Genomic DNA, 57,671 nt, shown 5'->3' with positions numbered 1-57,671 from the left:
TAAACCATTTTTGCCTTGACTAACAGTCATGATCTATCTCCCCACTCATTTCTTGTTTAATTCTTCAAGATTGACAAACTTAAAATAGGGCATATAAACAACTAGTGAACAACCTGTTAGCGACACACCATTAATAACGTGCTTTCAAATATTCAATCCACTCCTGTCCTTCTAAACTACCAAATACATTTTCGGCAGTAATAATGAATTTCTCAAAGGTGATAGGAAAGAAATAATCTCTTTTTGATTCTCTGAGACATGTAGTATACTTCTCAGAAGCTTCAGCCTGGTAGGTATTGCCTTCAGGATAAATATGGACTGAACGGAAATCGTTTAATTGCTTATTGGCAGCTAGTTTTAATCCTAGCAAATGGTTTCTCCACAACTGCTTCAACTGATCTGTCCGTAACTCGTTTACTTTTTCAGTTACAAAGAAATAACTATCTCTAGTTAATACATGGTAGATAGAATCCTCTTGTTCGAACATCCTGGCTTTTTCTCGTTTATCATAAGGATAAGATTTCTCGGCATATTTAAATCCAATTCCTAAAGCACATTTACTTTCTCCGCTTTCATATTCTATATAAGCATCAAAACTGGTATTATCATCCAATAATTCATGTTTCTTCATATCAGAAGCAAAGTCGATCTTGATGCGATTTACTTTATCCACTTGAATCTTATTAGAAAACAAGGTTTCGAGGAAAGTATTCACTAAATCGGGCTGCTCATTGCGCAGTTTCTCCAATGGAAAAATGAAATTATAAGGGATATGCTTACTATCTACTAAGTTCACCATATCGGAGCTCACAAAGTTAACTCGTTCTCCTTTATTCTCCTTGGCCCACTCTCTTAAAGCTTGCCACTCTTTTGGGTTATTATGACAGTAAAAATTTCCTCCTTTTTGGGCATCAGAATCATGTAAAAAGTTTTCATACTCCTTGTTCTTCTTACCATATGTACCAGATTTAGTAAATCCGAGACTCTTCTTAAAAGCAATTTGCTTATCCTTTGCTATATCTTTCCAATTCGATGCCATCTTCTACTTCTTTTATTTGATTCATTTTATCTTGTCACTAAACAAGCGCGCAAAAGTATACAATATTTATAGAACTTCTTTAAAATCAATAATAAAATCGAACAGTAAAAAAAATCATCGCATAGAATGCTGTGTAATGAAGAAATTCATCACTGATTAGTTAATCTCACTATTGTCTATAAAGTTAAGTTTATAATAACATGATAGCTAAAAAACATACTGAATTTCTGAAAAATATTAAAGACAAGTTAGTTTGTAATTTGTAGTAATCGCAGATAAAATGGCTTAGAGCTGGTGTTATACAATGGGTATTATTCACTAACTTTGCCAAAAAAAATAGCACAATGGAGTTGAAATTAAAAAGACCAATAGCCTTTTTAGATTTAGAAACCACAGGAATAAAAGTGGCAACTGATAGAATAGTAGAAATCAGTATCGTAAAGATTCATCCCGACGGAAAAAAGGAAATTAAAACCCGAAGAGTAAATCCTGAGATGCCCATCCCTGTTGAAACATCAGAGATTCATGGTATTTATGATGAAGATGTAAAAGATGAACCTAACTTTAAAGCTTTAGCCAAAAGCCTAGATGCATTCCTCAAAAACTGTGATTTGGCTGGTTATAACTCCAATAGATTTGACATTCCTCTTCTAGCTGAAGAATTTCTGCGTGCCGGTGTTGACTTCGATGTAGAGAACAGATATTTGGTGGACGTTCAAAATGTCTTCCATAAAATGGAACAAAGAACATTGGTGGCTGCCTATAAATTCTATTGTGAAAAAGAACTTATAAATGCACATAGTGCCGAAGCAGATACCATTGCAACTTTTGAGATTATGGAAGCCATGCTCGACAAGTACGAAGGAGTAGAATTCACCGATAAAAAAGGAAATGTAAGCACTCCTGTAGTAAACAATGTGAAAGCCTTAAGCGAATTCTCCACTGTGAATAGAAATGTGGATTTAATAGGCCATATTGTTCTAAATGATAATGACGAAGAAATCATCAATTTCGGAAAACATAAAGGCAGATTAGTAGCAGAGGTATTCAAAACAGAACCTAGCTATTATGATTGGATGATGCGCGGTCAATTCCCAGAATACACCAAGAAAGTCATTACTAAACTAAAGCTCAAAAGCGCTAGTCAAGGGAATATGAAGTTGTCTTAACAACTCCTACTCCACCGAAAAATAAGACTCTAAATCTTTCAAAGTAGATTCACTGGTTTTAATATCATGAACCAGTTCTCCTTTATCTAAAACTACTATTCTATCACATACTTCGGTCACGTGGTTTAAATCGTGACTAGAAATGAGCATAGTTACTTTCTGGTCTTCTTGCATACTACGTAAAAGCTTTTTCAAACGGATTTGAGTACTAGGGTCCAAATTAGAAAAAGGCTCATCTAGAATCAAAACTTCCGGCTGTGTCATAATAGCTGCGGTGATGCCTATCTTTTTCTGATTTCCTTTGGAGAAATCCCTGATATACTTCTTTTTGCCTAAAACTTCCCCATCGAAAAATGGTTCAAAACCCTTCATGAAATCTTCAATATCTCCTTTGCTCAATCCATTGATAGCACCCACAAACTCAAAATACTCTTCAGCAGTAAGGAAATCGATAAGAAAACCCTCATCTAAATAGGAACCAGTATAAGCTTTCCAATGTTCAGAACCTGCCACACTAGTATCTTTGGAATAAATTTCGCCTGTATGCGCTTTGATTAAATCGAGGATTAATCTAAAAAGGGTAGTTTTACCTGCTCCATTATTACCAACTAAGCCAAAGCTCTCCCCTTTTTTAATTTCTAATTGTGGAATGTTTAAAACAGTTTCACCACTATATTCTTTTGATATTTGTTTAATATTCAACATCACTTGTATTTTTAAATTATTGACGATAACCTTCTGCAATTCCATATCTTTTCTCTTGGAAATGTTTTACAGCTAAGTTGATAAAATATTTATGGAAAATCATTCCTAGAATTCCAAGTAGACTCAAAAACATAACGCCTACTTCGTATCCAAAAAAGGCTTTAATGGGCGCATAAATAAGCATGGGGATAATTAATAAGGGAAGAACAATCAGAAAATTATTGATGCCCACGCCTTGATAGTTCATCATAGCTCCTTTGCTTAAATCCATTCGCTTTTTATTATACGAAGCCGTATATAGCAGCAATAGCGCATTCACGCCAATATTATAAATAAGTGCGGCGATATTTAAATAGAAAATCTCCATTCCGAAATAAATATAGGGGATGGTGAAGAAATATAATACCACAGAAACTATCACCATTAAATAATACTTGGCTTTAAAATAATCATAAAAGCTGGTTTTAGAGCTCAATATGAAATCGAAATGCGCACTTTCCCATGCCATAATATACTGTCCGTAAGCCATTAAAAAACCTCCCGTGATAAATAAACCCACAAACACCAACCAACCCGATTTTGTATTATAAATCTCATTGGGATAAAATATCAAACCATATAATAAAAACATGGGGATAAGGAATAGAACCGTTCTGGAGCGTTTATTTCTAAATAATAAACGAACTTCTTTTAATACCAACTCCCCTACTACTCCAAATTCTTTAAGCTTTACAAAAGAATCGCTTAAGCTATGATCAGATTTTTCTTTTTGTGAAAGATCCTCCACATATATAATGCTTTTAATAAAAAAGATATTATAAAAATACCAGAAAAGAAGAGCCACAACAGGAACAATGATATATAAAGGCTGAACTAAAAGCCCCATAAAAAACCACTCACTTATATTGGAGATAGAAAAAATATCATAGTTATCGAGAAGGAACAAACTGGTAATTATTGCTATTAAAACAAAACCTAACCAAGGCTTCCCCGTACTTTTTCTTTTCAACCAAATCAGCTTAAAATTCAAGGCCCATTCGAAAAATAGTATTCCAAAAAACCAAATCATAGCGGAGGGCATGCCATGAAATTCGGCCACCCATTTTAAAGTAAAGGGCAAGAAAATCAGAACTGGCATCCAGTTGAAAAAGTTAGTCATAGAAGACAGGGTGAGATAAGAAGCTAAGGAGCTGCGTTTCACGGGCAAATGCAAATAGGGTATGGCTTGCATCGCAGGAATGGTTTGCATAAAAAACCGCATCACAAAAACAATCAGGAAGTAATATATTAAACCTCCACTCGCCACTGCTTCGGGGTCTTTGTCTTTTACTACTTCGAGTAAAATCTGATCTAAGAAAATACCTAAGATAACAATATAGGAAAGCAAAATGACTAATAAAAAACCAATAAAGATGTTTAACCCTAGGTTCTTTTGCCAAATACTGCTGCGGCGTGCCGACTTCCATTGATGAAGAATAAACCACTTGAACATAAGCTGATATTTCTTTGTTAATGTTTAAACAAAGCTATAAAAAATTGATTGAAATCAAATTTTATTTTTAGGGTTCTCGATTTACTCTTTTTACCTGAATCACTTGTAATACCAACAGTTTGGATAGATTCTTATTAGCCCTCCTCTATTTGTAGTTCAAAATAGAAGCGATGTATTATTAGCAGATACCATAGCACTAAAACCACAAATAAACTTAGTTTTAAGAATAATAATCAATTCTAATTTTTAAAGACTCCTCTAAAATCAGAACCTGTAGGCTCTTGGAAAACTCTAAGGTCGAATTCTGGGATGGCTGCTAAAATATGATCAAAGATATCTGATTGTATGGCTTCATACTCTACCCAAGATTGTATGCGACTAAACACATAGATTTCCATAGGAATACCTTTTTCCGAAGGATCTAGCTGACGCACGATAAAAGTCATATCATTATGAATCTCAGGTTTATTTCTAAGATAGCGTACTAAATATGCTCTAAATACACCAAGGTTGGTCTGGCGGCGCCCATTTACTTTAACTCCAGAATTAATTTTGGCTTTCGTGTTATACTCCTTCAACTGCTTCTCTGTGCTATCCACATAATCAGCCAAATAGTCATAAGTTTTAAACTTGTCTATCATTTCTTGATCACAAAACTTCACAGTCGTCATGTCAATATTAATGGAACGCTTAATTCTTCTTCCACCAGACTCCTCCATTCCTCGCCAATTTTTCACCGACTCAGAAACCAAAGAATAAGTAGGAACGGTAGAAATGGTTTTATCCCAATTTTGAACTTTAACGGTGGTGAGCGAAATATCAATTACAGTTCCATCGGCATTATGCTTAGGCAGACTAATCCAGTCCCCTTCTTTTACCATATCTAAAGCTGAGAGCTGAATTCCACCCACAAAACCTAGGATGGCATCTTTAAAAATTAATATGATGATGGCAGAAGCCGCTCCCAAACCAGCTAATATAGCTCCTGGTTCTTTACCCAAAAGAAAGGAAATGATAACAATGGTGGTGATGATATAAACTATAATTTTCAAGACCTGAGAAATCCCTTTAATAGGCAATCTTTTATTCTTGGAAAGGAAAGTTACAATATGTGCCAATACTCCAATAATGGAGTTAATGATCATGGCGCTTACTATTGCAAAATAAATATCCAGCATTAAATTAACCACAGAAAGCAAACCTGGAAGATTGGCTAATATATGGTCTACCGAATAATCCATGATAATACCTGGTGCCAAATAACTGGCTTTATGTAATACCTTATGATTCAATAATAAATCATCCCATTGGTTTTTAGTTTTACTGATGGCTTTAATCAATACCACTCTCAATAAAAAGCGAACCAAATAAAAGAAAATCACTGATAGAACAAAGGCTATCAATAGTTCACTATAATTGGCATAAACCTCACTAGTCTCATCGGAGAATCCCAAATAAGAATAGAATTTTGCTAAATACGGATCGAAATAATCATAGAAAGAATACAACATAATGGGTCATTTTTTTGCAAAGCTAATGAAATGTCATAAAAAAAAGCAATCCATATAGAATTGCTTTGATATCATTGCATTTTAAGTCTCAATTACAACCTCTTATAAAACTGTTCTTTAAGACCAAATAATTCTTCTTTGGTAAGACCTTCCTTAAAAATACGAACAGCAAATACCACTTTGCTCGCTCTGTAAAATAAAGAAAGAGCCGCATCATAATTCATCCCAGAATTATTATATTTCATGTCAGTAATGATCTTTTCAAATGGTTCCCAAGTCATATGGTTTGGTATTTCGAAATAAGACATATTCGCATCGAAATTATCTTTATAGCAATCATTTTCTATTGGATCTAAACAAAACTCTTTTTTCACTTGAATAAGAGTAGTGAAAGGACTCACGCTTTTCTTTTTGGCGAACTCAATGCCAGATTCCACATAGGCACTTATCAACTCCGGTATGAAGCTATAGTTTTTTAAATCTTTAATTCTAATGGCAGGGTATTTCTTGTTTTGGTATTCCACATAAGCTATAGCTGAGCTAAATTTAAACTCTACACTTTTTCGAATGTTCTGACTGTGAATAAAAACCTCCTCCGTTAGATATTGTTCCTTAGTGATTAAGAATATTGAATTAGGGTTATAGTTTTGTGGAACAATACCATTATATCCGGGATAGGCATGGGCTGTTTCAAATGCCAAAATATTTTTAGGGTTCTCAAAAAACACCAAATCTTCTTTTTTCATCACTGTGCCCACAGTTTCGATGATTATTTTTTGTTCTTGCATAGTTTTCATTTGTTTTTAGGTGTAAAATTCAGGTAAATGGATGCTTAGTCCAATATTTATTGCGATACTAAATAGGTACTAATCAACATTCTTTCCAAAAATAATGAAATTAGTTCAGAATAAAAAACATTTCGGTTAGCAACTAAAATTCTAAGAAAATTTTAACATTCCCCTGCCCTATCTTGCATTCTTCCTTTTTGAGCAAACGAGTTTGACGGTTAAGACTATATCTTAATTGGGACAGAGTAATTCCAGCTATATGATCTGCTTTTACATATTCCCAACTTAAGACTTCTGTTTTATAATCATAGGGACTCAAGCGGTTGAAAAAGAAGTCTTGGGTGATACCGTAACTTTCTCCTTGCGAGTTAACCATGGTAGCCTTTATCCAAATATTAGCCAAAGCCTGATCACTAATATTCTGCACTTTCATTTCTACATTTACAAAACCCAAACTCTTTTCAACAATTTGAACACTAACTTGAATTTTGGGTGTACTGTCATCTACTTTATTTTTATCCTTTTTAAAGCTGTCTGGAACATAAATGCCGGAAACCAAGCCCTCCGTTTTATCATACATATCGTTGATTTGCTGTAGCTTTAGCTCCATTTTATAGCCATGAATATTATTGGGATAGGTTTTTAAAAAGGTAGTCAACATATCTGAAGCTAAGTCAAGATTCTCTTTATATGGGATGTTCATCAGCATTTCTGCATCCTTCAAAACAGACTCCCCTATGTGATCTGGTGACTCAGTAAGCTCATAAATTCTATGCTCCAACTCTGTCACTCTTGTCATAAGGGCTTTGTTCTCTGCAGCCATTTTCCCACCGCCGCATGAAGCAAAACCAAATAAAATAAATATTGCTAATACCCTTTTTATAAATCGTATCACCATAAGCCCACTTAAATCTCCAATTACGAGTATTCAAAACTAGTTATTTTGAATCAATAAAAAAAACATCAATTTTATTATTTAATTAATGATAAAGCTTATTTTTGAGTCAAATTTGCAATAGACTACTTAAGTAGCAAATAATTAGGAATAAACAATTAAAACATACAGAAATGAAGAAGCATAATTTTTTTGCAGGCCCATCAATCCTGCCTCAATACACTATTGACGAGACCATTAAGGGAATTCAAAATTTTTCAGACACAGGACTTTCTGTTTTAGAAATTTCTCACCGTAGTAAAGAATTTATTGCTGTTGTTGAAGAAGCACAGAATCTTTTTAAAGAATTATTGAAAATTCCTGAAGGCTACTCAGTGTTATTCGTAGGTGGAGGCGCAAGTACTCAGTTTTTAATGGTAGCATATAACTTATTAAATAAGAAAGCTGCTTATTTAAACACTGGAGCTTGGGCATCAAAAGCGCTTAAAGAAGCGAAATTATTTGGGGAGGTTGTTGAAGTAGCTAGTTCTAAAGATAAAAACTTCAACTATATTCCTAGAGGATATGAAATTCCTGCTGATGCTGATTATTTCCATATCACAACCAATAATACCATTTATGGTACAGAAATTAGAGAAGATTTAGATGTAAATGTTCCTTTAATTGCTGATATGTCTTCTGATATTTTTAGCCGTCCGATCGATGTGAGCAAATACGATATGATCTATGGTGGTGCACAGAAAAACTTAGCCCCTTCTGGTGTTACTTTCGTTATCATTAAGAATGATATCTTAGGTAAAGTTGACCGTCCTATCCCAACAATGATGAACTACCAAACTCATATTGATAAAGATTCTATGTTCAATACGCCTCCAGTACTTCCTATCTTTAGCGCATTACAAACTTTACGCTGGTTAAAAGCACAAGGTGGTGTTGAAGGAATGGAAAAAATAAATATCGAAAAAGCAGGTTGGTTATATGATGAAATTGATCGTAACAAATGTTTCAAATCAACAGTTCCAAATAAAGAAGATCGCTCTTTAATGAATATTTGCTTTGTGATGAATGATGGTTACGAAGAGTTTGAAAAAGAATTCCTTGCTTTAGCTACCTCTAAAGGAATGATGGGCCTAAAAGGACACCGTGATGTTGGTGGATTTAGAGCCTCTACTTATAATGCACTTCCAAAAGAAAGCGTAAAAGCTCTTATAGAAGTCATGGCTGAATTCGAAAAAAATCATTAATAAATATTTGCAAACTGTCCTTGAAGTTAGTTTATTAAGAAGACTCAGCGAAATTAATTTTCGTTGTTATTTCTTGCATGAAGCAAGCAAAAAGCATTGACAAATCAATTTACTTACTTTTAGGACAGTTTCAATTTAAATTATACATTATGACAAAAGTATTAGTTGCTACTGAGAAACCTTTTGCACCTGCAGCTGTTTCTCAAATTAAAGATGTTGTTATTAAAGCCGGATACGAATTCGCTTTATTAGAAAAATATGAAGGTCAGGAAGCATTAATTGAAGCAGCTAAAACTGCTGATGCTATGATTATCCGTAGTGATAAAGCTACCAAAGAAGTTTTAGACGCTGCCAAAAACCTAAAAATCATTATTAGAGCTGGTGCTGGATATGACAATATTGACTTGGCAGCTGCAACTGCTAATAACATTGTGGCCATGAACACTCCTGGTCAAAATTCAAATGCAGTAGCTGAATTGGCATTAGGAATGATGGTTTTTCAAGCTAGAGGTCAATATAACGGCAAAGCTGGAACAGAGTTAAAAGGCAAAACTATTGGTATCCATGCTTATGGTAATGTTGGTAGATATGTAGCTAAAATTGCTAAAGGATTTGGAATGACTGTGAAAGCTTTCGATCCATTTGTAAATAAAGTAGATATTGAAAAAGATGGTGTCATTGCTGTTGATACTATGGAGCAATTATATGCGGAGTGTCAATATATCAGTCTTCATATTCCTGCCAATGACAAGACTAAAAAATCAATTAACTTTGAGCTATTAAATAGCATGCCAGAAGGCGCCACTCTTGTGAACACTGCTCGTAAAGAGGTGATTCATGAGGAAGAGTTATTGAAGCTTATGGAAGAAAGAGCTGATTTTACTTATATTTCAGATATCGCTCCTGATTGCAAGGCAGATTTTGAAGCCAAGTATGAAGGAAGATTCTTCTTTACGCCTAAAAAAATGGGTGCTCAAACTGCAGAGGCCAATATTAATGCTGGTGTAGCTGGGGCTAACCAAATTGTAGCGTTTATTGAGAATGGTGATATCACTTTCAAAGTAAATTAATTTAATAATCAGCACTGAGAAGATTTAGGAGAGAAGGGAAATACAAAATCATTTCTAAACCAACTGAAATACACTAATACTAAAATATCTATTATGGAAAATCAGGATTTTACCCCATCATTCTTTCGCTTTGAAGACCTTCGTGTCTATCAAAAGGCTTTAGATTATTATACTTGGGTTCAGATCAATACAGAGATGTTTCCTCATGCCGAATCTAATCCTTTGGTGAAGAGCTTTATCATCGATTCTTTAGAAATACCATCTAAAATTTCGGAAGGCTCCTCAAGAAACAAAACACATTTTGTAAACTGCCTGAAAGATGCAAAAACATCAATCCGACGCTGCGTTGTCTATACTGCTGTTGCATATAAATCGGGATATTTTACAGAAGATGAAGAGCAGAATAGCCGCAATCATTTGATGGAATTAACCAAAATGATTGGTGCACTCATTGGTAGTTTACAAAGAGAAAGAGAACATCATTCTTCCAGTGCTAGAAATTATGAAGCTGGGAACAGCTCCAATGATTATTAAATAAAATAAGTGAGCTGATATGCTCCTGTTTTTAGTCTCTAATAGATTAAGAATAGTAATTTAAAAACTTGAAAAATAAATTATAATGGCTACTATTAAACCATTCAAGGGCTTTCGCCCAACAAAAGATATTGCTCAGCAATTAGCAAGTTTACCATACGATGTGATGAACTCACAAGAAGCTGCTCAAATGGCAGATGGTAATCCATACTCATTATTACACATCACCAGGAGTGAGATTGATTGCCCAGAAGGTATCGATGTTCATGCTGATGAAGTTTATGACAAAGCAGTAGAGAATTATTCTAAATTTAAAGAAAACGGCTGGCTGGTTCAAGATGACAAACCATTATACTATATATATGCGCAAACCATGGAAGGGCGTACACAATATGGTATCGTTGGCGCTGCTTCAGTTGATGATTATTTAAATGGAATCATCAAGAAACACGAATTAACTCGTCCGGACAAGGAAGAAGATAGAATGATTCACGTTCGTATTAATGAAGCCAATATTGAGCCCGTATTCTTTGCTTATCCAGCGGTAGAAGAAATTGATACTATCGTAGCAGATATCGTTAAAAATCAGGAAGCAGATTATGATTTCACTGCTGAAGATGGTTTTGGGCACCATTTCTGGGCTATTACTGACGATGCAATCAATACTAAACTAGAAGAGCTTTTCTCTACTAAAGTTCCTTTTACTTATGTTGCTGATGGTCACCACCGAACAGCTGCTGCTGCTTTAGTGGGTGCTGAGAAAAGAAAAGCATATCCTGATTATACAGGAGAAGAAGAATTCAACTATTTCTTAGCTGTTCATTTCCCAGATAATCAATTAAAAATTATTGATTATAACCGCGTGGTTAAAGATTTAAATGGTCACAGCAAAGATGATTTCTTAAAATTATTAGCTGAGAACTTCGAAGTAAAAGAGGAAGGTGCAGAAATTTATAAGCCTGCAAAATTACATGAATTCAGCATGTATTTAGATGGCAAATGGTATAGCATGACCGCCAAAGAAGGAACTTATGATGATAACGACCCCATTGGCGTCCTTGATGTAACTATCCTTTCCAATTTAGTTTTAGACAAACTATTAGGAATTGAAGACCTTCGTACCAGTAAGAGAATCGATTTCGTTGGTGGAATTAGAGGACTCGGTGAGTTGAGCAAAAGAGTAGACAGTGGTGATCACGAAGTTGCTTTTGCACTTTATGCCGTAAGCATGAAACAATTAATCGATATTGCTGATACTAATAATATCATGCCTCCAAAAACAACTTGGTTTGAGCCAAAACTCAGAAGTGGATTGGTGATTCATGAATTGAAATAAGATCATTCGAAATATTATATCAGAAGCCGTTCTTTTTATAAGGACGGCTTTTTTTGTATTTATCAAGTAGAATGACCAATAAAAACTTCCAATAATATTTCGTATATTTGAGTTAAAAGATTTATCAGCCCGTAACTACTAGGTAAATAAAAACCTATAGGGCAATACTCTGAACTATATAACTATGGAATCTGCCATCATCAAAGTATTACCTATTCCTGCTTTTCTTGTAGAAAGTGACAGTCTACTTATCAAACAAGCTAGTATTGAAGCCTTAACATTCATGCAAATGAACGAAAAGGAACTGAGCACTATGAAGATGTCCAAATTCATAGACCATAAACATATAAAGCCACAAACCCTCGATTAAACAGAACTACATCGTCCTAACAAACCCTCATGCTTTGGAAAACTTATTGTCAAAAATTTAAAAGAAGCCGGCAAAACTTATTTACTCATCACCTTTGAACCAAAATCTTTAGAAAAAAATACTGAATTTAAAAGCCTTTTAAAAGGTACTAAAGATGGTGTTTTAATCGTGAATAAAAATCTCAGAGTAATAGAACTAAACCCTGCATTTTTAGAAATTACAGACTTGACTAGAGAACAAGTCATTGGCAAAAGCGGATTTGTGTTAGCGAAAAAGTTTGGTTCTGTTCAGTCTCTTGGAGCATTACTGAATAATCTAAAAAGGATGTTTCTCGGCCAGAATGTTGCTGAATACGAAATTCCATATAAAAATAAAACTCTTTCCATTTCATCGGGATTAAACTTCAACTCAAACCTATACTACGTAACCATAAGAGATATTAGTGAAACGAGAAAATCACAAACGGCATTAAAAGACAGTGAAAACTTATACCGTACACTTTTCAACTCCTCTAAGGATGCCATCATGACTATTGATGTAGAAACAATGAGGTTTAGCTCAGGGAATATGGCGATTTTGAAAATGTTTGGATTAAATAATCTAAATGATTTTTTAAATAAAAACCCTTGGGAAATCTCACCAAAAAAGCAAAAGGATGGTTCTGATTCCAAAGAGAAAGCTTTAAAAAACATCGATATCGCCTTGAAAGAGGGTTTCACTCAATTTGAATGGGAACATATTAGAGATAATGGTGAGGTATTTCCTGTTGTTGTTACTTTATCAAATATCATAACCGAAGACAAAACCATCATACAAGCCATAGTTAGAGACCTCTCGAAAGAAAAACTTCATGAAAAAGCTATTTATGAGAGTGAGGAAAAATATAAGTTTCTTGCTAAATCAACCTTTGAGGGCATATTAGTTCACAAAGATGGAGTTATAATAGATGCCAATGAATCTTTTTATAAAATGCTCGGATATAATGCTAATGAATCTGTAGGAAAACTGATATCTAATTATATTCCATATGAACAAGACAAGAAGTTAGTCTACTCCAAAATAAAGCAAAAACAAGTAAACCCATATACCATAACAATAAAGAAAAAGGATGGAACTTTTTTTCTTGCCGAAATAGAAGCCAAAGACGTTAGGCATAACGGAGAAAAAGTTAGAATAGCTGCCGTTAGAGATGTAACTGAAAAGCATGAACTTCAAAAGACTTTAGAAGTGAGTGAAGAAATTTACAGAACTGTTTTTGAAAATACGGGAACCGCAACTTGCATTATCAATAACGAAGGTGTCATAACACTTGCCAACACAAAATTCTCAGTACTTTCCGGGCTTCCCTTAATTGAAATTATCAATAAAAAAAAATGGTCTGATTTTGTGCATTCTGAAGATTCAGAAATGATGCAAAACCAACACCATCTAAGAAGAAATGCTAAAAACAAAGCACAATCTCAATATGAATTTCGTTTTGTAGATCACCATAAAAACATAAAGAATATACTCGTTGTGGTGGATATGATACCTGACAGCACTAATAGTGTAACTTCCTTATTGGACATAACAAATTTAAAACAAGCCGAAGAATTATTAAAGGAAAACGAAGAGAAACTAATCACTCAAAATCTTGAACTTAAATTAGCCAAGCAAGAAGCTGACAATAACCAATCGAACCTTGAATTGTTCATTAAAAAATCACCTATTCCAATGGTGATAACCGATTTTAACGAAAAAGTAGAGTATGTCAACGACAAATTCATTCAGATATTTGGATACACTATAAAAGACCTACCTTCAGCACAGAAATGGTGGGAATTAGCCTACCCAAACCTTGAATACAGACTTTATGTTCAAGAATCTATGAACCTAGCTATTCAAAAAGCAATTGATACCAAATCGGACATAGAAATGCAAAAATGGCATATCTACACTAAAAATAGAAAGAAGAAAACTTGTGAGTTTTATATGGTACCCATTGAGAACCGTTTTTTAATTGTAATAAAGGATATTACAAAAGAAATCCAAAACCAAAAAGAGCTTATAAAGGCAAAAGAAAAAGCGGAGGAGTCTGACCGTTTGAAATCTTCATTTTTGGCCAATATGAGCCATGAGATTAGGACCCCAATGAATGGTATCTTAGGTTTTACGGAGTTATTAAAAGAGCCAGATTTAACTGGCGATGAGCAAAAGATGTATATCGATATTATAAAGAGAAGTGGTGACAGAATGTTGGATACCGTTAATGATCTTATTGATATATCGAAAATAGAAACAGGACAAATGCTTACAGTCAAATCTGAAGTAAATATTAATGATGAAATGGATGTCCTTTATAGTTTCTTTAAACCAGAAGTCGAAAACAAAGGACTCAAGTTAGAATGGCTATACCAAGTCCCTGAAGATGTAAACATCATTCAAACCGATAAACATAAACTCCATTCCATATTGACTAATCTGATAAAAAACGCCATAAAATATTCTGACGTAGGAGAGATTGAAATAGGCTGCTATAAAGAACAACAGTTTTTAGAGTTTTATGTAAAAGATGAAGGAATAGGGATTCCTAAAAATAGAATTGAAGCCATATTTCAAAGATTCGAACAAGTTGATGTTCTAGATGCTCGAGCTTTTGAAGGATCGGGATTGGGATTAGCTATTTGTAAAGCTTATGCAGAAATGTTAGGAGGTAGTATTTGGGTTGATTCTACTCTTGGAGTAGGGTCTGTATTTTATTTTAATATACCTATTTTGAAATAAACCCCTAATACTCTATACCGCTTAAAAAGCTTAATAGAGTGAAAATAAACAAGGCAAATAAGTATGAAAGCAAATACAAAAATATGGTTTCTGACCCTTTTACTTCTAGTAAGTAATTTAGGTGCTTTTTCTGCTCCTATTCAAACACTAGACAGCATACAACTTAAATTAAAATGGAAACACCAATTCCAGTTTGCAGGATACTATGCAGCCATTGAAAAAGGTTATTATAAAAATAATGGCTTATTTGTTGAGATCATTGAAGCCGAACATGATGACGAGCCTATTTCTTCTGTATTAAATGGTGAGGCACAATATGGAATAGCCTCTTCAGACATCATTTTAGCAAGAAACTCAGGATTTCCAGTGGTTCTATTAGCTAATATTTTTCAACATTCGCCACATATATTTTTAAGCCTTAAAAAAGATGGAAATGATAATATCCATGATTTGGCAGGGAAAACTATCATGCTCGAAAATCAAACAGCCGAGCTTTTGGCTTATCTAGCTATGGAGCAAATTCCTTTAGATGATTTGTCTTTTATTAATCATACATTTTCACCACAATCACTCATCAACCAAGAGGCTGACGCCATGTCGGCATATTCCACCGATGAACCTTTTCTTTTGATTGAATCCGGAGTGGAATACAATATATTCAATCCCAGAGCAAGTGGAATAGATTTTTATGGGGATAACTTATTTACAACTGATGATGAGATCCAAAACCATCCACAAAGAGTAAAAGCATTTTTAGAAGCATCTTTAAAAGGTTGGGATTATGCCCTAAAAAACCAAGATGCCCTCATCAATATCATTCTCGAACATTATAGTACCCGTCATAGTAAAGCACACCTTGAGTATGAAGCACAACAAACCAATAGATTAATTATGCCCAATGTGATAGAGATTGGTTATATCAATAAAGATCGATGGAGAAGAATTGGGGAAATATATTCTGAATTGGGAATGTTACCTCGAGAATTTTCAATGGAGGGTTTAATTTATGAAAGAAATCCACAACCAAGTAATAAAAAAGCATATATCATATTTGGAATCATTATCTCTTTTACAATAATCATTTCTTTTATTGCCATTAGATTCTATTCTCTTTCAAAAAAATTGAAAGATGAAAGTGAAAATAGAAAGCAAAAAGAAAAGCTCATCTCTGGTTTAGAGGAAAGGTATCGCAATTTAGCTGAGAACGCCCCATTCCCGATTATTATATCCTCCTCAGAAGACAATAAAATTCTATATTTAAATCCTCGAGCTTGTGAAAAATTTGAAATCACATCCCATTTAGCACTGAAAAAGCCGTCATCGATGTTATATGTAGAACCAGAAAAGAGGAATCAACTAATAAGCCAATTGAATAAACATGGCTTTGTAAAGAATACAGAATTTAAATTAAAAACGGCTGGAGGAAAAGAATTCTGGTCTCTAATATCCTCAAACTTCATTTCCTTCGATGGTCACCCAGCACTATTCTCTGCCATAATGGACATTACTGATAGCAAAGAACTTGAGGACAAATTAATCATTGCCAACCAAGATAAAGATCAGCTATTCTCCATTATTGCTCATGACTTAAGAGGTCCTCTTGGAACTCTCGATTCCTTATTAGAATTATTAGTTAATGAGGATGAAAACATTCCTCAAGAGGAACAGCAAGAAATTTTACTTAGACTGAAAGAAACATTAAAAAATACTTTTGAATTATTGGAAAACCTCTTAATGTGGTCTTTATCCCAAAAAAATGACATCTCTTTTCATCCAAAAGAAAATAGTATTTCTGAAATCATTCAATCTAACCTATTATTATTTAAGGAAAGTGCCCGGATTAAGAAAATTAAAATGGTCAACAAATGTGAGAACGATATCACAGCAAAATTTGACAAAGAAATGATTAATTTGGTTATTAGGAACCTGATTAATAATGCCATAAAATACACCCAAGAGGAAGGCGAAATATCAATTTTATCCAAAATAGACAATCACGAACTCATTATTGAAATTAAAGATAGTGGTATTGGTATAGAACAAGATAAGCTAAAACAGCTTTTCCGCGTAAATACACAAAATATTAGCACCAATGGTACAAGAGGCGAAAGAGGAAGTGGCCTGGGACTATATCTATGCTATGATTTCATAAAAAAACATGGTGGGAGTTTAGAGGTAGAGAGCGAAGTAGGAAAAGGAAGTTTATTTATTATTAAAATCCCCTCTCCTAATACAATTCAATAAGAACAAGCTAGACTGTAATAATGAGCTATTCACTACTACAAAAATATTTAGAAGATAATTTTAAGAAAAATGATTTTGGGAAATCACTATCATTATCCCAATTTAATAGCAAATTTATAAAATTAGAAACTTGTGAAAACCATTCTATCATTTCTGTTTCCTTCCCAGGTTATAAATCTAAATTTAAAGGATCAAAAATAATCTACGATTACAGAATTGATTTGGATAGAAAGGGAAAAGAGACCTCTTTATCACATTCGAATATCTTAGTTGATATTTATAATAAAATCCTCCATGGAAAGATAGATGCAGAGAAACTTAGTGATGTTTTAATGGAACTGAGTCAAACAGGAAGGATAGAAATTAAAAAGGTCAAAACTCTTCTGAACTATAGGCCTACTCCTCCCACTCCTCAACTCCTAAAACTCGTAAAACAATATCATGGCTCAAAGTATTATAATGAATTGGGAAACAAAATAGATTTAGATCTCGAAGAGCTCCTCTATTCTATTAAATGGATAGTGATACAAGAAGATATTAATTACCCCATTAGCCAAGGCTTTGAAGGTAGAAGGATGTGTTTCTCCAGATATCTAGAGTGTATCCATCTTACTCAAGAACAAAATTCCCATACTTTTGAGGAGCTTATAAAAAGGACATTAAGCCATAAGAGACCAAAACCATGGAGCGAAATGGATTATAGTTTTAAAGAGAAGATAAAGTAAAACTAGTTCTTTAAAAATCGTATCGTTTGACTTGACTTGCTATTAGTGGCTTTAATGAAATACACTCCATTCATGAGATGGTCAGTAGGTATAACTTGACTATTTCCATTCTGCATGGTCTCATTCACAAGCGACCCTTTTATATCATAAAGCTGAATGCTCAAATCTCTATAATCTTCTTTAAAATACAAAGTCACCGATTCTTGTGCTGGATTAGGAAAAAGACTAAAAAGATCTGTTTGAATGAGATCCTTTTCATCTAGGCCTAAATAGGTCCCTGACATTTTCTCTATCCCAGAATTTAAAGGATCTAACCAAGGCATTAATTGCTCATCATCTGCTGTTCCATTATCTTCCCAATGCACACTTATTTTTCCATAAAAATCAGGACCCGTTAAATTAGAACAAGCAGCTTGCCCTCCTGTTAAAGTTCCAATTAAATATCCATTTTGATCAAAAATGGGGGAACCAGAAGAACCTCCTTCTGTAACACCATGACCACTTTCTGTTTCAGCCCAAACCACTTGCCAATAAGCATTTGTAATTCCTGACGAACTATAACTTGCACTAACTAAAGGTTCTTCATAAATAGAAATCTTTTTAATGTCACCATCAGGATGATGAATGGTATAGCCTGAATTACTTCCCAAACCATCTCTATTCCATCCTATAAAAAAAGGATTATAATCTAATGGGATATCTTGAGTAATCTTCACCAAAAAGAAATCGGAACCAAGGATGTCTGCATTAGAACTCGCTGCAATTTTTTCACAACCTTCAACACTTTGATGCTCCGGCTCTTCATCAGGAAATTCACAAGTTAAACTCTGGTAATGGAAATAAAAGATCCATTGTTCCATATCTTCATCGGAAGAGGCTTTACCACAATGATCAGCAGTAATGATATAAGGCGTTCTGTCTTCGCTGGTATTATTAATTAATGAACCGGTACACCATAATCCAGCAGATCCTTTTTTAATGAGGATACGAACCACGGCATCTCGTTGATCTTTTTTACCATTGCCTTCTGGACAATTTACATTCACTTCACAATCACCAGAACCTCCATAACCTTTCTCTTCATCAACTTCTCTAACTCCTCTATAAGCATGTAATATTTCGTTTACAGTAAAATGTGACTGCCCTACTTTATTCTTTGGTTCAAAATATTCGATAATAACCTCTTCGCCATAAAGAAATTCAGTGGCTAAAATTTTATTTTCTTTATTATTCAAATGATTGAAAGAACCAATATATTGCTGATGGTCTGGAGAATAAATAAAAAGCTCCCCTCCTTCTGGAATGAATAGATTATTGAAATATACACCAATACCTAAAGCCCCTTTTGATTTAATGCTTAATTGGTATATTCTGTCTCCATTTGGAAGATTGTTTATCTGCCAATCATCACTAGTTAAAGAAATATTTAGAGGAAGGAAACGAGCAAATTCAAGCCCTGAACAATCTTTTCCTTCGTCAAAGTTTAATCTTATTAAAGCACTAGCATCCGGCATCACCGCAATTGGCGTTTCGAGTTGATGGGTAAAGGAGTAAGGTTGGCCTCCATGGCTAACTTGCGCAAAGCCACCATTAAAAACTGACAAACTCAAAATGGCTAAAAAGCCTAGATAGGACTTTATATATTTCATAATTCCTTATTTTACTATTAATGTAAATTCGTAGATTCCACTCTTGCCATCATCATTATCGCTCACACAGAGTAAATCATATAGCTGATGTTCTTGGTTTTTAACACAAACAGATTCTAGTTTTGTTTTTATAAACAATTCATTTTCTTTAACGGGCCATGATTTTATCTGATTAAGTGCATTCACCCCTTGCAGTGGAATCATTCCAATAAAACTCCCTAACACTTCCCCGTCGTGGTATACATCTAAAGTAGACTCAACTGAGGAAGTAAATATTAAAAACTTCTCATCAGGTGAAATACATGCACCTGAAAATCCACTCATATATTCCTCAATCATTGGTAATTGAAAATGATATATTTCCACCAGAGGCAAATCCCCTCCATATAAATAACTTAGAAAATCTGGTTTCGAAATACGAAATATATCATTATGGTCACCGATATTTCCACGTTGCAATAAATAGAAATAATTTGAACAAGAGGTTAAACCTTCGATATTTATACTTGACAGGCTATCATAATTCCCAAGTTGAATAAATACATCAAATAAGGGGCGAATAGATTTTTTAGACATGAGCATTCTTGTTTTCTTATTAAAAACAAATGCGGTATCTCTGCTTATCTCTTTACTTCCACTACCTAGAACAATAATCTCATCTCCAGAAATATCCATACTCTCAAAATCGGCTTTTAAGGATTTCAAGATTCTTCCATCAACCTTATTATTGATTTTAGAAAGGGTATATTGATTTACTACTTCTAATTTATTATTAACTTCAAATAATGGTGCTACATCATCTCCTACCAACCATATGTGGCTCTCATCGCATATGACACCCGATGCGGAAGGAATAGTTTCTATGATTACAGAAGATCTCATAAACAAACCCTCCTCAATAGGATTGGAGCATGAACTAATGAGAAGTAAAAGGACGACAAAGCGGTAAAAATAAGTCATTTAATCGTTATTTAGGATTTTTATGTATGCATTAATTTTACTATTGGGAACTAAGACAGTAAGACTATAGAATTTAATTTTCCAGCCATCAGATTGTTTTTCCATCACACCACTTCCTCTGCACAAACCCATCCAAGTATCCAACTTTTCATCGAACCAAGCATAATGCCCATAATCACCCAAGTGAACATTTCTACTTTTATTTTTAAAACTCCAAGCAGCACCACGTCTAAAATGTGGCATTGCAAAATCTTTAAAACCTTGTAAGCTCCAGACTTCCTTAGGATCCGTACCTAAATAAAAACTGCCACTACTAAAATAATCAAAATAAGTAGAATCACCAACAGCTGCCAACCCATGCCATTCATCTAAAGTATTATTAATTAAACTAATCTCTGTTTTTCTGGGTTCGATGGATTTACAGGTATTATAAATAGTCTCTGTATAGGCAATAATTCTCCATCTCCCCTTTTGTTGAAAAAGCTGGTAATAATCGGTCCCACATTTCTTCACTCCATTGGTATCAAAGGCTGTATAATAACCATAAACACTAGCAAAAGAAGAGCGCACATCTACCTGAGGAACAAACTCATATCGCTTTGAAACCCAGTTTTTATTGGCCAATTCATTTGGTGTAATCTGTGTTAATTGCAGATCAGCTTTCAAATGTTGTATTCTACTGAGTTGGGCATTATCCATTAAATATAAATCTATTTCAATGAGATTTTTATTATTGACATGTGCATTGAAGTCTTCGATAATCCTCAGCACATTTTGCTCAATGGTTGGTTCTTGAAAACTCTGCGCCCAAGAAAATTGGCAAGCAAATAAGAAAATCAAAATGGTAAATTTATTCATCATGGTTCTTTTTTGTCGATTCACAAATATATTAATTAATCATTTTGCAGTCCAATAATAAACAAGAACTACTCAATAATCAGTTTTCGACTACTAACTTGTTCATTCATTGTTAGCTCAAATAGGTAAACGCCACTACTTAGACCAATATTATTAGTATTAAATATTTTTTTTGAGGATTCTAAGACACTAGAATATACTAGCTGTCCACTCATATTATAGATTTTGAAATAATTATCTGTATTAAAATCCGCTATAGAAATTTGAAAATCTTGATGAATAGGGTTAGGAAAAACCTGCCATTCGAAATCAGAGGAGCCTAATTCAATTTCATCAAGCCCAACTGATAATTCTATTCTATACATGGAGCGCCCATAAGTTGCTGCCGCTATAGTTCCGGAAGCAAAATCTAGAGCCAAATCTGTTACAGCAACCAAGGGTAAACCCTCAGCGAAAACATGCCACTCCTCCGAATCTTCATTTTGATAAAAGACACCAACATCGGTAGCTACAATCAATCTGTCAATACTGCCCTTCCAAATCACCATATCATTTACTGGTGCATTAGGTAATCCTTCTGAAATAGCTTCCCAGCTTGCTCCAAAATCTTCAGTCTTATAAACATGTGCCAAGTATTCATTCTCTCTGAATCCTGAGAGACAGACATAAGCAATATTAGAAAATTCCGGATCTGCCACAACTCTACTAATCCATCGCTGTGGCAAATCATCACTTATTTTAGTCCAAAGGTTACCATTATCCAGGGTTACCCAAACATTAGCATCATCAGTACCCGCATATACAATATTGGTATCAACTGGTGAAACGGCCAAAGTAGTAATGGTTCCGTATTTTTGATTTCCACTTCCTTCCCCATTGGAAAGTTCCCCAGAAAACAATTGCCAATTTTGAGCTCTATTGGTTGATTTGTATACTCTATTAGCACCATAATATAATGAGGATGGATTTTGAGGATTCATCACCACTGGTGTATTCCAGTTTTTTCTATCTGAACTGCTTATCCCTTCGATAGCCGAGTAAAAGGAGTTGCCAAAATTTGTAGAACGAGCTAAATTTCCATATTGATATTCAGCATAAACATATTTATTATCCTCTGGATCGATCAGGCAATAAAAGCCATCCCCTCCATAGACTCTATTCCAATTATCAATGGCTCCATTATAAGTTCTATTGGTTCCATTATCTTGGGCTCCTCCATATAATCGTTGCGGTTCAAGAGCATCAATGGCTGTGGTGTAAAATTGTGTGATAGGTAAATTCTCATGATGAATCATATTATTTCCACCATCATCTGATTTATATAAGCCACCATCATTCCCCAAGTATACCAAGTTAGAATTTGTTGGAGATATCGCAATTTCATGCTGATCTACGTGAACATCATTGGTAATATCAAACCAAGTACTTCCCCCATTTTCTGTTTTGTATAAATAGAATCCAATGGCATACACAATATCTGCATCTTGAGGATCTACTTTTAACCTTCCGAACCACCAACCATAACTAGCGTATAGATCAGTCATATTTCCATCATTGGTTTGAGACCAAGAATCGCCACCATTTTCAGTTTTATACATTCCCTCAAAATATCCAGGACTATCCGCATAAATCGCATATAAGATATCCGGTTCACTTTGTGAAATTCCGATTCCGATTCTACCCACATTAATTCCTGAAGGCAATCCACTGTCTAATTCTTCCCAGTTCTCTCCGCCATCTTCACTTTTGTAAATCCCACAGCCTTCACCTCCATAAGTATAAAACTCCAATCTTCTAACGCGCTCCCAAGTAGCAGCATATATAATATCAGGATTAGTCGGGTGTATAGCTAAATCGATAGCTCCAGTGGAATCATTAATAAACAAAACCTTCTCCCAATTAGCCCCTCCATCAGTGGTTTTAAAAACGCCTCGCTCTGCATTGTTCTCGAACAAATAACCCATAGCAGCCACATAAGCCGTATTTGGATCATTTGGGGAAACCACTACTCGTCCAACCGATCCTATCTCATCTAAACCAATATGCGACCAAGAATCTCCTCCGTCAGCACTTTTATACATGCCATTACCATCGTAAGCTAAAGAACCTCCTCCAGGATTGGCCTCGCCAGTTCCTACATAAATCACATCTGGATTTGAAGGTGCTAAAGCAATATCACCAATGGACAAGCTCAAACTCTCATCGAAAATAGGATTAAAGGACAAGCCTGCATTATTAGATTTAAAGACTCCTCCGCTGGCTGCACCAATATAAATAACATCCTCATCTAATGGATTTATTTCTACATCCGTTAATCGACCACCCACATTTACCGGGCCTGCCAATTCCCATGTCCCCAAACTCTTGGTGGGATTCTTATGCATCGATGAACTTTGCTTCAAAGCGGCCTGATAAGCATCTCTATTGATGTCGCCACTAGGGAAAGCCCTTTGCTGATAAAACCAATCTATAGGTTTATATTCCATTTGCTTTTGAGAACTCTTTTCAAATTCTTCAAAAGATTTCCATAAGAAAACAGAAGCTGAAACTAAAATTAAGGAAATTAAAATCTTGTATCGCATGATAGTCTATGTTTAGAGCTCAAATTTAGTCAAAAAAACCGCCACAAAAAAAAGGGTAATCTTCAAATAGAAGACCACCCTATATTATTTATCAATAGCGTCCTAATAATTACAAAAGACTCCTCGCTACGCATCGGAGTGACAACTGTTTTGCTAAGGAAACTGGAAGAATGGGTTTGATTTTGCCATTGAAAAAATAAAGCCCATTCTTCCAAGGTGTCATATTCTAATACATTGTCCTTCTTAACGAAATGCAATGAAGTGAAGAATCTTTTTATAATATGAAACTTATTTTGAACAGTATTGATTATCTATACCTAAAACTAGATATTTTACTTTAAAAACTCTAAAGCTCCACGAGATGCTTTTAACAAAGGCTTAGTAGATAATTCTTTTCCCACTGCATTTTCCATCCAGTATTTTGGCGTTAAACGACCGACCGAATAAATCCTATTGATTTCGTCTGCGAATACCTTTCCTTCTATTTGCTGCTCAATTTGGAAATCGATTAACTGACCAATTGGATAAGCCGAAAGATAAAGAGGATTGTCTATCATGTGGGAATAGATAGCCAGGATTGGCTCATCTTTTACTCCAAATTTTTCAGCAAAGTATTTATTCCACACCTCTTTTGCAATATCAATAACTGCAACTTTTAGTTCTGCTGCTGTTGCATTTGGATTGGCATACATCCATTCCCAAACAGCCATATCTACTAAAGAAACACCCATAATTTCATAGCAGCTCCATAAATTAGCCAATGCCATATAATGCACTTTTGCAGCATTCTTTTCTTCCAATCCAAGCAATTCTAAATCGCGCTTTTGAAAGATAAAAGCTAAAGCCTCAGTAAAAGCTGTATTTGGTACGCCACGCAACATATAATAATCCACATCGTGTAGTGTGATGGTTTGCTCTACATTATGACCAAACTCATGAACCGCAATATTATAACCTTTATAGTTCATTCCTTCGGCACCAATTCTGGTTCTTAATCTGGCTTTCTCTGCTTTCATTTCTGCTCCCCATGCATGTCCTGCTCCTCTAGAACCATCCACTTGAATCTTTGAGGCTAAGAAATTGGCTTGCTCCTCAGAGAATTTCAAATCTTGCAACATACGAGGCATATCAGCTTCAAAAGCCTTAGGGTTTGTATATTTTTCTTGGGTAATCTCATTTAATTCAGCTTCGCTTAATGAGCTTTGCGCCTTAAATCCATTATACCAAATATCGTAAGGACGCAAATCACGGCCCAATTGCTTCTTAATCAATTTGGCTAAATCTTTCACTTCTTCGGAGGATACTAAATCAATAAAGATGCGCTCCACTTCTTCCTGAGGAATTTCCATGTTTCCAGAAAAACGACGCTCCACATAAGTTGGATAAGCCGGGTAATATTCATCTAAAGCTTTTGTCGTTAAAAAGTTGTTTAGCAATTGCTGATAACGAGTATCTGGTTCTGACTCAGAAGTCACATTTTTACCTTTCTTCGATATTGTATTATTAATGATGTCCCAATCATATTCAGGAGAGTTAATTACAGCTTGAGGAATACTTTGGTCAATGATTCTTTTCATCACCAAATAGATCATTTCTTGTTTATACTGACCATTTTCAGTACTATAATTAGATTTTAACTCATCGCGAAGATTCCAATGGGTGATTAATTTCATATCCTCAGGAAAGTGTTTTTTTCCATCCTTACCTATAACATGACCCATGAAAATATTATACTCAGAAATATAAGCATCTGATGTAGTAGCCGCATTAGAACGTGCTTGTAATAAAGAAGCTGGAATACGCGAAGTGAATACATCACCCATTCTAGCATAAGCCCAATCTAAACTATCCCAATCTTTTCCCAAATCGTTTTTCTCGTCTAAACTCAATTCTGGGAAATTTAAAGCAGTAACAAATGCTATTTTATTGGCAAATAAATCTTCAGCCAAATGTGCTTGGGGATTATAAGCGGCAAACATCATATCCACATCGGTCAACTCCCCAATATCCATGTGATTGGGCTCGTTTAACTCTAATTGCAACTTGAGTAGATTTCCCCACAATACTTCATAATGTCTATCGAAACGTAAAAATAATTGTTTACGCTCCTCAGGATTGGCTACATAATTTTCCTCACAGAAGGATTGAAACTCTTCAGCACTCCCATCACTTTCTCTCCAAAGCCTGGCCACTTGTACTACGCCTTTTTTGAGTAGAAAGGCATCTGCATTTGACTGTTTTTCCTGAATTGATTTAATCACAGATTCTATCTTTCCGTTAGAAATTGTTGATTTTTTATTTCCTGCATGGCTAAAGTTAACGAGGAATAAACCCGTCAATACTAGCAAAATAAGAGCTGTTTTTTGTTGCATTTTATTTGATTTTGAACAACAAAATTAGTTTTTTTTTCATGCTAAAAAGAGAATTTTGAGCAATTCGATAATACGTAATCATTCCAAATTACTAAAATCACTATTTACTGACTTACGGCACACTACAACACCAAACATGTAACCTTAAGCTTTTATAATTTTCATTTCTGCTTAATGGATTATTGGATATCAACAAAAAATCAATTAATAGGTTATAGCAAAAACCATGTTCAAAGATTACTTAAGGCCAAAGCATTCATCATTTTAAAAGTTCAACATCTCAAAATAACTGTAAAATATTTTTACACTCTAGTCTAGCCTATTTCTCAAATGTGTATTTTTGTATGGATACATTAACAACCCATTCATTATGCCACAGAAAATTCTAATCATTGATGACAACAGAGGCGTGAGAGAGTCCCTAGAAATGCTATTACTCACTGAGTTTGACGATGTATATACGCTCAGCAATCCCAACACATTAATCTCTACTATTAAACAAAATCAGATTGACGTGGTGCTCTTGGATATGAATTTTAAAACGGGAATCAATTCTGGAAATGAAGGATTATTTTGGTTGAAGGAAATTCAAAAATTGGATCCTAGTATTTCTGTGATATTAATTACTGCTTATGGCGATGTGGAACTAGCAGTAAAAGCAGTAAAGGTTGGCGCATTCGACTTTATCCTAAAACCTTGGGACAATAACAAACTATTGAGCACCATTGATGCCAGTCTCAAACTCAGAAAAACAAAATTGGAGAATGTCAATCTTCAAAAAACCACTCACCTTTTAAAAAATGAATTGAATGCCAATTCTTATTCCATCATTGGTCAATCGGATAGCATAAAATCAGTGATGAGCATGATAGAAAAGGTAGCCAAAACCGATGCCAATATTTTTATCACTGGAGAAAATGGAACAGGTAAAGAACTGGTGGCTCGAGAAATCCATCGCCTATCCAAACGCAAAGATGAGATTTTAGTGACTGTGGATATGGGAGCCGTAAGTGAATCTTTATTTGAGAGCGAACTTTTTGGATATAAAAAAGGCGCTTTTACAGATGCCAAAGAAGACCGAAGTGGAAAGTTTGAAGCCGCACAAAGAGGAAGTCTATTTTTAGATGAAATAGGGAATCTATCATTGGCTATGCAAGCAAAAATACTTACTGCACTTCAAAATAGAACCATCACTAAAATCGGAAGTCATCAAGCCATTCCAATTGACATTAGATTGATTTCTGCCACCAATAAAGACATTAATAAGATGGTGGAGGATGGTGAATTTAGAGAAGATCTTCTATACAGAATTAACACGATAAATATTGAGCTTCCTCCTTTGAGGGAAAGAGGCAATGACGCCATCCTACTCGCTCATTTCTACCTCAATAAATATGCTCAAAAATATGGCAAGCCTGCTTTTAGCCTAAGTGATAAAGCAGAGAAAAAACTACTGAGCTATAATTGGCCCGGAAATGTGAGAGAGCTACAACATTGTATGGAGAAAGTAGTTATCCTAGCCGAAAAGTCGAAGCTGGACGAGTTTAGCTTCAGTCTTAATGAGGAGCAAGAAACTAATTCTGGAGGATTCCAGATGGGAACTCTTGAGGAGATGGAAAAGAAAATGATAAAGGCAAGTCTAAAGAAAGCCAAAGGAAATATGAGCATGGTAGCCAAGAACTTGGGAATTACTAGACCTACTTTGTATAGTAAATTGAAGAAATACGGCTTATAGAAGATTCCACGCAAAGCGCGCAAAAGAAAATTCCACGCAAAGTATGCAAAGGAAAAACCATGCGAAAAACGCAAAGAAAAAACAAAAAACAAGAATTAGGAAATTAAGAATTTAAAAACCAACATGATGGACGAAAATGATATTTCATACAAGTGTATTGGTGCAGCCATAGAAACTCACAAAGCAGTTGGACCAGGTTTATTAGAATCGGCCTATGAAAATGCACTGGTCCATGATTTAAGAGAAATTGGATTTGATGTACAACAACAACTCGCCTTACCATTTATTTATAAAGATGTGAGACAAGCAGTTGGATACAGAATAGACTTGTTAGTTGAAAACAAAGTAATCGTCGAAATCAAAGCAGTTGAGAATTTACTACCTGTTCATCACACTCAAGTTCTGACCTATTTAAAGCTATCTGGTCACAAATTAGGATTGTTGATTAACTTCAATTCAAAAACATTAAAACATAATATCCACAGAATTGTAAATGACCTATAATCCTTTGCGATTTTAGCGAGACCTTTTGCGCTCTTTGCATGGAAATAAAAAAAAGAGAAATGTCAAATAAAAACTTCTACATACACATCACCCTCCGCTTGTTCTTTATTATTAGCCTGAGCATAGCTGGGACCTATTATGTCCTCATAGAACAGAATTATTGGATAGCCTCTGCCCTACTCGTGCTTCTTGTGATAACTGTTGTTTTGCTCATTAAATACTTTAATAATATCAATCGTTGGATGGCCTTTTTCCTTCTAGGTATTGAAAACGAGGATACCACTTTAAAACCTCCTCCAAAATCGGGTAATAAATCTATCGATGATGTTTATAAAGGGATGAACCGTCTGAACGATATTTTTAAAAGTGCTAAAATAGAAATCAATACACAAGAACAGTATTTTAAAAAGGTGATAAAACAATCGGCCACCGGACTTTTCTCTATCAATGGAAATAATAGAATCATCAATATCAACTCTGCCGCCACCAAACTCACTCAACTTTATGAGTTTCATCATGTAAATACCTTTAGACATATCGATGCAGCCTTACCCAAGTTCCTCACCCATCATCCATTAGATCAAAATTCAGCTATTTTTGAAAATCAGTTTGGACAAAAGCTTTTATTCAAACTCTCTGAAATTAAAACCCAAAACGAGAGGATCAGGTTAGTTGCGGTTAGCGATATCACCAAAGAATTAGACAATGGCGAAGTAGAAGCCTGGATAAAACTAGCTCGTACTTTATCTCACGAAATCATGAATAATATTGCACCCATCACTACCTTATCTCAGGTGATTTCTAGCTATTATAAAAAAGAAAATCAAGCTATTGAAGTGGAGGAACTCAATCCTAAAATCATAGCCAACACCATAAAAGGGCTCAATGTCATTCAAGACAGAAGCAGTGGATTGATGAAATTTGTAGAGAATTATCGAAAATTCACCAAATTACCAAAACCGGAAATTCATTCTACCGATATTTCGGAGGTATTAACAGGTGCATTATTGGCAGTGGGAACCTATCCACATTTCGATCAAATAAAAGTTCAATTCAAAATCCCCAAGAAAGTATTTATAGAAACCGATGCGCAATTGATTTCTCAGGTGATACATAATATTCTCAAAAATGCCTATGAAAGTTTGATTCAGTCAGAAATTAAAAATCCTATTCTAAAAATAAGTCTTCAACAAACAGGAACACAAACCAGCATTGAGATTTCTAATAATGGACCAAGTATTCCTCCAGAAATAAAAGAACAGATTTTTGTTCCATTCTTCACTACCAAAGAAGATGGAACCGGTGTTGGTCTGAGTTTAAGTAAACAAATCATGCTGAAAATGGATGGTGATATTTATGTGACAGAAAAAGAAGAAGGGTTTACTTGCTTCGTTATTAATCATAATGCAAAGACTTAGGTTCACCAATTACTAGATTTAGAAGCTATTACACAGAGGGATTCAAAGAATACACGGGAATCCACAAAGAATAAAAATAACAAAACAAGCCAACATTAAAAAAGCATTAATTCCTTCGTGAAACTTTGAGAAACTCTTCGGGCACTTTGTGGTAGGACTTTTGTTAATCATTCAAAAACCAAGGACCTATCCTTTCTTAGCTCAAGGCTATCATCCTTTACTCATCTCTAAAGGGATCAAAAGCCCCAAAGGGGATTGAAGCCCTGACAACTTTAGCCACTTTGAGTTATAGCTTTCACTATTCATTAAAAATCATAATATTATTAAGTCGATATCTTTAAAAAATCTTAAAAGCGCAAAAATGAAAGTTTCAGACAAATTACAGCCTATATAATTCCCTATTTTTGCATAAAAATTAAATATTATGTACTCATTTGAATATAGAAATCCTGTTAAAATTATTTTTGGAGCAGGTAGCATTAGTAAAATAGCCAACGAAATTCCTAAAACTGCAAAAGTCCTCATTACTTATGGAGGAGGGAGCATTATGAAGAATGGTGTTTATGAACAAGTAAAACAAGCCCTTAAAGGATACGAGACTTACGAGTTTGGTGGCATCGAAGCCAACCCAGAGTTCGAAACATTAATGAAGGCCGCAAATGTGGTTAAGGAAAAAAATATAGATTTCCTTTTGGCTGTGGGTGGTGGAAGTGTATTGGACGGAACAAAATTCATTGCAGCAGCAGCAAAATATGAAGGGGAAGATGCTTGGGACATTCTTGCCAAAGGAGCTCCTATCACATGTTCTGTTCCATTAGCAGGCGTATTAACGCTTCCTGCAACGGGTAGTGAAATGAATATGGGCGCCGTAGTAAGCAGAAGAGAATTAAAAATGAAACTGGCATTCCTTCATCCTCTTTCCTATCCTCAGTTTTCTATTCTAGACCCTAATGTGATGGAAAGCCTTCCGAAACGCCAAAAGGCAAATGGTGTTGTTGATGCCTATATCCATGTTTTAGAACAATATTTAACTTTTCCAAATGAAGCCAGCATTCAAGACCATTGGGCCGAAGGAGTATTAAAAACCCTCCTCTGTTATGGTGAAAGATATGTTTTAGAAGATTTTGATTATGATGTTGCAGCTAATGTCATGTGGGCAGCTACATCTGCATTAAATGGAATTATTGGTTTAGGTGTGCCTCACGATTGGGCCACTCATATGATTGGGCATGAGATTACTGCTTTACATGGTTTAGATCATGCACAAACTTTAGCTGTTGTGATGCCAGGAATGATGCGCATTATGTTTGAAGCTAAAGAAGAAAAAATCCGTCGATTTGCTCGTAATGTTTATAATATCAGCAATGAGGAATTTAGTGTAGAATTGGTAATTGAAAAAACTGAAAAATTCTTCCAGAGCTTAGGTGTGAAAACTAAGTTATCAGAATATGATATTAAAGAAGAAGATATTCCTGCCATCATTGAAAACCTAGCCAAAGGAAACGAAATTAAACTTGGAGAAAAAGGATTGGTAACCGCTGAGAAAGTGGAAATGATTTTAAAATCACAACTATAATCCTATAATCTTACAAAAGATTAAAAGGCTAAAAACTAAAAGGTTTTTAGCCTTTTTTTAAACCTACAATTATTAACCTCAATACGACATTAAATGAGGCCACAGTTTCAGATAATTAGCTCATATCTGACACAAATACTCAAAGAAACCTCAAAAAATACAAAATAAAATAGCACCAATTCCTTCGCGGAATTTTAGGCTTCTTTGAATTACTCCCCACGATAATCTTATCAAAAAAATCAATTTCCCATACCTAAAAGTAGGTATTTTGAAAGCTTTCTTTATAATCTGTCTTAATAAGATCTATTTTCGCGTATATTTTCGAAGCTGATGAAAACCCTTTACGATTTAAAACAAGGCGAAAGCGCCATTATTGTTAAAGTTCGCGGCCGTGGTGCCTTTCGAACCAGGATCATAGAAATGGGTTTTGTAGTCGGAAAAAAAGTTACCTCTCTCAAATCAGCTCCCCTCCTTGACCCTGTAGACTATAGCATCATGGATTATGATGTGAGTCTAAGAAAACAAGAAGCCCAGCTTATTGATGTGATGATGGAAGATGAACCAGGTAGAGTAAAATCGCCTGACTTTCATGGAATGGTAGAGGATGGCTCTAGAGGTAAAAAAGGTCATATCAGAAAAGATAAGATCATCAATGTAGCTTTAGTTGGAAATCCAAATTCTGGTAAAACGAGCTTGTTCAACTTTGCGAGTAATTCGAGGGAACGAGTTGGTAATTATAGCGGAGTCACCATTGATGCTAAAACTGCTCGATTTTATCAAAACGACTACCAGTTCAATATTGCCGATCTTCCTGGCACCTACTCTATTACTCATTATACTCCTGAGGAGCTTTATGTAAGAAACTATATCTTCGAAGAAACTCCAGATGTGGTGATTAATGTAGTAGATTCCTCAAATCTGGAGCGCAACCTTTTCCTAACCACCCAGCTCATCGATATGGATATTAAAGTGGTCATTGCTCTTAATATGTTTGACGAACTAGAGAAAAAGGGAGATGAATTTGATTATAAGTCCCTTGGAAAAATGATTGGAATCCCCATGGTTCCAACTGTTGGTTTCAAAGGAAAAGGAATTGAAGAATTATTCAATACTGTGATTGAAGTCTATCATGATAGGCATACATTTGTTCGCCATATTCATATCAATTATGGAAAACAGTTGGAAAATTCTATTTCCTATATTCAAAAATTGATTAAGAATCCTGAGAACTATCACTTGACCAATTTAGTGAGCAGTAGGTTCTTGTCCATTAAATTACTAGAGGAGGACCAACATTCCTTCGATAGAATAAAGGTTCTAGGAAATGTAAAAGCCATCACTAAAACGGTAAAACACGAACAAAAAAGACTTCAACATGAATTTGATGATGAGCCGGAAACGATTATTGCTGATGCACGATATGCATTTATTGGCGGTGCATTAAAAGAAACCCTTAAGCCAGGTCAAAGCAAGAAATGGGAAACCGTGAATATCATCGATGCTTTCCTGTTAAACAAAATATTTGCCTTTCCGGTTTTCTTAGGATTTATGTGGTTGATGTTTTATTCTACTTTTTTTGTGGGACAATATCCCATGGAATGGATTGAAACTGGTGTTTCTTTCCTCAGTAATTTCCTCAATCAGATAATGACCGATGGGATGCTTAAAGATTTAATTGTGGATGGCATAATCGGTGGAGTTGGTGGTGTTATAGTTTTTCTTCCCAACATACTCATTCTATTCTTTTTTATTAGCTTAATGGAAGATACCGGATATATGGCTCGAGTGGCCTTTATTATGGACAAACTGATGCATAAGATGGGCCTTCATGGTCGTTCCTTCATTCCCATGTTAATGGGTTTTGGTTGTAATGTGCCCGCTATCATGTCCACTAGAACCATAGAAAACCGTAACGATAGATTGTTAACGATGCTCATCAATCCTTTTATGTCTTGTTCTGCTCGCTTACCAGTTTATTTACTAATTATCGGAGCCTTTTTTCCAAACAATCCGGGTACAGTATTATTTAGCATCTATTCAATAGGAATCATACTGGCAGTATTAGTGGCCATCATATTCAAAAAGACCATATTTAAATCTGAGGACTCCCCTTTTGTAATGGAACTTCCTCCCTACCGAGTTCCAACCATGCGAAACTCATTAAAGCATATGTGGTTTAAAACCAGGCAATATTTGCAAAAAATGGGAGGAATCATTTTAGTAGCCAGCATTATTATTTGGGCATTGAGCTATTTCCCAAGGGATGTAGAATTCAGCAAGAATTACCTAGAGCAAATTGCACAAAAAGAACAAGTAATCAGCCTAGAAAGGAATAAAGAAATTATTGAAGATTATCAATTTCAGCTTATCACCTTAAAAAAAGAACAAGCAGCCGAACTACAAGAAAAGAGTTATTTGGGGATGCTAGGAAAAGGGGTTGAACCCATCATGAAACCACTTGGCTTTGATTGGAAAATGAGTGTGAGTTTAATAGCGGGAGCCAGTGCCAAAGAAATAGTAGTAAGCACATTAGGCGTACTCTACCAAGCAGATCCTGATGAAGAAGCTGAAATTTTACAAAAAAGATTACAAGAGGAAACCTATAAGTTTGGACCAAATAAAGGGCAAAAAGTGTTTGATCCTATTACCGCTTTTGCTTTCCTCATATTCGTATTAATATATTTCCCATGTATAGCCACCGTTGCTGCTATTAAAAAAGAATCGGGCAGCTGGAAATGGGCCATCTTCATGATGAGTTATACCACAGGTTTAGCATGGATACTCGCATTTCTTGTCAACCAAATAGGACACTTAATATTTTAAAAAATGATACAAGAAATAATTGTTTATGCGATATTGATTATAACTTTCGGATTAACTTTTTATAAGCTTTTTGGCTTCTTTGATATGTTTAAAAACGATAGTAATAAATCAGCTTGCGGCTCGTGTGCCTCCTCCTCTTGCGGAAGTTGTAGTGTTAAAATTATTGCTAACAACAAAAAAATACTACACCCATTAAAAGTGGACTATGAAAAAATGAATGGCTAAGTCAATTTTTCATCCACAGATATCAGCTTATTCTCCTCACCTTTTTTAAAAATCATTACGCTTATCATTTTAGTTTTGATATTTAATAATTTTCACTAACTTTACATTAAAATATTAAGATGTTATGATAAACAAAGCCACATTTAATTCCAATTACGAAATTTTCGATAGAGAAATTGTAAAAGAAATCATTGATATATATATTGCAGAGTACCCAGAAAGAATGGTTAATCTGGAAAAAAACATTAAAGAAAACGATCTTGAAAGTTTATACAAAAATGCACACAGCATGAAAGGGGTTACCGCCAATTTCTTTGACAAAGAAACTGAAGAGTTTGCGCGTCAACTTGAATCAAAAGGTAGAGAAGGCGACTCCACAGGATTAGAAGAAATCTTTGAAGAACTAAAAAAAGCTTCAGAAAGTCTAATTGACGAACTTGAAGCTTTAGGTAGAGAATATAGTTAAAAAACGATATTAATCTAATTGATTAAGTTGAGAAAGTGCCTTTTCGTGATTGGGCACTTTTTTTAGTAATTCCTTATACTTAATTCTAGCATCCTCTTTATCACCACTTAATTCTAAGGCTAATGCCATATTAAAAAGGGCATCATAATAATCTTCATTAATATTCAAGGCTTTTTGAAAATAAATGATAGCTTGAGGAAAATCCTCTAAATAAACCAAATTAATATAGCCTAAGTTATAATATGCATTTTCGCTTTCTTCTTTGGCTAATAATGATTCGTACTTTCTAACAGCCTCCCCCAGATTTCCATTATCTTGATAATACAAACCCATGATATAAATAGCGTGGGTGTTATTGGTATCTAAATCTAAAGCATTTTGATAATATTGCTCTGCTAATGGGTTTTGTTTTGCTGCCTGAAGGTTACCTAACATAATCCAAGCATCGTAAAAATCAGGATTGACTTCAACTGCTTTTTGATATTGGAAAATAGCACTTGAGGTATCACCTTTCTCAGCATAAGTCATTCCTTTTAAAAAGTATGCATCTTCCAACATGGGATCAATAGCCAAAGCATCATCTACATATTGAAGCGATATCTTATAATCTTGATAAATGAAATACAACCTCGACAGTTTCAATAATGCAGCAGTATTCTGAGGATCCATTTTTATAGTTTTCAAAAGGATCGCTCTACTATCTACAAATCGTTCTTTAGCAAAATAAACATCGGCAAGAGTGATCCAAATACTTGGATTCAAAGTATCAAGCTGAATAGCCTTACTCACATCAGCTAAAGCTTTATTATATTCTCCTGTGATCAGAAAAAAATTGGCCCGGTCATTATATAATAACGGATTATTAGGCTCATCTCTAATATTCAGGTTTAAAGAATCAAAAGTAGTTAAAACACGCGTTTTAACTACTTCTTCTTGTTGACTCACCGACTCTTTTGGCTCTGTATTTTGGCAAGAAAAGCCAAAGAATACCAAAAGAGCTAATATGTAAACGATATTTTTATGCTTCATCCTCTGTTTCTGGTTTTGGATTAATAGCATCCATAATTTTTTGTTCTAATTCATCGGCTAATTCAGGATTGTCTTTCAATAAAGCTTTAACAGCATCTCTACCTTGACCTAGTTTAGTATCTCCATAGCTAAACCAAGAACCTGCTTTTTTAACAATACCATATTCAACACCTAAATCCACAATTTCACCAACTTTAGAAATCCCTTGTCCGAAAGTAATCTCAAACTCGGTTTGACGAAATGGAGGAGCCACTTTATTCTTCACCACTTTAACTCTCACTCTATTTCCAACCACCATATCGCGGTCTTTAATAGATGAGATTCTACGGATATCTAGACGAACACTGGCATAAAATTTCAAGGCGTTACCACCAGTAGTAGTTTCTGGATTTCCAAACATCACCCCAATCTTCTCACGAAGCTGGTTGATGAAAATACAAGTAGCACCAGTTTTACTAATTGTTCCTGTTAACTTACGCAAAGCTTGAGACATTAATCGAGCTTGAAGACCCATTTTACTGTCTCCCATCTCTCCTTCTATTTCACTTTTAGGAGTAAGTGCTGCTACAGAATCCACTACAATAATATCAATAGCACCAGAGCGAATTAAGTTCTCTGTAATTTCTAAAGCTTGCTCTCCGTTATCTGGTTGAGAGATGAAAAGGTTTTCAATATCCACACCTAAATTTGCGGCATAAAAACGATCGAAAGCATGCTCTGCATCAATAAATGCGGCAATACCACCAGCCTTTTGAGCTTCTGCAATGGCATGGATGGCCAAAGTGGTTTTACCTGATGATTCAGGACCATAAATCTCTACTACTCTTCCTCTTGGAAGACCACCAATTCCTAGTGCTACATTTAGACCAATAGACCCTGTAGGTATATATTCAATTTCAGAAATAGCTTCATCACCCATTCTCATGATGGCACCTTTACCATATGATTTTTCAATCTTATCTAGAGTGAGTTGTAAAGCTTTTAACTTTTCCTTTTTAACGTCTTGTTGTTCTTTTGCCATTTTATGTTTCTTGATATTATAGACTTAGTTCTTTGTATAATTGTTGGGTAGCTTCTTTGGTTTTTATCTTATGGAGTATATGTGCTATTTTACCCTCCTCATCTATCACAAAAGTATAGCGATAGATTCCTTCATATTCTCTACCATATAATTTCTTAGGTCCCCAGGCACCAAATGCTTCAATCACTTCTTTTTTCTCATCGGCTATTAGTGGATAAGGAAGCTCATTTTTAGTGGCAAAGTTTTTCTGACGTTTCACAGAATCGGCACTAACACCAATAATGGAATAGCCTTTTGCTTGCCAATCGGAATAGTTATCTCTAAAATCACACGACTCCGCAGTACAACCAGGAGTACTTGCTTTTGGATAAAAGAATACCACCAGCTTTTTTCCTTTATAATCTGCAAATGAAATAGGATTCTCATCCTGGTCAACTCCCTTAAAATCAGGAGCCAAATCTCCAACTTTTAATTCAACCATTTGTAAATATTTTGATACAAATATAATACATTATTTATTGAGTTTGACGGTGTTTATACATTATTATTGATTAGAATCTAATCAGTTAGAACGGTGTTTTTTAAGGACTAATCAAGTTCTACTTGGCTCATTCTATCATAATATTCAAACTCTCCATTTAAAAACCTTGACTTGACTTGCCCATTATCATACCAATTTATGGTTGAATCGTTTATACAGTTTCCATTATCATATAACATCCGGGCAGAAATCTGACCATTCTTATAATACTCCAACATCAAACCATTCCTCATCCCATTATGGTATTCTATTTCACTATCAAGTTCCCCTGATTCATACCATATCTTATACCAACCTTCTAGCTTTCCATCAATCATAAATACCTCGTACTTCTTATTCCCATTTTTGTAATAGTCGGTTTGAAGTTTATTTATTGGTACTGTTTCTTGATATTCATCAAAATCTTTTTGTCTTCGAACCCGATCTAAAGTATTCAATACAATAACACTAGGAGCATAACATTTATATAGATTCAAAAGACTGTCAATCTTATTCTCGTTTTTTATGACATTCTTCAAACTGGGATTATATGATATATCTTTATAATAATCCTTCATAAACTTCTGATAATCTTTATAATATTGAAGATAGAGCAAGTAAATATTTTCTTCAGATATAAATTCAGGAGGAAGTTTGACGAGAGCCTCTTTAAACTTTCTAGAGAACAATTCATTCATCTTGAAATAGTAATCAAAATGAATGAGTGTTTCATCATCATACTTCCCATCTTTTAAGTAAGAATGCCAGGGCAACATCAGAGCTTTCACTCTTATTGAATCAAAATTCTCACTCAATATATCATATTCGAAATTTCCAGAAATTAATCCAACGCTTGATGTAAAATAATTAGGGAAGCCTTTGTAATAATCTGCATTTAGAATCCTATTCTCTTCCCAATATACCTTTTCCTCTTTCCTTAACAAATCCCCTTCGATCATCATAAATAACATATTAAAAACAATATTTATAATTAACAGTATTTGAATAGTAAAACCTTTAAATTGTAACTTATCATATTTATCTCTAAATAATAATGAAATGTAAAAAGCTCCTCCTGTAAATACTACAAGTACTATAGAAACTACAACTAAGGCTTTTAGAAAGATTGACAACAAAATAAAATCGATAACTCTATTCTGATAAATAAACTTAATTTGTAGCCAAAAAACCAATACAAATACGATAGAATAAATAAGAATGAAGAGTACATTTTTGGTTAAGACTCTGGATTTTGATTTTCTAGCTAAAAATAAAGGAACAGTCAATATGCTATTGAAAAATAATACAATTATTGTCACTAGGTGAGGAATAAAATCATAATTTGTCAAATACTTTATTGAATTAAGGACATTAATGCTAAAAAACACCCATAATAAAATCAAAAGGAAATCATGAAAAGAGAAACTGACAAAAAACTTTTTCATGCTAAGGAAGATTTTCAAAATAGAACTTCCGCATTAAGTTGGCAGCTAAAATGGCTCGTCCTTCTTTTGAGGCTCTAGCATCTGTAATAGGTTCAAATTCTTCTGTAATTAATTGGGCTGCTTTTTCAAAATGAGCCTCCTCAAATTCTTTTCCTAGCAGAAATTCCTCAGCCATAGTCGCACGAACTGGCATAGCAGCCATTCCTCCGTAGGCTAAAATAATCGCTCCTATTTTCTTTTCCTTAGTTAATCGGACGGCAAAAGCAGCGCTGATAGTACTGATGTCCAATTGCTTTCTTTTACTCACTTTCTCCGACCAAAATATCCAATCCTTATCAATTGGAATGATGATTTTAGAAATCAACTCATCGGGCATTAAGCTGGTTTTTCTATAAGCTAAAATGAATTCTTCTAAACTTTCGGGTCTGGCTTCATGTTTACTTTGTATAATGATTTCTGCTTGATGAGCCATCAATAATGGCAATATATCTCCAATGGGAGAAGCACTTCCCACATTGCCACCAATGGTAGCTACATTTCGAATTTGTTTGCTGCCAAAAACATCTAATATCTTTTTAAAATCGGGCCAATCATTTACCATTTCCAATCGAAGCTGCTCCATCGTTACAGAAGCACCAATTTCCCAATAGCTTTCATGTTTTGTTATCTCTTTCAGCTCTTTTACATTGGAAAGGTCTAAAATAGCCGGCAATTCTTGATGTTTTTTGGTCTTTAATAAAGCGATGTCCGAAGCACCTCCTATCAACAGGAGGTCTGGTTTTTCTTGTTTGATACTTAAGGCTTCTTCTAAACTTAAGGGCTGGATATAATTAGCGGAGTCAAAAGCTTGTAAATTTTGTTTTAGCTCTTTTAATCTGGCAATAATATGTTTTTCCTTATTGGCAAACTCGTCAACAAAATCTGACTCACCAATCTCAATAGCCGCTTCTTTTATGCTTTCATAACCCGTACAACGACATAAATTACCACTCAAACTATTTTGTATATCCTCCTCCGTTTCTTGGTTCTTATAAAACGAAAATAGACTCATCACTATTCCTGGTGTACAATAACCACATTGGCTTCCATTATATTTTGCCAATACTTCTTGCACAGGATGAAGCTCATATTCTCCATTTACCGTTTTCGATAAATGCTCCACCGTTAATAATTGCTTTCCATGCAGATAAGGCAAGAATAAGATACAACTGGTCACAGCTTTATAAATCAATTTATCATTTACTTCCTCAACAATAACAACTGTACAGGCACCACAATCGCCTTCGGCACAACCCTCTTTAGCACCTAAATAATCAGAATTAGATCTTAACCATTCTAAGACAGTAGTTGTAGATGAAAAATCTGAATCCGAATCTAGTTTGAGATTCACCAATTCATCATTCAATAGAAACTCAATATTATTTCTTTCTTCTCTCATGATTATGCCTTTCTCATTTTATTGACTTCATCAACCAACTGCGCCAAAATGCTTAAAGCAATTTCTCGAGGAGTCTCACATTGAATCTTTAAGCCTATTGGAGAATACACCTTATTAATAGCTTCTTCTGAATGACCACTCTCCAGCCATTTATTTTGAGCTTTGGCAGCCTTTCTTTTACTAGCCATCATTCCTAAATAAGCATGCGGCTTTGATAAAACATGGTCAACAATGCCAGCATCGTAATCATGTTTATAAGTAGTCACCACCACAAAATCATTCTTCTGAAATTCCATACTTTCCCAAGCATCTGGAAATTCATTACCTATATAATTTATTGCACTATTCTTATCTATGAAAATATCAGTTCTATTATCGATTAAATGAACATCGAAACCAAAAGGAAGTGCCATTTCTGCCAACATTTTCCCAATATGACCTGCCCCAAAGATAAGAAGACGCGGTAAGGAGTTAATGGCTTCAAAATAGATTTTCACACTTCCTCCACAATGCATACTCAAATCACTTCCCAGTTCATAGTCCATCGTTTTTATCTGAAAAGTATTCATCATCTGAAGAGCCTCCGCTATCACCGTTTGCTCTATCACTCCACCACCAACAGAACCTTCTATACTTCCATCGCTTAATACCAGCATTTTACTACCTGCTTTACGTGGAGTGGAGCCCACACTTTCTATGACCATACAGAGTACAGCAGCTTTCTTTTCTTCTTGAATTTGGTTTAAAGACGGTATCATTTCGTTCATAGCGATCAGTTTAAAAGCGAATTTACAAAAATCTATAGGTTTGCTCTAAATAATCTCCATATTTTTGCCAAATGCGTATTTCTAGCAATAAATATAAAAGCGTCATGGCATTTGCCATAGAGGAGCTCTCCGGAATATATCCTGAAGAAGAAACAAAAGCCATTACTTTATGGCTATTCGAAGAATTTTTGGGAGTTGGACGAGTGGACTTTCAATTAAACTTGAATAACGGCATGAGCGAATCGGAATTATTAAAGTTCAATTTCGCCATTAAGGATTTAAAAAAAGGGAAGCCCATACAACATGTATTAGGATACACCTGGTTTCTCAATCTAAAACTCCAAGTAAATGAACACACTTTAATTCCCAGACCAGAAACTGAGGAGCTAGTTCAATACATTATTTCCAAAGAAAATTCTAATAGTAGTTTGAAGATACTTGATATCGGCACAGGAACAGCCTGCATTCCTCTAGCCTTAGAAAAGGCCATGCCACAGCATAAGTATTATGGACTTGATTTTAAATCTGAGATTATTGAATTGGCCCAAAAGAATGTTCAAGCTCAGAACTCTACCATCGACCTTGTCCAATTAGATATCCTCAAAGAAGACTTCAGTGGAGATTACGATGTTATCATCTCCAACCCTCCATACGTTCTAGAATCCGAGAAAAAAGAAATGCATAAAAATGTAGTAGATTTTGAGCCTGAATCTGCTTTATATGTAAAAGACTCCGCTCCTCTTTTATTTTACGAAAGAATTATTCTTCAAGCTAAAGACCACCTCCATAATAATGGAAGGTTATATTTTGAGATCAATGAAAAATATGGAACTGAACTTTCAGATCTTTTAATTAAACATGGCTTCGAATCCATCCAAATAATATGCGATTTTAGAGGCCGAATTAGATTTAGCACAGCCATTTTACGCCAAAAAAAGTGATTTCTCTTTGAATCTCCATAAACATTCCTATAAACAAAACCATGCATGCATATAAATACCAAGAGATTATTTTTTACAACTCACTGGTTTTGTGCAACTTTATTTTTCAGTAATTTAAATTGAATAAAAACAAGGCTTATGAAATTAACATTTCGGTACTTCCATATTTTTTTCTAAAAAAATACTATATTTGCTAAGTTTTTACGAATGACCTAGGTACTTTGTAAAATATTTACGAATCTTTACTAAAACAACCAGTCAAAAAATATTGAATGGACCATTTTTTTGAGAAATACAGAAATAATATTATTGGAAACGATCTAGTAATGCAGTCTCCTTATGGGGAAAAAAAGGTATTGTATGCAGATTGGATCGCCAGTGGTAGGCTATATAGCCCTATTGAAAAAAAGATTCAAGAGGATTTTGGTCCTTGGGTAGCTAACACACATACTGAGACCAGCGAGACAGGAACCATAATGACCAAATCTTATCATTGGGCACAAAAGATTATCAAAAAACATGTGAATGCACATGACGATGATATTTTAATAACCAGTGGTAATGGAATGACAAGTGTCATCAATAAATTCCAAAGAATTCTTGGCCTAAAGAACTGTGGTGTTCTTTCTGGTAAATCATGTATACAAAATGAAAAAGATCGCCCCATCGTTTTCATTACCCATATGGAACATCATTCAAATCAAACCAGCTGGCTAGAAACCAATGCCGAGGTGATTGTTTTAGAACCTAACAAAGATTTAACCGTAAATCCTGATGAATTAAGGAAACAGCTGAAGAAATACGAGGATAGAAAATTCAAAATGGGAAGTTTTTCGGCTTGTTCAAACGTTACAGGTGTTCATACCAACTATCATGAATTAGCAAAAATCATGCATCAACATCAGGGCTTATGCTTTATTGATTTTGCTGCCAATGCACCATATGAAGATATGAACATGCACCCTGAAGATCCTGAAGAAGAATTAGACGCTATATATTTCTCTCCTCATAAATTCTTAGGAGGCCCAGGCAGTAGTGGTGTTTTAATTTTCAATAATAAGTTATACTTAAACAAAACTCCAGATCATCCCGGTGGAGGAACAGTAGATTGGACCAATCCTTGGGGAGAATATAAATATGTAGATAATATAGAAGCTAGAGAGGATGGTGGAACACCTGGATTCCTGCAAGCTATTAGAGTTGCTCTGGCTATAAAACTAAAAGAGCAAATTGGAGTCAAAAATATAGAAGCACGAGAAAAAGTGTTGGTAGCAAAGGCATTCGAATTATTGGATCCGATTGAAAAGCTACATATTCTATCTGGAGATTTAAAAGACCGATTAGGGGTTATATCCTTTTATATAGAAGATATTCATTATAATCTTGCAGTTAAAATATTGAATGACAGATTTGGAATTCAATTGCGTGGCGGCTGTGCTTGTGCTGGTACCTATGGACATTTTTTAATGGGAATTACTTCTTGCGAATCAAAAAAAATCACTGAAAAGATTAATAAAGGTGATTTATCTTCTAAGCCTGGATGGGTAAGACTTTCACTACATCCTACCATGACCATTCAAGAATTGGAATTCATAGCACAAGCTTTTAAAGATATGATAGAAAATATTAATGAATGGGAAAAGGATTATCGTTATAACGTAAAGAATAATGAATTCATCCACATATCAGAAACAACAGACAAAGTAGAATTGGTAAAAAACTGGTTCGAATTTGACTAAAAAATACAGAGAGAAGCAATTAGCTTGGGCTACTGAAAACGGTGGCCCTTTTTTTTTGTAAAAATCAGTAAACCACTGGTTAGGATTCAGAAGAACAAATTTGCTAATTCACGAACAAAAGTTAATTTTGCCAAGACAAAAATACAACACTATGGGAATCGTATCGAATCGCTTAAATCAAATGACAGAGTCGGCCACTTTAGCCATGACTAAAAAGAGCCGTGAACTTAAAGAACAAGGAATTGACGTGATCAATTTAAGTATTGGTGAACCAGACTTTAACACTCCTGAGTTTATTAAAGAAGCCGGTAAAACAGCCATTGATGAGAATTATACTCATTATCCACCTGTTCCTGGTTTTCTGCCTTTGCGTGAAGCCATAGTGAAAAAGCTTAAGCGCGATAATGGTCTTGATTACCAAGCTAATCAAATCGTTGTTTCTACAGGTGCTAAACAATCCATTAGCAATGTATTCCTTAGCATAGTAAACCCTGGTGAGGAAGTTGTAATTCCAGCCCCATACTGGGTGAGCTACGCTGACATGGTGATGCTAGCAGAAGGCAAACCTGTTCTCATTAAAACTGATATTGCCAATGACTTTAAGGTAACTCCCGAAGAAATTCGAAAAGCAATCACCGATAAAACTAAAGCGATTATCTTCTCCTCTCCTTGTAATCCTACTGGAACAGTTTATACCAAAGATGAGCTAAAAGAAATTGCAGAATTGATGAAGAATTATCCAGAAATCATCATCATCAGTGATGAAATTTATGAAATCATCAACTTTGACAGTCAGCATGAGAGTATTGCACAATTTGAAGAAGTAAAAAATCAGGTGGTTATTGTTAATGGAGTGTCAAAAGGGTATGCCATGACAGGCTGGAGACTTGGTTTTATTGCCGCGTCGAAAGAAATAGCAGATGCCTGTACTAAACTTCAAGGACAAACTACATCTGGAACTAACGCTATTGCGCAGAGAGCCGCGATTACTGCTTTTGAAGCCGACCCTAAAGAGTGTAAAGAAATTCAAGATATGGTTCTGGCCTTTAAAGAAAGAAGAGATTTACTGATCTCCCTCCTCTCAGAAATTGATGGATTCGTGCTTAACACACCTCCAGGCGCCTTTTATCTTTTCCCCAATATTACTGCATTTTTTGGAAAATCAGACGGAAATATCACTATCAATACAGCCACCGACTTGGTTTTATACATTCTAGAAAAAGCTAATGTAGCTTTGGTAACAGGAGAAGCTTTTGGTGATGCCAATTGTATGCGCCTATCTTATGCAGCATCCTCAGAAACATTAACTATTGCAGCTACTAGAATTAAGGAAGCCTGCTCACTCTTGAAATAATATCAGACCTAAGAAAACTGTTCCATCAGGAACAGCAAACAATATAAAGTAATGAAATACGTTTTAATATTTCCAAACATTTGAAATATGAAACGTATCTTTTTGTTATGCCTAATGATATTTGTGTATTCCCTCCTCTTTGCACAAATTCAAACCGATACCCTGAATTTGTTTTTTGACACCGATCATTTTCAGAATACCGAAGAGCATTTTCATGAACTCCAAAAACTCCAAACACTTGAAATCACTAGTATTAAGATTAATGCATTTACAGACAGCATAGCCTCTAATACCTATAATCAAAAACTTTCCAATAAAAGAGCCTATTACACCTATTTTTCCTTGCTCAAACTAGACTTCCCAATCGAAATTTTTAAAGAAGTAAAAGGATTTGGGGAGGATAAAAACAATATTAATCAGCTATCTAGTTCCAGAAGAGTCTCCATTATATACCAATATCATCAAAATAAAACAGAGGAGCCCACCAAACAAAAACAGCCAAAGAAGAAAGCTATTCCTAAACAAATTGATGAACAAATAAGCTCAGGTGATGTTGGAGATAAAATTATTGCTAAAAACATCAATTTCCAACCAGGAAATCACAGAGTCCTTCCTCAATCACTCCCCGAATTAGAGCAATTACACCAAGCACTAGAAGAACACCCAGCCATAAAAATTGAAATCAGAGGCCATATTTGCTGCCAATATGATGGAAGCGATGGCTACGATGCCCTAACTGGCGATTACCACCTATCAGTTAACAGAGCATTCGCTGTATATTCCTACCTGATCTCTAAAGGAATTAATAAAAACAGACTTTCCTATAAAGGTTATGGGTCTTCACAAAAACTCTTTGAGTTTGAAAAAAACGACAGAGAGAAAATAGCAAACAGAAGAGTGGAAATCATCATTATCGACAACTAACAGTCAATATTTTTACCGTAGTTTAGTCGTTCAACTCCCCCTACATTTCAAATAATTCTTATCTTGGCATTGTTTTAGCATATGAAATCATTAAACAAGTAAGTTTCTAAATTATTAAAGATAAAATCAAAAACTTATTAAAATATTTACGAAACTTGTGTTTTATTTCTAAAAATAGTTGTAAACTTGTACAACTTTTTAGATTGGATATATGTCTAATAAACATCTCAAACACAAATTGAATTTAAAACACACATTATGAAGAGATTAAGTATCATTTTAGCTTTAATACTATTCACTGGAGTCATTTTTGCACAAGATCATGCAGGCAAAACTTTACCAGAAGTTACAGTAAAAACCATCACTGGAGAATCTTTCAATACAGCAGATATTGATAATGATGGAAAACCAATCATAGTTAGCTTTTGGGCATTATGGTGTCACCCATGTATTAAGGAGTTAACAACCATTGCTGATGTATACGAAGAATGGCAAGAGGAAACTGGCGTAAAGCTTTATGCTATTTCAATTGATGATGCACGTTCTACTGCTAAGGTTGGACCATTGGTTAATGGAAAAGCATGGGAATATGAAGTTCTTCTAGATCCTAATGGTGATTTTAAGAGAGCTATGAACGTAAACATGATTCCTCATACTTTTGTTCTTGATGGTAACAAGAATATTGTTTGGCAACATACTTCTTTCGCAGAAGGTGCAGAATTAGATTTAATTGAAATCATTGAAAAAGTAGCAAACGGAGAAGACATATCTGGACACTAATCACGTGATTAAGTATTCAGAACCTTTAGTTTGAAGCATAAGATATAAACATATCATAGAATGAAAAAACATATACTTAAATCGATTGGAGTATTTGCGATATTATTCGCTTTTACACAAGTTGCTTTTGCTCAGAGTCCTCAAAAATACGGACAAGTAAGCGGAAGTTTTCAGTTGGACGCTCAGATTTACCAACCTGATAGTAAATTGGGAATTACCAACGAAGATATTAATGGAAAAGACGCTAGAATGAATGCCTTTGGTAATATCATTTACCGCTTGGGTAATTTCTCTGCGGGGGTTCGTTACGAAGCATATCTTCCCCCTTTAGCAGGTTTTGATGACAGGCTAGAGGGTCAGGGCTTTGCAAACAGATGGGCCAGATACAATACTGGAATCATTGATGTAACAGTAGGTAACTTTTATGAGCAATTTGGCTCTGGAATGATATTTAGAGCCTACGAAGAATGGAGTTTAGGGTATGACAACTCTGTGGATGGTGCCAGAATTATTCTAACTCCCACAAAAGGAGTAACTATCAAAGGTATTTATGGTACACAAAGATTTTTTTGGGAAAAATACGAGAAAGACAGTAGAGGAATAGTAAGAGGTGGTGATGTCGATCTTTTCATTAATGACCTTTTCTCAAGTCTTGAGACCTCTAAGACCAAATTAACACTTGGCGGAGGGTTAATTAGTAAATATCAAGCTGACTTAGATCCTATCTATAAATTACCTGAAAATGTAATGTCATGGTCAACAAGATTTAATTTAAGTCATGGTGGTTTTTTCTGGCAAACAGAATATGCACATAAAATCAACGACCCAAATGCCATTAATAATTTTATTTATAAAGATGGCCAAGGTTTATTCACTTCTATGTCCTATTCACAAAAAGGATTTGGTTTTGCTTTAAGCGGAAAATGGATCGACAATATGGGATTCAAATCTGACAGATCAGTAACTGGAGATGCCTTGTTTATCAATTTCCTCCCTCCAAATGCTAAGACTCATACCTACAGCCTATCGGCCATGTATCCCTATGCCACCCAAGTGAATGGAGAAGCAGCCATACAAGCTACCCTAAATTATAAAGTTCCTAAAAAATCTAAACTCGGTGGTAAATACGGAATGGGAATTGAAATCAATTTCTCTCACATTCGCTCCATCGAAAAATCACAACTCGACTCAGAAACTCCTATTGGCGAATCGGGAACACTAGGATACGAAACAAAATTCCTATCCATAGGAGATGAAGTCTACTTCCAAGATTTAGGGTTCGAAATCAATAAAAAAATCAATAAGCATTTCAAATTGATTGCATCTGCCGATATGATCACCTATAATATGGATGTGATTGAAGGCCATCCAGGAGAACCCAATGTGGAGGCTTTTGTTTGGGTGACAGATTTAAGTTATAGATTTAAAAGAAAACATAGTATTCGTTGGGAACTATCTCAATTATTGACCAAGCAAGATCAAGGAAATTGGATTGCTTCTACCTTGGAGTATAACTTTGCTCCAACTTGGTTCCTTGCAGTATCCGATCAATACAATTATGTAAATAACGATGGAATCATCTCTTATACTAATGATCAAGGAGAATATCACGAAAACAAATACGACAAACTACATTACCCCACAATAGCTGCCGGCTATACCAAAGGCACTACCAGGGTATTATTATCATATGGTCGTCAAAGAGAAGGCATATTATGCGTAGGCGGAGTTTGTCGCGCAGTGCCTAAATCCAATGGATTCAAAATTACCATCACCAGTAGTTTCTAATTTAAACTAAAAGAAAATGAAAGTTTTAAAAATATTTTTAGCCCTCACAATAATTGGCTTTTCTTTCGCCGCCTGCGATAAGATAGAAGCACCCTATACCCAAGAAGTTGAGAAACCTGTTGGTAACAAAAAAGTTCTTTTAGAAGATTTTACCGGTCAGAAATGTGTAAACTGTCCTTTAGCACATGAAATTGCTCATACCCTACAAGACACCAGTAATTATGGAGAAAAACTCATAGTTGTAGCCATTCATGCTGGTTTCTTTGCAACTCCTAGTGCAGCGCCATTTGATTATGATTTCAGAACAGAGGCTGGAGACATATACGAGAGTTATTTCTCTGTACAAACCTATCCAACCGGAATGGTGAACAGAGTCAATACCGATGGCAATTACCTAATTGACAAAGATGGTTGGGCCACTGAGGTTGCAAAGCAATTTGAAGAAACCAGCCTGGTCAATATAGAGATCACCCCTTCTTTAAATGGTAATAAACTAAGCGGAGAAGTCAATCTTGATTTCATCGAGGGTTTTGCATCTCAAGGCAATGTTCAAATTTGGATTACAGAAGATAGCATTATTAAACCTCAGGTTGTTCCGGGTGGCATGGAAGAAGACTATGTTCATATGCATGTGCTCAGAGGAGCCATTAATGGAAATTGGGGGGAAGCACTACCTTCCGCAAGCTATAATTCAGGAGATAATGAAAGTATCAGTTTTTCTAACTTCCAATTGGGTGACGACTGGGTCACAGACAAACTATCCTTAGTAGTTTATCTATATGAACAAGAAAGTAAAAAAGTCATTCAGGTTGAAGAAATAAAGATTAATTAAAATAAAAAAAAGCGATTGAAATTCAATCGCTTTTTTATTTCTCTCTATATTCGCACCATGATTAAGAAATTTATCTTCTGCTACATAGTTTTAAGCATCTCTGTAATTATTTCTCAACTTTTAGGAGCAAACACTTTAGAAAACTTCCTAAAACCCATGCTGATGGTCAGCTTATTTACTGGCTATTTCTTGTTTAAAAATAGAGCATCAAAACAAAATGACTATTTATATCTTGCTGCCATCGTCTTCAGTTTTCTAGGGGATGCTTTTTTAATGCCCTTATTTAATCAATTTTTGGCTGGTCTCACATCATTTTTGATGGCACACATTTTTTATATTATTCTTTACCTAAAAGACAGAGCAATGCCAATAAAACTAAATCCTACTCAAATTACTATTTTATCACTCGGTCTGCTTATTTTCTTATCACTGCCTTCTCTAATATTATGGAAATTAATTCCTCAAAACCCAGATTACTTTCTAATCATTGCCATCCTCCTTTATTCAACAGCATTATTTGGTCTTATACTCACTGCTATCATTAGAAAACAAACTCCTAGACTTAGCTACCATTATATATTAGCTGGTTCTGGATTATTTCTATTATCGGATAGTTTTCTTTCCATCAATAAATTTGTGTTTAACCTTCCCTATTCACCTATTTGGGTAATCAGCACTTATACCTCCGCACAAGCTCTTATATTTTATGGCTTCTTAAAAAAGAATAGCTAATTTCCATTTATTCTAAATAAAAAACGAAGACAAAATTCTAAGACTTTGGTCTTGTATTTTTCCGTATATTCGTTTCGTATAAAATAAAACAAGATATATGGAAACCAAAGTTTATAATATTAGCGAATTACATTTTGAGCACAGGCTCTGGAAAAGTGAAATGAAAATAATTTTAGGTGAACTCAATGTTTATCAAGAATGGCTATCGAGCATTAGTCTTAAGAGCTATGACATTGAGTTCCAAAAAAAAATAAATTATTTCCAAAACAAATTTGATATTCAAAGAAAACATTTCGACAGTTTCAACGACCGCATTAATGCACAAGACAGTTATATAGAATCTTTAGAAAAGATGAGCGATAACGATATTTCAGACCAAAATATATCTGACCACACCAACCTAAGAGCTGATATCAATGTAGCCTTAGACCTTTACAAAGAACTTAAAAAAGAATATGTTAGTTTTGCAAGAGCTGCCAAATTCTAATCAGCATATAAAAAAAAGAAAAGGACGTGAAAAATAAATTCACGTCCTTTTTTTATATCTTTTTATTCTGGCTTAACTAACTGAATAAACTATCTACGAATTCGTTTCTATCGAAAACTTGCAAATCTTCCATTTTCTCACCAAGCCCAATATATTTTACAGGAATTTTGAATTGCTCACTGATCCCAATAACAACCCCTCCTTTAGCAGTACCATCCAATTTAGTTAATGCCAAAGCATTCACTTCAGTTGCAGCAGTAAACTGCTTAGCCTGCTCTATTGCATTCTGACCAGTACTGGCATCTAAAACCAACAGAATTTCATGAGGAGCATCTGGTAATACTTTTTGCATCACCCGCTTAATCTTCCCCAATTCATTCATCAAATTAATCTTATTGTGCAATCGACCAGCTGTATCAATAATAATCACATCAGCCTTTTGGGCAACACCAGACTCTAAAGCATCATAGGCTACACTTGCAGGGTCGGCATTCATTCCTTGTTCCACTATAGGCACATCTACCCTACCAGCCCATATTTTCAATTGCTCTACGGCTGCAGCTCTAAAAGTATCACTTGCACCAAGAACCACTTTCTTTCCAGCTTTTTTAAACTGATAAGCCAATTTTCCGATAGTAGTTGTTTTACCAACACCATTAACTCCAACCACCATTATTACATAGGGTTGATCTTGAGCTGGAAAATTGAAATTTCGAAGATTAGGATTCTCATTCTCGGATAAAAGATCAGCAATTTCCTCTTTGAGCATTCTATTCAATTCCGATGTTCCAAGGTATTTATCTTTGGATACCCTAGCTTCTATTCTTTCAATAATTTTTAGAGTAGTATCCACACCAACATCAGAAGAAACCAAAATCTCCTCCAAGTCGTCTAATACTATATCATCAATCTTACTCTTACCTGCTATACTCTTGGTAATTTTACCAAACAGGCTGGTTTTTGTCTTTTCAAGACCCTTATCTAGGCTCTTTTTCTTCTCTTTATTGAAAATCGAAAACAATCCCATAATTATTATTTTTAAAAAATAGAAAAAATGCCTTATCATTTAAGCAGATAAGGCATCAGTAATACCGAAATTGTTATTACAATTATTTCTTTTTAATCAGTTCCTTAGCTTGTGCCAAAGGTACTGAATCTTCTTTAAAATAATAAGCTCCAGTTTTCTCTGATTTTAATGTACGTATTACCTTTGCCCAGTCTTTACCGGCAGATTGTAAGGTCGCAACTACTTTCTTAGCCATATCTTATATTCTTATTATTTAATTTCTCTATGAATTGTCATTTTCTTTAGAATAGGGTTGAATTTCTTCAATTCCAATCTATCAGGAGTGTTTTTTCTATTCTTCGTTGTAATATAACGAGATGTACCTGGTTTACCGCTTTCTTTATGCTCAGTACATTCTAAGATAACTTGTCCTCTTGCTTCTTTACTCTTCTTTGCCATTTTGTCTAATTTTTCAGGGCTGCAAAAATAATACTATTTTCCATACTATCAAATAGAAAGAGAAATATTTTCGAATTATTTTTATTTCGCCCAATTGCGCGGCAAAAATAGCCAATTCTTTTCGATAAGCAAATAATTCAACCTACTTAAACCGGATATTTAATAGATTTCAATATTTATCATTTCAACACTATCCTTCTGTATACCAACATCATAAACTAGGTCTTTCCATTGATATGATATAAAATGAATTAAATCATTGATTTTTAAGGAAAAAGCTTTTCTAATTCAATACTTATTACGATATTTGCACCCATTTTTAAGATTAAGTATATAAATAATTAAAAATTAAGCAATTATGCCAGCAAAAATTAGATTACAAAGAAAAGGTAAAAAAGGACGTCCTTTTTTCCACATTGTAATTGCAGATGGTCGTGCACCTCGTGATGGAAAATTAATAGAGAAGATTGGCACTTACGATCCTATGACTAACCCAGCAACTATCGAATTAGATTTCGAAAGAGCAATGCATTGGGTAACAGTTGGGGCTCAACCTACAGACACTGCAAAAGCAATTTTATCCTACAAAGGTGTTTTATATAAAGAACACTTATTAAGAGGAGTTAAAAAAGGTGCTTTAACTGAAGATAAGGTTGAGATCTTATTCAAAGAATGGTTAGCAGAAAAAGAAGCTAAGATTGAAGCAAAAGCTAAAGGTTTAGTAGACACTACTAGAGAAGACCTTAAGAAGCGTTTAGCTGCTGAAGCTGAAGTAAACGAAGCTCGTAAAGCTGAGTTTGCAAAGCAAAGAGCTGATGCCCAAGCTGCTCTTGAAGCTGCTGCCGCTGCAAAAGCCGCTGAAGCTGCTGCTGCCGAAGCTGCTGCCGCTCCTGTTGAAGAAGCTGCAAGCGAAGAAGCTCCTGCTGAAGAAGCAAAAGAAGAAACTGCTGAATAGCATTTTTTCTCTTAAAAATAAGAACCGCCCTGATCTTTCATGGCGGTTTTTTTTATTTTTGTAAGCCATAATATTAACAGCCGAAAAATTTTGGAGAAGAGCATAAACCTTCATGCTTCAAACTTGAAACTTCGTGCAAAAATATCTTTCCATGACTAAAGAAGAATGTTATTACCTAGGGAAAATTACAAGAACCAACGGACATCAAGGTGGTTTGAGTATTTATTTAGATGTAGACAACCCTCATGAATATGCTGGCCTAGATGCTCTATTCGTGGATTATAGAGGAAGCCTCATCCCCTATTTTATCGATAAAATGCAGATTCATACTTCTAAAAATACTGCCGTAGTTTATTTTGAGGATGTGGATGATATTGATATGGCTCAAAGCTTGGTTAATAGCCTCCTTTATCTTCCTACAGCTAGCTTACCTATACTTGAAGGTACCAAATTCTACTTTCATGAAGTTTTGGGATTCAATATTATTGAGAAAAGCTTCGGCCTTATTGGCAAGTGTGATCATATATTGGATTATCCCCAACAAGCCCTTTTCCAAGTTTTTCATGAGAAAAAAGAAGTACTTATCCCCATTAAAGATGAGTTTATTCTTGATGTAGATAGAAAAAAGAAAGAGATTTTAATGGAGCTACCTGAGGGTTTATTGGACGTTTATTTGGCGGAAGAGGAGTAAAGGAAGTTAGAAGTTGGAAGTTAGAAGTTGGAAGTTGGAAGTCGGAAGTCGGAAGTCGGATGACGGATGCTTGATGACGGATGACCGATGACGGATAAAATCCAAGCTTCATCCTTCATCCTTCATCCTTCATGCTTAATGCTTCATCCTTCATGCTTAATGCTTCATCCTTCATGCTTAATGCTTAATGCTTAATACTTCTAATAATATATAAATCCCCTATTAAAAAACCAATCTCTAAACCCCAACCTCTCAACCTCTTTACCCATGTCAAAGCCATTCAATTTTAAACAATTCAGCGTTTTTCATGATAAAAGTTCCATGAAAGTAGGAACAGACGCTGTGCTCTTAGCCGCATTAGTGGAGATGGAAAACTATGGGAAAATATTGGATATTGGATGTGGTAGCGGAGTCATTTCTTTAATGTGTGCTCAAAAATCGAAAGCTCAAATCTCGGCAATTGATATTGACAAGGATTCGGTGGAACAAGCCCAGGAGAATTTTGAGTCCTCCAAGTGGAATAGCAGATTGAAAGCATCGGAATGCAGTATGCAAGAATATGCAAAACTATCAGATCAGAAGTTTGACCTCCTCATCAGCAATCCTCCATTTTTTGAGAATGCCTTAAAATCGCCATTGGAAAGCAGGAATAAAGCCAGACATAATGATACTTTAAGCTCCCAAGACCTACTTCATTCTGCTCGTCAACTTCTTTTCACTCATGGAAAACTAGCATTAATACTCCCATTTACCGAAGGAGAAGAATTTATTAAGATAGCCTCATCTTATCAGTTTTATCTACAAAGAAGAGTGGAGATACAGCCCAAACCTTCTAAAATAGCCAATCGCTTGGTTTTGGAGTTTGTATTATCACCTTGCAAAACGACAAAGGAAAACATCATTATTCGGGAAGAAGGGAATGATTATACCGAAGAGTATCGCCGTGTCACAAAAGATTTTTATCTTGCATTTTAATTATTTACCACAAAGGCACTGAGGCACAAAGAAAAAAAATAGAAGGATATTTTATTTCTAATGTCCATCAGATTTCAAAGGGAGAATCATGAATTTTAGGCTCCCTTTAGGGCTGGGGCAAAACTAAAATTCAATATTATAGAAATTAATTGTGCATTTGGTATTTTTTTTGTTAGCCCCTAAACCCTAAAGGGAGCAAAAAAATAATGTACATTAGTACTAATAATGATACAACAACAAGATAGTACAATATGAAATCAAAAAGCTTTCTTCTTTTATTGACTTTTATTTCTGGAGCCATGGTGATGGTATTTGAGATTATTGGTGCACGGATTTTGGCTCCTTATATTGGTACTTCTTTCTTTGTGTGGACAGCTTTAATTGGATTTGTCTTAGCTAGCCTGAGCTTAGGATATTCTATAGGAGGAAAATGGATAGATAAGAATCCTGATATTAAAATACCGGCCATTGCATTTCTAGGAGCAGCTGCTTCTTTGCTTTTGGTCTTATTTATCAAAGATAACTTCTTGGAATGGGTTTTACAACATGTGAGAGGTATCAAAGCCTCTGCTATCATTTCTACTTTTGTATTATTTGTTCCAGCCAGTATTTTCTTTGGCATGATTTCTCCCATGATCAGCAAATTATTATTGGATGATTTACCAAAAGCAGGAAAAACCATAGGAAATGTATTCGCTTTTGGTAGCATTGGTAGTTTGTTTGGGACTTTTTTGGCTGGTTTTTACCTTTTACCCAATTTCTCGTTGACCTATATACTTGTCACACTATTTTTTATCTCCATAGCCATTGCTCTTATCATATTTCTAATGAAGAAAAAATGGACTTTTGTTGGGATTTCTATCCTCCTCGTTATTCTAGGAATTTTTCAATTAAACAAAAAAAAAGACCAACCATATACCTATCAATTTGAATCTGAATATAATAGTATCAAGGTATTTCCAAGTACAGACTATTCAAGTGGCGACAGTATTCTAATCATGCAACTGGGAAGACAAAGAGCTGGAGGAATGAGCTTAAGTGACCGACCGCTTCCATTTAATTATTTGTACTATTTCAGATTGGCAGAACACTTCAACCCCGATTTTAAAAACACCTTGATGCTGGGCGGAGCTGCCTATAGCTTTCCCAAATACTTTTTGAATGAATATTCAGAAGCCAAAATAGATGTGGTAGAAATTGATGAGGAAGTAACCAGAGTTGCTCAAGAGTATTTTGGATTAAAAGAAAATAAAAACTTAAACATCATTCATGAGGATGCCAGAACCTATATCAACACCTGTGAAGAAAAATACGATATAATCTATAGCGACACTTTCAGAAACGCAGTGAGTCTTCCCTATCAATTAACTACTGTGGAAGCCATACAAAAACAATACGACCTATTAAATGAAGGTGGAGTAGTTTTGGTAAATGTGATACAAGCGGTAGAAGGAAAATCCAGTTTATTCCTACAAGCAGAACTCAAAACCTTTATGCAGGTCTTCCCGCAAGTCTATTTATTCGCTGACAGAGGAGGGCAAAAACGAGAAGAAATCCAAAGTACCATCATTCTCGCCATCAAATCAGAAACTCGTCCAGCTTTTTCTTCTAGTGACACAAGTATTGATAGTTTATTAGCCAAACGAGTAACAGAGGCCATTCCTTTAAACCAGGCCATCCTCTACGATGATTTTGCTCCGGTTGATTATTTGGCTTTTCGGGGGATGTAGAAACCAATGTTTTAAATATCAGCCACTAAGACAGAAAGGCTCAATGGCATCACTAAGAAAACGCATGTATGGATTCACAAGCTGACTCGGATTTGCAAGCCGAGAGTAAATAACCAAAAGAAACAATCATAATGTCCAAATCAACTGTTTTAAAATAGCAACTAAAATAATAGTCATTTGAGCTCATTATTCTCCTAACTGTCTAACATCAAACAAAAGTATAAATGTTTTGAGTATAATATACACTCGGATTGCAAATCCGAGCGAGCTGGAACAAGAAAAACTAGAGAGAAAGCAAAAATTATATTTATAACTTGATGAATATTATAAGCAAGATAAATACCTAAGTGTATGATATGTTTTTTCATTTTCATTTGTTTTTATACTTCATAATCTCAGCAAAAGGCAAAGCTATCCAAGAAACTATAAAGGCACCGTATAGTATATTTGTGATTTGAGCTGAAAATTCTTCTTCAAAAAAGAAAATTAACACAAATAAGAAAACTATCAATATCGTTGACCAATTGCTTAATCTCTTATAAAATCTATGCATAATAATTTATTTAATGGACTTGCTTGAACATCAATGGCCCATCTGGTTCCTCTTTAAGTTTCGAAGACCCTATATGATAATATAGCCCACTACCTATTGCCGTATACACCACCGCCTCATTTCAAGATAAAATAGTCCATAACTGCTTTTGACAAATTCAAATATGATTTTGTCAAATTTAGCACTATCTAAGCAATATTTTTTTCCGCATGATACCGTCTGGCATTTCTTTCAATTCATAATTTGTGCTGCGTCCACCACTTGCTTCTTTTTGTAATATATCCTTCTTTATCAAATCTTGAATATCTCGAAGAGCTGTATCCTGTGAACACTTGTTAATTCTTCCCCATTTCGAGCTTGTCAACTTTCCATCAAATCCGTCAAGCAATCTGTTTATTATTTTTTGTTGAACTAAACCTCCCCAAAGGGAGGTAGCTTTCGATTTAAATTCG

Annotated in this window: 49 protein-coding genes and 1 pseudogene; 29 read left to right on the top strand and 21 right to left on the bottom strand. The window is 34.8% G+C overall.

All coding sequences use genetic code 11. The features are described 5' to 3' along the window. Positions 1–130: 130 nt before the first annotated feature. A complete protein-coding gene (locus HNS38_RS04000; protein WP_172282484.1) occupies positions 131–1,039 on the bottom strand; it encodes a hypothetical protein in 909 nt (302 codons plus the stop codon). Between the two features lie 344 nt (positions 1,040–1,383). On the opposite strand from HNS38_RS04000, the gene HNS38_RS03995 reads away from it, so the two are divergent. Beyond that, positions 1,384–2,208 carry a 3'-5' exonuclease gene (locus HNS38_RS03995; RefSeq protein ID WP_172282486.1) on the top strand — a complete coding sequence of 275 codons (825 nt, stop codon included), beginning with the start codon at positions 1,384–1,386 and terminating at the stop codon, positions 2,206–2,208. 6 nt (positions 2,209–2,214) lie between these two features. Here HNS38_RS03995 and HNS38_RS03990 read toward each other — a convergent pair whose 3' ends face one another. From HNS38_RS03990 to HNS38_RS03970, 5 genes are all read right to left on the bottom strand, one after another. Then, entirely contained in the window at positions 2,215–2,958 is a 744-nt protein-coding gene (locus HNS38_RS03990; protein WP_371742949.1) for an ABC transporter ATP-binding protein, read from the bottom strand. Continuing rightward, a complete protein-coding gene (locus tag HNS38_RS03985; RefSeq protein WP_172282488.1) occupies positions 2,930–4,405 on the bottom strand; it encodes a DUF5687 family protein in 1,476 nt (491 codons plus the stop codon). The genes HNS38_RS03990 and HNS38_RS03985 overlap by 29 nt, the downstream gene beginning before the upstream one ends. Positions 4,406–4,644: 239 nt before the next feature. Further along, the gene (locus HNS38_RS03980) at positions 4,645–5,916 is read right to left on the bottom strand and encodes a mechanosensitive ion channel family protein (RefSeq protein ID WP_172282490.1); all 1,272 of its coding nucleotides are present in this window, start codon (positions 5,914–5,916) and stop codon (positions 4,645–4,647) included. 92 nt (positions 5,917–6,008) lie between these two features. Then, on the bottom strand, positions 6,009–6,704 hold the full coding sequence (locus HNS38_RS03975) for a hypothetical protein (protein ID WP_172282492.1): 696 nt from the start codon (positions 6,702–6,704) through the stop codon (positions 6,009–6,011). A 142-nt stretch (positions 6,705–6,846) separates the two neighbouring features. Further along, positions 6,847–7,599, bottom strand: coding sequence for a hypothetical protein (locus HNS38_RS03970; protein ID WP_216663630.1), 753 nt, complete (start codon positions 7,597–7,599; stop codon positions 6,847–6,849). Between the two features lie 173 nt (positions 7,600–7,772). Here HNS38_RS03970 and serC point away from each other — a divergent pair, with 173 nt between their 5' ends. From serC to HNS38_RS03930, 8 genes are all read left to right on the top strand, one after another. Further along, positions 7,773–8,843 carry a 3-phosphoserine/phosphohydroxythreonine transaminase gene (gene serC / locus HNS38_RS03965; protein ID WP_172282496.1) on the top strand — a complete coding sequence of 357 codons (1,071 nt, stop codon included), beginning with the start codon at positions 7,773–7,775 and terminating at the stop codon, positions 8,841–8,843. Between the two features lie 149 nt (positions 8,844–8,992). After that, positions 8,993–9,913, top strand: a complete 921-nt coding sequence (locus HNS38_RS03960) for an NAD(P)-dependent oxidoreductase (RefSeq protein ID WP_172282499.1) — start codon at positions 8,993–8,995, stop codon at positions 9,911–9,913. Between the two features lie 93 nt (positions 9,914–10,006). After that, a complete protein-coding gene (locus HNS38_RS03955) occupies positions 10,007–10,447 on the top strand; it encodes a four helix bundle protein (protein WP_172282501.1) in 441 nt (146 codons plus the stop codon). A gap of 85 nt (positions 10,448–10,532) precedes the next feature. Then, complete coding sequence (locus HNS38_RS03950) at positions 10,533–11,783, top strand: DUF1015 domain-containing protein (RefSeq protein WP_172282503.1); 1,251 nt, start codon at positions 10,533–10,535, stop codon at positions 11,781–11,783. Positions 11,784–11,967: 184 nt separating this feature from the next. Continuing rightward, entirely contained in the window at positions 11,968–12,153 is a 186-nt protein-coding gene (locus tag HNS38_RS03945; protein ID WP_172282506.1) for a hypothetical protein, read from the top strand. Between the two features lie 45 nt (positions 12,154–12,198). Continuing rightward, complete coding sequence (locus HNS38_RS03940; RefSeq protein WP_371823810.1) at positions 12,199–14,916, top strand: PAS domain S-box protein; 2,718 nt, start codon at positions 12,199–12,201, stop codon at positions 14,914–14,916. Between the two features lie 63 nt (positions 14,917–14,979). Then, positions 14,980–17,160 (top strand): ABC transporter substrate-binding protein, encoded by a 2,181-nt coding sequence (locus HNS38_RS03935; protein ID WP_172346010.1) that lies wholly within the window; start codon positions 14,980–14,982, stop codon positions 17,158–17,160. Between the two features lie 20 nt (positions 17,161–17,180). Then, positions 17,181–17,885 (top strand): hypothetical protein, encoded by a 705-nt coding sequence (locus HNS38_RS03930; RefSeq protein WP_172283930.1) that lies wholly within the window; start codon positions 17,181–17,183, stop codon positions 17,883–17,885. 2 nt (positions 17,886–17,887) lie between these two features. On the opposite strand, the gene HNS38_RS03925 is transcribed toward HNS38_RS03930, so the two are convergent. From HNS38_RS03925 to HNS38_RS03905, 5 genes are all read right to left on the bottom strand, one after another. Continuing rightward, positions 17,888–19,534: a T9SS type A sorting domain-containing protein gene (locus tag HNS38_RS03925; protein WP_172283928.1), complete on the bottom strand. Its 1,647-nt coding sequence runs from the start codon at positions 19,532–19,534 to the stop codon at positions 17,888–17,890. A gap of 6 nt (positions 19,535–19,540) precedes the next feature. Beyond that, complete coding sequence (locus HNS38_RS03920; protein WP_172283925.1) at positions 19,541–20,494, bottom strand: hypothetical protein; 954 nt, start codon at positions 20,492–20,494, stop codon at positions 19,541–19,543. Continuing rightward, positions 20,495–21,355 carry a nuclear transport factor 2 family protein gene (locus HNS38_RS03915; RefSeq protein ID WP_216663629.1) on the bottom strand — a complete coding sequence of 287 codons (861 nt, stop codon included), beginning with the start codon at positions 21,353–21,355 and terminating at the stop codon, positions 20,495–20,497. 65 nt (positions 21,356–21,420) lie between these two features. Beyond that, a complete protein-coding gene (locus HNS38_RS03910) occupies positions 21,421–23,934 on the bottom strand; it encodes a T9SS type A sorting domain-containing protein (RefSeq protein WP_172346009.1) in 2,514 nt (837 codons plus the stop codon). Between the two features lie 332 nt (positions 23,935–24,266). Next, positions 24,267–26,306, bottom strand: coding sequence for a hypothetical protein (locus tag HNS38_RS03905; RefSeq protein WP_172346008.1), 2,040 nt, complete (start codon positions 26,304–26,306; stop codon positions 24,267–24,269). Positions 26,307–26,676: 370 nt separating this feature from the next. On the opposite strand from HNS38_RS03905, the gene HNS38_RS03900 reads away from it, so the two are divergent. From HNS38_RS03900 to HNS38_RS03870, 7 genes are all read left to right on the top strand, one after another. After that, positions 26,677–28,041: a sigma-54 dependent transcriptional regulator gene (locus tag HNS38_RS03900; RefSeq protein WP_172346007.1), complete on the top strand. Its 1,365-nt coding sequence runs from the start codon at positions 26,677–26,679 to the stop codon at positions 28,039–28,041. Positions 28,042–28,167: 126 nt separating this feature from the next. Continuing rightward, positions 28,168–28,545 (top strand): GxxExxY protein, encoded by a 378-nt coding sequence (locus HNS38_RS03895; RefSeq protein ID WP_172283915.1) that lies wholly within the window; start codon positions 28,168–28,170, stop codon positions 28,543–28,545. 59 nt (positions 28,546–28,604) lie between these two features. Continuing rightward, entirely contained in the window at positions 28,605–29,963 is a 1,359-nt protein-coding gene (locus HNS38_RS03890; protein ID WP_172346006.1) for a PAS domain-containing sensor histidine kinase, read from the top strand. 424 nt (positions 29,964–30,387) lie between these two features. Further along, positions 30,388–31,539, top strand: coding sequence for an iron-containing alcohol dehydrogenase (locus HNS38_RS03885; protein ID WP_172283909.1), 1,152 nt, complete (start codon positions 30,388–30,390; stop codon positions 31,537–31,539). A gap of 330 nt (positions 31,540–31,869) precedes the next feature. Then, the gene (gene feoB / locus HNS38_RS03880) at positions 31,870–34,362 is read left to right on the top strand and encodes a ferrous iron transport protein B (RefSeq protein WP_172283906.1); all 2,493 of its coding nucleotides are present in this window, start codon (positions 31,870–31,872) and stop codon (positions 34,360–34,362) included. Positions 34,363–34,365: 3 nt separating this feature from the next. Next, positions 34,366–34,587, top strand: a complete 222-nt coding sequence (locus tag HNS38_RS03875; protein WP_172346005.1) for a hypothetical protein — start codon at positions 34,366–34,368, stop codon at positions 34,585–34,587. 124 nt (positions 34,588–34,711) lie between these two features. Next, positions 34,712–35,053, top strand: coding sequence for an Hpt domain-containing protein (locus HNS38_RS03870; protein ID WP_172283901.1), 342 nt, complete (start codon positions 34,712–34,714; stop codon positions 35,051–35,053). A 9-nt stretch (positions 35,054–35,062) separates the two neighbouring features. Here the strand turns inward: HNS38_RS03870 and HNS38_RS03865 are convergent, their stop codons facing one another. From HNS38_RS03865 to HNS38_RS03840, 6 genes are all read right to left on the bottom strand, one after another. Then, a complete protein-coding gene (locus HNS38_RS03865) occupies positions 35,063–36,112 on the bottom strand; it encodes a lipopolysaccharide assembly protein LapB (protein ID WP_172346004.1) in 1,050 nt (349 codons plus the stop codon). Further along, positions 36,072–37,103, bottom strand: a complete 1,032-nt coding sequence (recA, locus tag HNS38_RS03860; RefSeq protein ID WP_172346003.1) for a recombinase RecA — start codon at positions 37,101–37,103, stop codon at positions 36,072–36,074. Before recA ends, HNS38_RS03865 begins: the two co-directional genes overlap by 41 nt. A 16-nt stretch (positions 37,104–37,119) precedes the next feature. Next, on the bottom strand, positions 37,120–37,584 hold the full coding sequence (gene bcp, locus HNS38_RS03855; protein WP_172346002.1) for a thioredoxin-dependent thiol peroxidase: 465 nt from the start codon (positions 37,582–37,584) through the stop codon (positions 37,120–37,122). A gap of 107 nt (positions 37,585–37,691) precedes the next feature. Next, positions 37,692–39,068, bottom strand: coding sequence for a toxin-antitoxin system YwqK family antitoxin (locus HNS38_RS03850; RefSeq protein WP_172346001.1), 1,377 nt, complete (start codon positions 39,066–39,068; stop codon positions 37,692–37,694). Position 39,069: 1 nt separating this feature from the next. Beyond that, on the bottom strand, positions 39,070–40,506 hold the full coding sequence (gene xdhA, locus HNS38_RS03845) for a xanthine dehydrogenase small subunit (protein ID WP_172346000.1): 1,437 nt from the start codon (positions 40,504–40,506) through the stop codon (positions 39,070–39,072). Between the two features lie 2 nt (positions 40,507–40,508). Continuing rightward, a complete protein-coding gene (locus HNS38_RS03840; RefSeq protein WP_172283972.1) occupies positions 40,509–41,273 on the bottom strand; it encodes an XdhC family protein in 765 nt (254 codons plus the stop codon). 104 nt (positions 41,274–41,377) lie between these two features. Between HNS38_RS03840 and prmC the strand changes: the two genes are divergently transcribed. From prmC to HNS38_RS03795, 9 genes are all read left to right on the top strand, one after another. Further along, complete coding sequence (prmC, locus tag HNS38_RS03835; RefSeq protein ID WP_172345999.1) at positions 41,378–42,214, top strand: peptide chain release factor N(5)-glutamine methyltransferase; 837 nt, start codon at positions 41,378–41,380, stop codon at positions 42,212–42,214. 272 nt (positions 42,215–42,486) lie between these two features. Next, on the top strand, positions 42,487–43,953 hold the full coding sequence (locus tag HNS38_RS03830; RefSeq protein ID WP_172345998.1) for an aminotransferase class V-fold PLP-dependent enzyme: 1,467 nt from the start codon (positions 42,487–42,489) through the stop codon (positions 43,951–43,953). A gap of 151 nt (positions 43,954–44,104) precedes the next feature. After that, positions 44,105–45,307 carry a pyridoxal phosphate-dependent aminotransferase gene (locus HNS38_RS03825; RefSeq protein ID WP_172345997.1) on the top strand — a complete coding sequence of 401 codons (1,203 nt, stop codon included), beginning with the start codon at positions 44,105–44,107 and terminating at the stop codon, positions 45,305–45,307. A gap of 87 nt (positions 45,308–45,394) precedes the next feature. Next, entirely contained in the window at positions 45,395–46,231 is an 837-nt protein-coding gene (locus tag HNS38_RS03820; protein ID WP_172345996.1) for an OmpA family protein, read from the top strand. Positions 46,232–46,489: 258 nt separating this feature from the next. Beyond that, positions 46,490–47,011, top strand: a complete 522-nt coding sequence (locus HNS38_RS03815) for a TlpA disulfide reductase family protein (RefSeq protein ID WP_172345995.1) — start codon at positions 46,490–46,492, stop codon at positions 47,009–47,011. A 60-nt stretch (positions 47,012–47,071) separates the two neighbouring features. Continuing rightward, a complete protein-coding gene (locus tag HNS38_RS03810) occupies positions 47,072–48,799 on the top strand; it encodes a DUF6029 family protein (RefSeq protein ID WP_172345994.1) in 1,728 nt (575 codons plus the stop codon). A gap of 16 nt (positions 48,800–48,815) precedes the next feature. Beyond that, positions 48,816–49,631 carry an Omp28 family outer membrane lipoprotein gene (locus HNS38_RS03805; RefSeq protein WP_172283956.1) on the top strand — a complete coding sequence of 272 codons (816 nt, stop codon included), beginning with the start codon at positions 48,816–48,818 and terminating at the stop codon, positions 49,629–49,631. Positions 49,632–49,688: 57 nt separating this feature from the next. Then, positions 49,689–50,363, top strand: coding sequence for a lysoplasmalogenase (locus HNS38_RS03800; RefSeq protein ID WP_172283953.1), 675 nt, complete (start codon positions 49,689–49,691; stop codon positions 50,361–50,363). Positions 50,364–50,460: 97 nt separating this feature from the next. Then, a complete protein-coding gene (locus tag HNS38_RS03795; RefSeq protein ID WP_172283950.1) occupies positions 50,461–50,850 on the top strand; it encodes a hypothetical protein in 390 nt (129 codons plus the stop codon). 76 nt (positions 50,851–50,926) lie between these two features. Here HNS38_RS03795 and ftsY read toward each other — a convergent pair whose 3' ends face one another. From ftsY to rpmG, 3 genes are all read right to left on the bottom strand, one after another. Continuing rightward, the gene (gene ftsY, locus HNS38_RS03790; RefSeq protein ID WP_172283948.1) at positions 50,927–51,877 is read right to left on the bottom strand and encodes a signal recognition particle-docking protein FtsY; all 951 of its coding nucleotides are present in this window, start codon (positions 51,875–51,877) and stop codon (positions 50,927–50,929) included. Between the two features lie 82 nt (positions 51,878–51,959). Then, on the bottom strand, positions 51,960–52,112 hold the full coding sequence (locus HNS38_RS03785; protein ID WP_172283946.1) for a DUF4295 family protein: 153 nt from the start codon (positions 52,110–52,112) through the stop codon (positions 51,960–51,962). A 14-nt stretch (positions 52,113–52,126) separates the two neighbouring features. Continuing rightward, positions 52,127–52,315, bottom strand: a complete 189-nt coding sequence (gene rpmG, locus HNS38_RS03780) for a 50S ribosomal protein L33 (RefSeq protein WP_172283944.1) — start codon at positions 52,313–52,315, stop codon at positions 52,127–52,129. Between the two features lie 358 nt (positions 52,316–52,673). On the opposite strand from rpmG, the gene HNS38_RS03775 reads away from it, so the two are divergent. From HNS38_RS03775 to HNS38_RS03760, 4 genes are all read left to right on the top strand, one after another. Next, positions 52,674–53,270 (top strand): 30S ribosomal protein S16, encoded by a 597-nt coding sequence (locus HNS38_RS03775; RefSeq protein ID WP_172345993.1) that lies wholly within the window; start codon positions 52,674–52,676, stop codon positions 53,268–53,270. Positions 53,271–53,421: 151 nt separating this feature from the next. Beyond that, entirely contained in the window at positions 53,422–53,961 is a 540-nt protein-coding gene (rimM, locus tag HNS38_RS03770; RefSeq protein WP_172283940.1) for a ribosome maturation factor RimM, read from the top strand. Positions 53,962–54,228: 267 nt separating this feature from the next. Next, the gene (locus tag HNS38_RS03765; protein WP_172283937.1) at positions 54,229–54,936 is read left to right on the top strand and encodes a tRNA1(Val) (adenine(37)-N6)-methyltransferase; all 708 of its coding nucleotides are present in this window, start codon (positions 54,229–54,231) and stop codon (positions 54,934–54,936) included. Between the two features lie 251 nt (positions 54,937–55,187). Further along, positions 55,188–56,666 (top strand): fused MFS/spermidine synthase, encoded by a 1,479-nt coding sequence (locus HNS38_RS03760; protein ID WP_172283935.1) that lies wholly within the window; start codon positions 55,188–55,190, stop codon positions 56,664–56,666. A 737-nt stretch (positions 56,667–57,403) separates the two neighbouring features. Here HNS38_RS03760 and HNS38_RS03755 read toward each other — a convergent pair. Beyond that, positions 57,404–57,671, bottom strand: a pseudogene (locus HNS38_RS03755) (hypothetical protein); the annotation flags it as partial.

This window comes from Lentimicrobium sp. L6, from assembly GCF_013166655.1.
Classification (GTDB): domain Bacteria; phylum Bacteroidota; class Bacteroidia; order Bacteroidales; family UBA12170; genus UBA12170.
Note: the sequence above shows the minus strand (reverse complement) of the source record. Positions and strands in the feature narration are given on the sequence as shown.

Coding starts and splice junctions, on each gene's coding strand:
- HNS38_RS04000 (WP_172282484.1), bottom strand. CDS start 1,039: ATGGCATCGAATTGGAAAGATATAGCAAAGGATAAGCAAATTGCTTTT.
- HNS38_RS03995 (WP_172282486.1), top strand. CDS start 1,384: ATGGAGTTGAAATTAAAAAGACCAATAGCCTTTTTAGATTTAGAAACC.
- HNS38_RS03990 (WP_371742949.1), bottom strand. CDS start 2,958: ATGGAATTGCAGAAGGTTATCGTCAATAATTTAAAAATACAAGTGATG.
- HNS38_RS03985 (WP_172282488.1), bottom strand. CDS start 4,405: ATGTTCAAGTGGTTTATTCTTCATCAATGGAAGTCGGCACGCCGCAGC.
- HNS38_RS03980 (WP_172282490.1), bottom strand. CDS start 5,916: ATGTTGTATTCTTTCTATGATTATTTCGATCCGTATTTAGCAAAATTC.
- HNS38_RS03975 (WP_172282492.1), bottom strand. CDS start 6,704: ATGCAAGAACAAAAAATAATCATCGAAACTGTGGGCACAGTGATGAAA.
- serC (WP_172282496.1), top strand. CDS start 7,773: ATGAAGAAGCATAATTTTTTTGCAGGCCCATCAATCCTGCCTCAATAC.
- HNS38_RS03960 (WP_172282499.1), top strand. CDS start 8,993: ATGACAAAAGTATTAGTTGCTACTGAGAAACCTTTTGCACCTGCAGCT.
- HNS38_RS03955 (WP_172282501.1), top strand. CDS start 10,007: ATGGAAAATCAGGATTTTACCCCATCATTCTTTCGCTTTGAAGACCTT.
- HNS38_RS03950 (WP_172282503.1), top strand. CDS start 10,533: ATGGCTACTATTAAACCATTCAAGGGCTTTCGCCCAACAAAAGATATT.
- HNS38_RS03945 (WP_172282506.1), top strand. CDS start 11,968: ATGGAATCTGCCATCATCAAAGTATTACCTATTCCTGCTTTTCTTGTA.
- HNS38_RS03935 (WP_172346010.1), top strand. CDS start 14,980: ATGAAAGCAAATACAAAAATATGGTTTCTGACCCTTTTACTTCTAGTA.
- HNS38_RS03930 (WP_172283930.1), top strand. CDS start 17,181: ATGAGCTATTCACTACTACAAAAATATTTAGAAGATAATTTTAAGAAA.
- HNS38_RS03925 (WP_172283928.1), bottom strand. CDS start 19,534: ATGAAATATATAAAGTCCTATCTAGGCTTTTTAGCCATTTTGAGTTTG.
- HNS38_RS03920 (WP_172283925.1), bottom strand. CDS start 20,494: ATGACTTATTTTTACCGCTTTGTCGTCCTTTTACTTCTCATTAGTTCA.
- HNS38_RS03915 (WP_216663629.1), bottom strand. CDS start 21,355: ATGATGAATAAATTTACCATTTTGATTTTCTTATTTGCTTGCCAATTT.
- HNS38_RS03910 (WP_172346009.1), bottom strand. CDS start 23,934: ATGCGATACAAGATTTTAATTTCCTTAATTTTAGTTTCAGCTTCTGTT.
- HNS38_RS03905 (WP_172346008.1), bottom strand. CDS start 26,306: ATGCAACAAAAAACAGCTCTTATTTTGCTAGTATTGACGGGTTTATTC.
- HNS38_RS03900 (WP_172346007.1), top strand. CDS start 26,677: ATGCCACAGAAAATTCTAATCATTGATGACAACAGAGGCGTGAGAGAG.
- HNS38_RS03895 (WP_172283915.1), top strand. CDS start 28,168: ATGGACGAAAATGATATTTCATACAAGTGTATTGGTGCAGCCATAGAA.
- HNS38_RS03890 (WP_172346006.1), top strand. CDS start 28,605: ATGTCAAATAAAAACTTCTACATACACATCACCCTCCGCTTGTTCTTT.
- HNS38_RS03885 (WP_172283909.1), top strand. CDS start 30,388: ATGTACTCATTTGAATATAGAAATCCTGTTAAAATTATTTTTGGAGCA.
- feoB (WP_172283906.1), top strand. CDS start 31,870: ATGAAAACCCTTTACGATTTAAAACAAGGCGAAAGCGCCATTATTGTT.
- HNS38_RS03875 (WP_172346005.1), top strand. CDS start 34,366: ATGATACAAGAAATAATTGTTTATGCGATATTGATTATAACTTTCGGA.
- HNS38_RS03870 (WP_172283901.1), top strand. CDS start 34,712: ATGATAAACAAAGCCACATTTAATTCCAATTACGAAATTTTCGATAGA.
- HNS38_RS03865 (WP_172346004.1), bottom strand. CDS start 36,112: ATGCTATTAATCCAAAACCAGAAACAGAGGATGAAGCATAAAAATATC.
- recA (WP_172346003.1), bottom strand. CDS start 37,103: ATGGCAAAAGAACAACAAGACGTTAAAAAGGAAAAGTTAAAAGCTTTA.
- bcp (WP_172346002.1), bottom strand. CDS start 37,584: ATGGTTGAATTAAAAGTTGGAGATTTGGCTCCTGATTTTAAGGGAGTT.
- HNS38_RS03850 (WP_172346001.1), bottom strand. CDS start 39,068: ATGAAAAAGTTTTTTGTCAGTTTCTCTTTTCATGATTTCCTTTTGATT.
- xdhA (WP_172346000.1), bottom strand. CDS start 40,506: ATGAGAGAAGAAAGAAATAATATTGAGTTTCTATTGAATGATGAATTG.
- HNS38_RS03840 (WP_172283972.1), bottom strand. CDS start 41,273: ATGAACGAAATGATACCGTCTTTAAACCAAATTCAAGAAGAAAAGAAA.
- prmC (WP_172345999.1), top strand. CDS start 41,378: ATGGCATTTGCCATAGAGGAGCTCTCCGGAATATATCCTGAAGAAGAA.
- HNS38_RS03830 (WP_172345998.1), top strand. CDS start 42,487: ATGGACCATTTTTTTGAGAAATACAGAAATAATATTATTGGAAACGAT.
- HNS38_RS03825 (WP_172345997.1), top strand. CDS start 44,105: ATGGGAATCGTATCGAATCGCTTAAATCAAATGACAGAGTCGGCCACT.
- HNS38_RS03820 (WP_172345996.1), top strand. CDS start 45,395: ATGAAACGTATCTTTTTGTTATGCCTAATGATATTTGTGTATTCCCTC.
- HNS38_RS03815 (WP_172345995.1), top strand. CDS start 46,490: ATGAAGAGATTAAGTATCATTTTAGCTTTAATACTATTCACTGGAGTC.
- HNS38_RS03810 (WP_172345994.1), top strand. CDS start 47,072: ATGAAAAAACATATACTTAAATCGATTGGAGTATTTGCGATATTATTC.
- HNS38_RS03805 (WP_172283956.1), top strand. CDS start 48,816: ATGAAAGTTTTAAAAATATTTTTAGCCCTCACAATAATTGGCTTTTCT.
- HNS38_RS03800 (WP_172283953.1), top strand. CDS start 49,689: ATGATTAAGAAATTTATCTTCTGCTACATAGTTTTAAGCATCTCTGTA.
- HNS38_RS03795 (WP_172283950.1), top strand. CDS start 50,461: ATGGAAACCAAAGTTTATAATATTAGCGAATTACATTTTGAGCACAGG.
- ftsY (WP_172283948.1), bottom strand. CDS start 51,877: ATGGGATTGTTTTCGATTTTCAATAAAGAGAAGAAAAAGAGCCTAGAT.
- HNS38_RS03785 (WP_172283946.1), bottom strand. CDS start 52,112: ATGGCTAAGAAAGTAGTTGCGACCTTACAATCTGCCGGTAAAGACTGG.
- rpmG (WP_172283944.1), bottom strand. CDS start 52,315: ATGGCAAAGAAGAGTAAAGAAGCAAGAGGACAAGTTATCTTAGAATGT.
- HNS38_RS03775 (WP_172345993.1), top strand. CDS start 52,674: ATGCCAGCAAAAATTAGATTACAAAGAAAAGGTAAAAAAGGACGTCCT.
- rimM (WP_172283940.1), top strand. CDS start 53,422: ATGACTAAAGAAGAATGTTATTACCTAGGGAAAATTACAAGAACCAAC.
- HNS38_RS03765 (WP_172283937.1), top strand. CDS start 54,229: ATGTCAAAGCCATTCAATTTTAAACAATTCAGCGTTTTTCATGATAAA.
- HNS38_RS03760 (WP_172283935.1), top strand. CDS start 55,188: ATGAAATCAAAAAGCTTTCTTCTTTTATTGACTTTTATTTCTGGAGCC.